Source organism: Paenibacillus agaridevorans (genome assembly GCF_003112455.1).
GTDB lineage: Bacteria > Bacillota > Bacilli > Paenibacillales > Paenibacillaceae > Pristimantibacillus > Pristimantibacillus agaridevorans.
The window spans coordinates 46,585-89,299 of record NZ_BDQX01000171.1 but is presented as its reverse complement, the minus strand read 5'-3'; the positions used below and the strand labels follow the sequence as shown (position 1 = coordinate 89,299).

Annotated in this window: 23 protein-coding genes; all 23 read left to right on the top strand. The window is 51.8% G+C overall.

Annotated elements, in window-relative coordinates:
* Window positions 1-672: M24 family metallopeptidase (locus PAT3040_RS37080; RefSeq protein ID WP_181376638.1), on the top strand; the 672-nt coding region annotated here is incomplete at its 5' end.
* Between the two features lies 1 nt (window position 673).
* Window positions 674-1,054, top strand: coding sequence for a sensory rhodopsin transducer (locus tag PAT3040_RS15490; protein ID WP_108993456.1), 381 nt, complete (start codon window positions 674-676; stop codon window positions 1,052-1,054).
* A complete protein-coding gene (locus PAT3040_RS15485) occupies window positions 1,051-1,950 on the top strand; it encodes an ABC transporter permease (protein WP_108993455.1) in 900 nt (299 codons plus the stop codon). Before PAT3040_RS15490 ends, PAT3040_RS15485 begins: the two co-directional genes overlap by 4 nt.
* A 17-nt stretch (window positions 1,951-1,967) precedes the next feature.
* Window positions 1,968-2,852 (top strand): carbohydrate ABC transporter permease, encoded by an 885-nt coding sequence (locus tag PAT3040_RS15480; RefSeq protein ID WP_108993454.1) that lies wholly within the window; start codon window positions 1,968-1,970, stop codon window positions 2,850-2,852.
* A 5-nt stretch (window positions 2,853-2,857) separates the two neighbouring features.
* A complete protein-coding gene (locus PAT3040_RS15475) occupies window positions 2,858-4,945 on the top strand; it encodes a hypothetical protein (protein ID WP_108993453.1) in 2,088 nt (695 codons plus the stop codon).
* 40 nt (window positions 4,946-4,985) lie between these two features.
* The gene (locus PAT3040_RS15470) at window positions 4,986-10,277 is read left to right on the top strand and encodes a DUF4838 domain-containing protein (protein ID WP_108993452.1); all 5,292 of its coding nucleotides are present in this window, start codon (window positions 4,986-4,988) and stop codon (window positions 10,275-10,277) included.
* Between the two features lie 237 nt (window positions 10,278-10,514).
* Window positions 10,515-11,396 (top strand): carbohydrate ABC transporter permease, encoded by an 882-nt coding sequence (locus tag PAT3040_RS15465; RefSeq protein WP_258235017.1) that lies wholly within the window; start codon window positions 10,515-10,517, stop codon window positions 11,394-11,396.
* 1 nt (window position 11,397) lies between these two features.
* A complete protein-coding gene (locus tag PAT3040_RS15460; protein ID WP_108993450.1) occupies window positions 11,398-12,228 on the top strand; it encodes a carbohydrate ABC transporter permease in 831 nt (276 codons plus the stop codon).
* A gap of 21 nt (window positions 12,229-12,249) precedes the next feature.
* Window positions 12,250-14,022, top strand: a complete 1,773-nt coding sequence (locus PAT3040_RS15455; protein WP_108993449.1) for a cache domain-containing sensor histidine kinase — start codon at window positions 12,250-12,252, stop codon at window positions 14,020-14,022.
* Between the two features lie 13 nt (window positions 14,023-14,035).
* On the top strand, window positions 14,036-15,562 hold the full coding sequence (locus tag PAT3040_RS15450; RefSeq protein WP_108993448.1) for a response regulator: 1,527 nt from the start codon (window positions 14,036-14,038) through the stop codon (window positions 15,560-15,562).
* A gap of 184 nt (window positions 15,563-15,746) precedes the next feature.
* Window positions 15,747-17,087 (top strand): ABC transporter substrate-binding protein, encoded by a 1,341-nt coding sequence (locus PAT3040_RS15445; protein WP_108993447.1) that lies wholly within the window; start codon window positions 15,747-15,749, stop codon window positions 17,085-17,087.
* Between the two features lie 44 nt (window positions 17,088-17,131).
* Window positions 17,132-25,963 (top strand): immunoglobulin-like domain-containing protein, encoded by an 8,832-nt coding sequence (locus PAT3040_RS15440; RefSeq protein WP_181376637.1) that lies wholly within the window; start codon window positions 17,132-17,134, stop codon window positions 25,961-25,963.
* 118 nt (window positions 25,964-26,081) lie between these two features.
* Entirely contained in the window at window positions 26,082-26,750 is a 669-nt protein-coding gene (locus PAT3040_RS15435) for a response regulator transcription factor (protein WP_108993445.1), read from the top strand.
* The gene (locus PAT3040_RS15430) at window positions 26,747-28,141 is read left to right on the top strand and encodes a sensor histidine kinase (protein WP_108993444.1); all 1,395 of its coding nucleotides are present in this window, start codon (window positions 26,747-26,749) and stop codon (window positions 28,139-28,141) included. Before PAT3040_RS15435 ends, PAT3040_RS15430 begins: the two co-directional genes overlap by 4 nt.
* 63 nt (window positions 28,142-28,204) lie before the next feature.
* Window positions 28,205-28,597: a hypothetical protein gene (locus PAT3040_RS15425; RefSeq protein WP_108993443.1), complete on the top strand. Its 393-nt coding sequence runs from the start codon at window positions 28,205-28,207 to the stop codon at window positions 28,595-28,597.
* A 3-nt stretch (window positions 28,598-28,600) separates the two neighbouring features.
* A complete protein-coding gene (locus tag PAT3040_RS15420; RefSeq protein WP_108993442.1) occupies window positions 28,601-30,691 on the top strand; it encodes an MMPL family transporter in 2,091 nt (696 codons plus the stop codon).
* A gap of 245 nt (window positions 30,692-30,936) precedes the next feature.
* The gene (locus tag PAT3040_RS15415; protein ID WP_108993441.1) at window positions 30,937-32,709 is read left to right on the top strand and encodes a sensor histidine kinase; all 1,773 of its coding nucleotides are present in this window, start codon (window positions 30,937-30,939) and stop codon (window positions 32,707-32,709) included.
* On the top strand, window positions 32,684-34,321 hold the full coding sequence (locus tag PAT3040_RS15410) for a response regulator transcription factor (RefSeq protein WP_108993440.1): 1,638 nt from the start codon (window positions 32,684-32,686) through the stop codon (window positions 34,319-34,321). The genes PAT3040_RS15415 and PAT3040_RS15410 overlap by 26 nt, the downstream gene beginning before the upstream one ends.
* Before the next feature lie 136 nt (window positions 34,322-34,457).
* Complete coding sequence (locus PAT3040_RS15405; RefSeq protein ID WP_181376636.1) at window positions 34,458-36,155, top strand: extracellular solute-binding protein; 1,698 nt, start codon at window positions 34,458-34,460, stop codon at window positions 36,153-36,155.
* A 76-nt stretch (window positions 36,156-36,231) separates the two neighbouring features.
* Window positions 36,232-37,128, top strand: a complete 897-nt coding sequence (locus PAT3040_RS15400; protein WP_108993438.1) for an ABC transporter permease — start codon at window positions 36,232-36,234, stop codon at window positions 37,126-37,128.
* Window positions 37,129-37,144: 16 nt separating this feature from the next.
* Window positions 37,145-38,032, top strand: a complete 888-nt coding sequence (locus PAT3040_RS15395) for a carbohydrate ABC transporter permease (protein WP_108993437.1) — start codon at window positions 37,145-37,147, stop codon at window positions 38,030-38,032.
* A gap of 29 nt (window positions 38,033-38,061) precedes the next feature.
* Complete coding sequence (locus PAT3040_RS15390) at window positions 38,062-41,637, top strand: DUF5722 domain-containing protein (protein ID WP_108993436.1); 3,576 nt, start codon at window positions 38,062-38,064, stop codon at window positions 41,635-41,637.
* A 28-nt stretch (window positions 41,638-41,665) separates the two neighbouring features.
* Window positions 41,666-42,661: a sugar phosphate isomerase/epimerase family protein gene (locus PAT3040_RS15385; RefSeq protein WP_108993435.1), complete on the top strand. Its 996-nt coding sequence runs from the start codon at window positions 41,666-41,668 to the stop codon at window positions 42,659-42,661.
* Window positions 42,662-42,715 lie beyond the last annotated feature (54 nt).

Here is a 42,715-nt window from a genome sequence, read left to right as displayed (position 1 = left end):
GCCGAGGCGGGCTATCGGCTGATGATCGAGCAGGTGCGGCCAGGCATGACCGAGCTGGAGCTTGCCGCACTCGCCTACGGAGAATGTACTCGCCAAGGGGCGGAGAGCATCCCGTTCTGCTTGCTGACGAGCGGCGAACGCGTCAACACGATTATCGGGCGTGCATCGCGCAAGGTGATTGAGGACGGGGATATGATTATGGCAGCCATCGCCGTTCAGGTCGAGGGTTATGTCGCGACGCTAAACTTCCCGTTTGTCGCAGGCACGATCAGCGAGGAACAGAAGGCCTTTATCGACATTCTTGTTGAAGCGGAGGATATAGCTCTGTCCAAAATCAAGGCCGGGGAAAAGCAAGGCGCTGTTGTCCGGGCTGTCAAAGACTACTTTCGGGAACAAGGGGTGACGCCATACGACCTGTACCCTCCGATGCATGGCTGCGGACTGGCGGAAGCGGAATCTCCGTATCCGGACGAACATGCCGAAGCGCTATTCGAAGCCGGGATGACAGTCAACACGGACGTCAGCCTATTCGGGCATCCGCATGGCTCCAACCGTATCGAGGAAAGTCTTTTGGTGACGGAGGATGGCTACGAATCCATGTCGCCGCTTGTCCGGCATTTGAGCAAAACGTGGAAAGAACAACGGATCATCTCTATCGCAATGGGAGGCTGACATGAGTAAACAGGGCGCGAAAAACTGGTTTATCGTAGACGGCTACTTGCCCTTTGCAGGCAAAGTAGAAGGCGAGCCCTTTGAGGGCCATGAAGCAGTCATGATTCTGAATTGTCAGGATGAAGCCGCCGAAGTGTTCATGGATATTTATTACGAAGACCGCGATCCGGATGAGGGGATTCCGATTATAGTGTCGGCGAAGCGGGTGAAATGCCTGCGCATGGACCGCCCGCAGGATATCGGCGGCATCCGTCTGGATCGGCAGCTCCAATATTCGCTGCGTTTCAGAAGCAATATAGAAGTTGTTATTCAATACGGCCGCATGGACATTGCGCAGCCGAACCTCGCCTATATCGGCATGATGGGATATGCGGAAGCATGAGCATGCAGAAGCTAAGGCAACAGGTTCCTCTCCATCTGATGCTGGTTCCCGGCATCCTTGTATTGCTTGTGTTCTGCTACTATCCCATGGCGGGGATCGTAATCGCCTTTCAAAAATTTATTCCGATTAAAGGGCTGTTCGGATCGGATTGGATCGGTTTCGGCAATTTTCGCTATGTTTTGAAGATGCCCGATATTTGGCAGGTCCTTTATAATACGGTTTTTATCGCATCGATGAAAATCGTGCTGGGCATGATCGTTCCGATTATCATCGCCATCTTGCTCAATGAATTGAAGGTCATGTTTATCAAACGCGGAGTGCAGACATTGATCTATTTGCCGCATTTTATGTCCTGGGTCATTCTTGGCGGGATTTTGGTTGATGTCCTATCTCCTTCGGAGGGGATCGTGAACCAACTAATGCAGGCATTTGGTTTGGACACCGTCTTTTTCCTGGGGAGCAACAATTGGTTTCCTTCCGTTCTGATTGTTTCGGATGTATGGAAGGAGTTCGGCTTCAGCACCATCGTCTTTCTCGCGGCGATAACCGGGATTAATCCCGCCTTGTACGAAGCGGCCATTGTCGACGGAGCGAACCATATGCGTCAGATGTGGCATGTCACGCTTCCCGGCATGGTCCCGATTATCGTCCTTATGGCAACTCTAAGTCTCGGCAACGTGCTAAACGCCGGATTCGATCAAGTGTTTAATCTGTATAGTCCGAGCGTCTATCAGAGCGGTGATATCCTCGACACGCTGATCTATCGGATCGGGCTGCTGGATGCCCAGTTCGGGGTTGCCACGGCAATCGGCCTGTTTAAATCGGTCGTATCGTTTGTTTTGATCGCGTTGTCTTATTTCCTGGCTTACCGACTGGTCAACTACAGAATTTTTTGATGAAGGGAAGAACCGCGATGCTGCACCAAGCTTCTTTCGCAAGAAAAGCGTTTATTGTGGGAAACTATCTCTTCCTCATCTCGCTTTCTCTGCTATGCCTGCTTCCTTTAGTGCAAGTGTTATCCATTTCGTTCAGCTCCAGTTCGGCGGCATCTGCCGGCTTAGTCCAATTGCTGCCGGTCGATTTCACGTTTTCCTCTTATGCATACATCATGCAAAAAAAGGAGTTTATCGCTTCTTTTCTGGTGACGCTGCAGCGATTCGGACTTGGCTTCCTGATCAGTATGAGCTTAGCCGTTTTGTCCGCCTATCCGTTGTCCAAGGAGCAAAAGGATTTAAAGGGACGCAGCGTGTATGCCTGGTTTTTCGTGTTTACGATTTTGTTTAGTGGCGGGCTGATTCCCACTTATATGGTAGTCAGTCAAACCGGGTTGGTAGATACGATCTGGGCGTTGGTCATTCCGGGCGCGGTTTCCGTATTTAATGTCATCTTGCTGCTGAATTTTTTTCGGGGATTGCCCAAGGAAGTGGAAGAATCGGCGTTTATGGACGGGGCCGGTCATTGGACGGTATTGTGCAGAATGATTCTGCCGATGTCCATGCCGGTTCTGGCAACCGTCGCCCTGTTTACGATGGTATTTCATTGGAATAGCTGGTTCGACGGACTGATCTATATGAACTTTCCCCAAAACTATCCTTTGTCTACCTATTTGCAGTTAATGGTTATTAACAGCAATCCAATGAAGACGGATCCCAATCATTTGAGCGGCATCTTGGAAATATCCGAGCGAACGACCCGTTCCGCCCAAATTTTTCTCGGCGCGTTGCCGATTTTGATCGTGTATCCGTTTCTTCAGCGATTTTTTGTCAAAGGCATTGTACTTGGCAGTGTGAAGGGATGAGCAGAATGAGCGGAGTGAGTGTAGTGAGCAAGACGCATGCAAGCAACGGGGAGACTGGCGTTGCCGATACAGTTTCTTATGAGCGCTGGGTTTGGATCGAACTCATCGGCTTCGACAACGGGCAGCCGGATTATGCCGTCCAGGCTTATCTGGACAAAACGGGATTTATACCGGATAGCGTCTCCCTGTTGTTCTATACGCCGGATTTTGTCCATGCGCATAAGGGGATGGAGACGGAGTGGCGGCTGCCGATGGAGATATGCTCCTATGGCGCGCGCCCTTACGGGAGGGACAGGGCCAGACAGACATGGACCAACTATGAACTGCGGAATCTCGTACAAGAGCTGCAGAAGCATGGGGTCGAGGTATACTGCGCGTTTTTTGATATTTTTCAGTTCGACGGCGAGGACGGCAGCGAGGAGCTGGCCAAAAGCGTTTGGTGCGCCGACCATCCCGAGCTGTACGAAATGCGCAAGACGGGCGAGCCTTTTCCGGGCATTAATCCGCTGAGGCGCATGAAGGACGGCAGCTATTACGAGGATCGGTTTGTTCCTGAATTAATGGAGGTGCTGGAAGACTACCGATTCGATGGCTATCATGGCGCAGACGGTTATACCAGCCCCAGGCTGACTCTCGCGGAAACCGACTATTCCGATGATATGGTCGAACAGTTTCTCCAATGGAGCGGCGCGGCGCTGCCCGGCGATTTGCCGGCCGTCTGCGATCGCGACCCCGGCGACATGGAACGGCGCGCGGACTGGATCTGGAACAACCAACGGTTGCAATGGATCGAATTCCATGGCAGCAGGTGGGCGCAGCTCTGGCGCAAAATTATGGCAGGGATACGTCAAGCCGGGAAAAAGGCGTTCGTGAATACGGCGTGGACGAGAGAACCGTTCGAAGCTCTGTATCGATATGGCGTCGATTACAAGATGCTGGCGGAAACGGGCATTGACGGCTTTATCGTCGAGACCGTTGGCGCATCGCTGTCTGCGGGGGCCGGCGAAACCGAATACGAACCAGGTACCGAGTTTATGTCCATGCTGCTGATGATCAAAGCGTATGTACCCCATACGAAGCTGATTTGCCTGAATGCGCTGGCGGATACCCACGAGCAATGGGATGCGATCAGCCATGCGCCAACCGTGCTGGAGCGGGATATCCATACGTTAACGAGCATGTATGTCATCGAGAGTGGGGAACCGACACGATGCGCGGCGGGCTTTATGGCTTGCCTCGGGGACGGCATCAGCCGGGAAGGCTGGAAGTGGATTACAGCCCGCTGGAATTTGGGGTTCGCAGCTCGGCCGCAGCGTATCGTGGGAGCCGCTTTGGTCTGGTCGGACGCCATGTTGCAAGCTTCCTTGCAGGAGTATGCGGAGCTGCGGACTTGGCCTGCGCATAAGTATGCAAATGAGCTCTTGTCTCGCGGCGCGCCGGTACATTCGGCCATCCGCATTCATAACGTCCCGGCCTTCGATGGTCCGATTCTCGTAACGAATTTGCATTTGCTGCCAGAAGGGGAACTGCAAACCGTACTTGCTTATCAAGGCGGGGCGGCCATTCTGATCGGTCGTCTGACGGAGCGTGTCGCTGCGGCGCTGAGACCATTCGATATTCATGAAGGGCATGATGCGGGCAAGCAGATTTGCGTCGTTCGTCCTGTTGGCATGGATACCGGCAGCATTTACTTTATGGAAGAACATCATCCGGAAGCGCAGGATTGGACACCGGGACCGGCGCCGGTTGTCGATGCGATCGCCTGGACCAAGAGCTTGGACTTCCGTCCGGTAGCCGAGTCGTTTCTTACCCGGGCAGCGCTTGAGATCATCGAGGTCGTCCAAGCGCCCAAAGTGTGCAAGAACGAAGCTTTTATTGGCGTTGCCGCTATTGAGGTAGCTGCTAACCGTCTACGGCTTCTGCTTACCAATACGCATATCAATTATAAATCCGCGCATGTAGATATGGGCAAGCCCATTCAGCGGATTGAAGTGTTGACGGAATTTCCCGGCGTTCCCGTCAAACCTCGCGGTTCTGCATTTAGTCTGTATGTGCCAGGGAGAGGGGCGGTTATTGTAGACGTTAGCCTGTAAAATAGCCGGTCAAATTAATGACAATAAAGGAGCGGGTACGATGAACGGGGACAAGCGCAATCGTTGGATATCAATAGTTATTATTGTCTGTATGATGCTTATAGGGTTGCCGCCGCAGCAGGCTGGAGCGGCAAGCGAAGCGACGAAAGCCGTGCAAGCTGTGCAAGCGGTGAAAACTGAGCAAGCCGCGCAAGCTGGGCAGCCAACCTCCGACCTCTCGCAACATTGGGCGAAGGAGGTTATGGAGTCATGGATTGAAAGCGCTTTATTAAATGGCTTTGGCGATCAAACGTATCGTCCGGACAGTCCCGTCACGCGAGCCGAATTTGCGGCGTTTATCAATCGGGTCTTTTATTTTCCCGATAGATCCGGCAAGGACCATTCCTATTCCGATGTAGCGGAAAATGCTTGGTATGCGCGGGACGTGGCCAAATTGGACGCGTTTGGAATTGTTCAAGGGACGGGTAACGGCAAATTTTCTCCCGGCAACGCGATATCCCGCCAGGACGCCGCGGTTATTATGGCCCGCGCTTTTCATGTAAGCGGGGATGGTAAAACCGTTCCAACCTTCGAGGATCGCGAGAGCATAGCGGATTATGCCGTGGCTGCAGTGTCTGCTTTGCAAGCGCAGCAATACGTGCGGGGGAACGGAGGAAATCTGTTTCAGCCGCGAAAATCCACGACTCGCGCCGAAGTCGTGCAAATGATTCAAAATGTGATGGGAACGTTAATCCAGCAGCCGGGGACTTATTCGTCCGACGTGGCCGGAAACCTGGTCATCAATCGCTCGGGGGTGAAATTAAGCCAGCTGACAATAGCAGGGGATTTGTATATTACGCAAGGGGTCAATGACGGCGAAGTCACGCTTGAAGGCGTCACTGTGCTGGGCTCGACGTTTATACTTGGCGGGGGAGACCCTGGCATCACGTTGTTGAATTCGACTTTGGCAGGACCGGTCAGAGCTGACAAATGGAATGGGCAAATCAACATTCAAGTCGGCGAAGGTTCCGAGATTCGAGAGCTGCAAATGAATGCGGGCGGGAATGTACAGCTGGCAGCATCGGCCAAGATAGGCAAGCTGATCATTCATGCTCCGGCGATTGTGACCGGAGAGGGAACCATCGCATCCGCTCTCTTCCTGGTTAGTGGCGCGAAATTGGAAAAATGGCCTGTCGAAGTTGAATTTGCCTCCGATAGCACGGCTACGATTGAAGACGAGCTGGTTGCCGGCGATACACGAAAAAAACCAACGGTTGTACCCAATTCCGGCGCGGGCTCCGGCAACGGAAACGGGGGAACGAATCCTCCGGATCCCGATACGCTCCCCGCCATCGTTAGCGCGGGGACAGCGAACGCGGATATTGCGATCGGTGCGGAAGCGGATGACATGATGCTTTACGCGGCGCAGGAATTGCAGGAGACGATTAAACGGGTCAGCGGAGCCGAGCTGCCGATCTTCAAACGGAATTTGTCGGCGACGGTAAGCGTCTTGTTTGCCAATCGCGAATTAACGTTGACCAAAAGCGGACACTACCCGCTGGAAGTGCACATCGTTAATAACCAGTCCAGCCCGGCAACAATAGCCTTGACGCCAATCGGCAGCAACGACATTCCCGTTAACTTGCCGACACAGGTAAGCGTAGGCGCAAATGAACGAAAGATAATTCGAGGTTCGTTCGAAATTACGGCCGCTTTGGCCGACGGCAGTTATGGCGTCGAAGTGCAAGCAAGCATGGGCGGCACGGCGCTCCATACAGCCGAGCTTGCCGTACAATATGCATCGAACCTGTTGATCAATCCGGGATTCGAGCAGTTAAGCGGCACGCTGCCGCAAGGCTGGCATTCGCCAGCCGGCGTCAGAGATGCCGCGGAAACGAAATCCGGCGAACATTCGATGCGGATCGATTTGGAAGGCAATCCCTACATGTTTGCCAGAAGCGAACAGGAGCTGCATTTGACGCCGGGCAAAACCTACAAGCTGACCGCTTGGGTAAAGGCGACTGGCCCCGGGACGATGAATATGGAAATCCACGAGCGGCAAGCCAGCGGCGGCAGCAATCCTGTAACTGCCCGGGCCGAAAGCGCTTTAACGACGGAATGGACATTGGTGGAGCTGGACTACGCTCCTGACGCGGCTGCCGTGTACAATTTCAATAATGTCTATTTCTTCATGTCCGGTACGGACTCGATGTGGGTGGATGAAGTCAGGTTGATCGAAGTGGATGCCGAGCAAGGACCGGCTCCGGAGATTACGACGATCTCCTCGGGCAATGCCGTGGGCAAAGCGGAGATTGTGCTTGCCACGCCGGAGACCGAACCGCAGCTTGCCAGCCAGTACGCGGATGATTACAGCTTTGTTGCCGGCTCCGACGGTTTTGCCGTTCGCGCCGCGGGCAATCGTATTTACATCCTTGGCGATGATTCGCGAGGCGTACTTAACGGCGTGTATGATTTTCTCGAAGAAAACGCGGATATTCTATGGACTCGCTCCGTTGATTCCGGCATGTTATATGAGCCTCAATCCACCATTTTGGCAAACAAAGTGAATTATGCCGAGAAATCGCCGTTCCTGCTGCGCGGTTGGCATACGACCGGTTCTGGCAAATACGGGGAGTTCCACTCGGATCTGGATACGGAGAAGATGCTCGCCCGCAACAAACTAAACGTCAAGTTGGCGGAAATGGGCAATGTGCAGTATTGGAACCGTCATAACAGCGTCGGCATTACGCCGCTCCTGCTTGGCCATAATCTGGATTCCTGGCTGCCGAATGACAAATATTTTGCCGCGCATCCCGAGTACTATAACGAGATTAACGGGCAATACGTCCCAGTGTCGAATGACTCCCAAATTAATTTCTATCACCCGGATGTTCCCGGCGTAGTCGCCAGCGAGATTCGAGCGCTGCTTGCCGTCCAGCCGCTGGAATACGTCGGCGTAGGCATTATGGATAATCAGGTATTCAGCCAAGGGGAGCTAAGCAATTTGCCGTTTACGACCCCCGACGGACTTGTTGTCCAGCCGGAAGACCCTGCCTATAAATCAACGGTCTTCTTCACGTTTCTCAATAAAGTAGCGGCCGACCTGAAACTGACGCATCCGGATGTGAAAGTAACGACCTTCGCGTATTTCTTTACGGATATCCCGCCCAAGGTGGAGCTGGAAGACAATATCGTTATCGTAATGGCACCGGCTGCGGAGGATGCGAGGGAGCCGTTTAACACAACGGATCAAAACAATGCCAACTACGGCTATAAGTTAAAGCTTGAAGCCTGGGCGGACGCGACGGATAATATTCTGATGTATAACTACTACGGCTGCTGCGCGACCCATGTGTACGAACGTCCGATTGCCGATAAGGTGCAGGCCGATATGCAATATTATCGCGATCTGGACATTCTCGGCGTGATGCCCGAGGGCCAAGTCGACAACGGGGATATATGGGGGATTAACGCCTTGCAATACTGGCTTATCCATCAACTGTATTGGAATCCCGATGCCGATCTTGAAGCATTGACCGACAAGTTTTTGACTAAAGCTTATGGTGCGGCTGCCGAAGCGATGGAAACTTATTATGATCTGATCAAACAAGGCTACAACTATGACCAACAATCCGTCAACGTCTATTCGCGCGAAAGCCAATACATCGGACGATACGTGATTCTGGCGGGTATAGCGGATGCCGCTCAAGCTGCTTTGGACGAGGCGTGGGATTTGGCGAATGCGGAAGAGAAGCTGCGGATTGCACCGATCAAATCGACGTTCGAGACGATGGTATTCACCGTTGGACAACTGCCGAATTTGTCGGCGAAAGCCATTAAAACATCCTCCAGCCAAGCCGAAATCATGAACGCAACCGATTTTCAATCCGGGCCTTGGGCGGACGCGGTGGCGATGAGCGACTTCAGGGAGATGGGCACGAAGCAGCAGGTGCCGGAAGAAACCAATGTCTACCTGTTATGGGATGATGAAAACCTGTACGTAGGCTATGAAAATATGGACGATGATCTGGCAAGCATGGTGGTCAGCGAAAGCGCGCCGGGCGAATGGTGGAAAAGCGGCGCGGACGACTCGGTAGAGACGTATGTAACCGGCAATCGGGATGGTACGTATTACGGCTTTTTCTCGAACCCGCTTGCAGTGAAATTCGAATACAAATCATTCCAGGACCCGACCTATAACGGCGAGTGGTACGCCGAGGCCCATGTGGGCACAGACCGCTGGAATGCGATTCAAGCCATTCCGTTCGCCAGCATTGGCGTTGATCCGGCGCAAACCAGCACGTTATACGGCTTCTTCTTCCGCAACTTCCATGGCAAGGAACGTTTTATCACCTGGGGCGGAGGCATGGTCTGGAATCCGGGGGATTTCTACCCGATCCATCTGGAGCAGTCTGGCAATCAGGCTAATTTGGTAGAAAATCCTGGTTTTGAGCGCGGCGAAGAAGGCAGCTTCGCGGATGGTTGGATATCAACCTCGGCAGCATGGGATCATGAGGAGTATTACAGCGGTAATTACTCGCTCAGGCTGGACCTTAACGGCGCTTCGTATGTGTTCGTCCGCGCTGATCAGAATATCGAGCTGGAAGCCGGCAATCGCTACAAGCTGAGCGCCCGGGTTAAAGGCGCGTCGACGGGCTCGATAAGCATGTCCCTCTATGGAGTCGCCGCGGACGGCGGAGTGACCATGGTGGCGAATGCGGATGCCGCCGCCAATCATCAGTGGCAGTCGATGGAATTGGAGTATGAGCCCGCCGCCAATGCGACATATGAACATTATTGGGTCTATATCTTTATGTCCGGAACCGATAAGCTGTGGATCGATGACGCGGCGCTTGTGGACCTGACGGCATCGCCAGGAACGCCTGAAGCCGGTAATTTGCTGGATAATCCCGGATTTGAAACGGCTACGCCGAACAGCTTCCCGGACCGATGGCATTCGCCGACGGGAGTATGGGACCACGAGGTCTCGCACGGCGGCGGGCGTTCTCTGCGGATAGAGCGGCAGGGAGGCGAATACGCTTTGGCGAGATCATTGCAGGATTTCCTGCTCGAACCCGGCAAACGCTACAAGCTGAGCGCCTGGGTCAAGGGGCTTACAGCCGGGACTGCCAGCGTCTCTGTCAACGAGATGCTGGCAGGCGGGGGCAGCAATCCGGTCACGGCTAACGCGGACATCACGCTGAACGGCGAATGGCAGCTGCTCGAGCTGGAATATTCGCCGGATATCAATGCCGTCTATGACCATAACTGGATCTACTTCTTTATGTCCGGAACGGATGCGATGTGGCTGGATGATGTGTCGTTGACGGAGCTTCCGGATGCAGAACGGTAAGTAGAGCGGTTGATCGTGCTTGAGCGAAACATAGTTGATTTTACAGCTCGCATAAAATTCCCGTAGCAAAAACAGCATTCGTCTCGCCATCGGCGAGCGGATGCTGTTTTTGGTTTGTTTGCACATGCCCAAACATCCGAAAAAAAGAGATTAAACATGAATTCTAGGCAATATAATCGTGGACCCATATTCGATAGGATTAAGGTATACGGAGGGGGATGAGAGAAGTTGCTGAAGATGACGATGAGTCGCAAGGAGCATTTTATATTGGCCGGTTTCCTTGCACCTGCCATTATCGTGTATACGACATTTTTATTGGGTCCCGTGTTGGGCAGTTTTTTCTACAGCTTAACGAATTGGAACGGCCTGTATCAAACGATGGATTTTGTAGGTTTGCGCAACTTTGTTAATTTGATGGAAGACGGCGTATTCGCCAAAGCGATTCGCAACACAATGATATTTACGGTGTTTGTCGTATTAATTCAAAATGCGATCGGAGTGCCGCTCGCACTGGCGATGGATTCCAGAATACGCAGCAAGCAAGTTTTGAAAACGCTGTTTTTTGTACCGGCTATTTTGAGCCCGCTTGTCGTTGGTTATACGTGGACGTACATCTATGAGCCGCAAAACGGCGTGTTAAATACGATCTTGCGCACTGTCGGATTAACCGGATGGGAGCAAAGTTGGCTCGGCGATCCGCAGTTCGCGTTATACAGCATCGTGGTTATGGCGGTATGGCAGTTTTCAGGATATTCGATGGTTATCTATTTGGCCAATCTGCAGACGATTCCGGGAGACTTGTATGAAGCCGCCGATATCGACGGCGCAGGGAAATGGCAGCAGTTCAAGTCGATTACCTTTCCGCTGCTTGCACCGTCCATCACTATTAATATTGTGCTTTCCAGCATCGGCACGCTTAAGGCGTTTGATATTATTTATGTCACGACCAAGGGTGGCCCCTACTACGCAACGGAAACGATGACAACGCTGCTGTTTTCCACCGCGTTTACAAAAAGCAGTTTTGGTTACGGCACGGCCATGGGCGTTGTCATGTTCTTTTTTGTATTTATCATCTCGTTAGCACAAATATTGCTGTTGCGTCGAAGAGAGGTGCATTAAAATGTTATCAACGAATAAAAAAATGATATGGATTTTAGAAATAAAGATGATTATACTTGCCTTAATTGCATTATATCCTCTGTTATTTATCGTATCCATGACATTTAAATCATCGCAAGAAATGGCTTTATCGCCGCTTTCGTTGCCAAGCTCCATAAATTTCTCTAACTATGCGGCTACTTGGCTGCAAATGAGATTTCCGCTTGTGCTCGGCAATACCGTGCTTATTACCGCGGGATCCGTGACGTTGCTCGTACTGCTGGGCTCCATGGCTGCATATCCGCTTGCCAGACGCGCCGAAAAGGCGTATTCCATCATCTATATGTACTTTTTGGCGGGTATTATGCTGCCGTTCCAACTCGCCATGGTTCCTTTGTATAAACTCATTAATTCGATGGGCATGGTGAACACCTACTACGGCGCGATGCTGATTTATACGGCGTTGAACCTGCCGCTTGCCATTTTTTTGTATGCAGGATTTCTGCGAACGTCGCCCAAGGAGCTGGAGGAAGCGGCCAAAATAGACGGCTGTTCCTTGTTCCGTGCCTTCTGGCTTGCCGTATTTCCGATTATTAAGCCGGTAACCGCGACTGTAGTTGTATTATGTTCGTTAAATACCTGGAACGACTTTATCGTTCCGTTGTTATTTTTGCAAGACCAAAGCTATCGTACCATTACGATTGAGCTGTATATGTTTGTCGGAGAGCATGTGACCAATTGGGCGTTGTTATTTCCCGGCATGGTGTTGTCCGTGCTTCCATTGCTGCTCGTTTATGTATTTTTGCAAAAATATATTATTAAAGGAATTGCAGCGGGATCATTAAAAGGATAACGGGATTCGGGGGCTGCGGACATGAGACACTGGAGGGACGTTATACAATTCAGAGATTGGAATCTGGACAAAAAATTGTTTTCTGTTTATGCATTGATGATTATCATTCCGGTCATTGTGGTTACTATTTTGGGATTCCAGCGTTATCATGAAAATTTGACGGAGCGGGTAGGCGAATACGGCCTGAACCTGACGGATCAGATTGGTCTCAATCTGGACAACTATATTCGCCAAATCGATCGGCTCTCCATGACCTTTTATTTGGACGGCATAGACGGATTGACGGAAAATAAAGATCCCATGCATGTTTATACAGAAAAAATAGCGGTCGACAAGGCGCTGCGAAATATGATGCTGATTATCCCGTTTCAGGATATCGAAGGCATTTATTGGATTCGGGACAAAGAGGTGCAGTATTCGCAATACGGCTCCGGCCAACAAGTCAATCATGATGATTTTGCGGCCGACGGCTGGTTCGATCGTGTCATTGCAGCGGATGGAGGCGGGGTTATTATCCCGCCTTATCGGCCGTTAACGGGGAAAAAAGAAAAAGGAGATTACATTTTTTCCTACGCGCGCAGTATCGTCAACGTATCGACTCGAAATCCGCATGGCATTTTGTTGATTGACGTGTCGATGGAATTTTTGCATGAGCTGCTGACGGAAACGCGAATGCCGTCCTCCCCGAATCTGTTTATCGTCGATCAGAACGGCGAAATTATTTATCATGAGGACGAGGAGCAAATGAATCAACCGTTCGAGCCGCAGCTCACAGGACCATACGGACGATTTGTCGACTATATACATGGGGAAGAAACGATGGTGCAGTTCGTGCGTTCGGACACGACGGGCTGGTCCGTCGTCAATACGGTTCCCGTCAAACAATTGTCGGATGAGCTGCGCTTGATGCGCAATCTGCTGTGGACGTTTACGGTGGTGGCGGTGTTGCTCGCGCTGTCGTTGTCATCCGTACTAACCCGCTGGATTATTGAGCCTTTGAAACGTATGAAACGTTCCATGCTGCGCGTGGAGCTTGGCGATTACGACGTGCGCGTGCAGGTCAAGGCGCAAGATGAGATCGGGCAACTGGGCAGAAGTTTTAACATGATGGTGGAGCAAATTCACTCCCTTGTAAACCGGGAGCTGGCTATGCGGATCTATAAGCAGCAGGCGGAATTTAAATTGCTGCGAAGCCAGGTCAACCCGCATTTTCTGTTCAATACGCTGGAGTCCATTAACATGAAGGCCGAGCTGAATGAGGATTATGAGGTGGCTGACATGGTTACTAAGCTGGGCAAACTGTTTCGTCTTTCTTTACAGCAAAATGAAGAATTAACATCGGTTTCCCGGGAGCTCGAATATACCCGCGTTTATATGCAGCTGCAGCAGATTCGTTTCCCGAAAATGGAGTTTGTAATCGATTTCCCTGAGGAATTATTGGATGCGTTTACATTGCCTTGGATGCTGCAGCCGTTGGTGGAGAATGCCATCATTCATGCCATTGCGCCGTTAGGCGGCGTTGGAAAGGTAACCGTGCAAGGAAGGCGAGAAGCTGGGCAGTTGGTCATTGAAGTTTTGGATACCGGGGAGGGGATCAGCGAGCGGCGTTTGGCGGAAATACGAGAATTGCTGTATGACAGCACGCAGGAAAACAGTCACGAAAGGGAGCAGCATATCGGTCTGCAAAATGTACATCGAAGAATCGAAGCGTATTGGGGCAAGGAGTATGGTCTCCATATTAAAAAGGGAGATTCCGGCGGGACGGTTGTAACTTTAAAAATGAAGTATTGGTAACGGGGGGATCAATATGTCAGAACTGCAAATGATCATAATCGATGACGAAGAGATGATCCGGAACGGGTTGTCCCAAATGATTCGTCGCTTGTTGCCGGAGTGGAAGGTGGTGGACACTTGCGAAGATGCGCAGGCCGCATTGTGCGCATCCAGACAGTATGCATTGGATTTGGCGATTATCGATATTCAAATGCCCGGGATGAATGGTCTGGAACTTGCCAAGGAGCTGGATGCCCGCTACCCGCAAATGCACAAAATTATTTTGACCGGCTACGAGAAGTTTCATATGATCCAGACCGCGATGCGATACGGGGTATCGGATTATTTGCTAAAGCCGGTGCAACGCGACGAGCTTGTACAGGCCGTGCGAAGAACGGAGCTCCGCATTAAGGAAAGAGACGTGCAGACGACGATGCAGCTCGAAAAGCTGCTGTTGGAATGGTTCGTTACGCAAAATACGGACCGTTTGAAAGAGCTGCAATTCGCCTTGGGCGAAGGGGATCGCGAAGTCGGCAAAGCGCGGCAATTTTCCGTTATTTTTCTGCTTTGGGAGGATGGTTATACGAATATCGACCGCCTGCACGTCGAACTGGTAGCCGGTCATTTGCGCACCATGGCTGACGGTATCGAGCAAGTAATCGGCATCGTGGCCGCGCAATCCTGTACGTTGTTTGTCATTGTGGGCAATGATATGCCCTCCCAGGGAGAATGGAAGAGTCGTTTGTCTAAACTGGGTTGGGATCGAAGAGGCAGTTACCAGCAGGGGGCAAGGCTGCAGGCGATCGGCTGCTCTGATTCCTTTGCCCATATAGAACAGCTGCAGGATGCGTATCAGCTTGCGCTGAACCATATGTTTGCCGATAGCGGCGGCGATTTTGCCCAGCAGGCGGAGGAAGACCGGCAGCGCATTGTCTCGTTGGCGCAGGCGCTGGAAACCAACGAAGGAGACAAAGCGTTGGCGCTCCTTAGGCAATGGAAGGAAGATATTGTTCGAATGAGCTTTACGCATCCGTCGCAAATTACCGCTCGTTGCTTCTTGTTTTTGTCCCATATGTCATCGCCGTTAATCAGTGCGATCCAGTCCCGGCTGGCCGGATCTTTGCGCACCTCCATCACGCAGCTTGTGCAGCGACTGCCTGTCGCGCTTACTCCATCCGTTGTTTTGCGAGCCATCTCGGAGTTTGTCGAAGGACTCAGCTTCGAGGAACATCAGGGGCAGCGGAAAATCATCGCGCGGGTGCAGGATATGATACGCGAGCAATATGCCAATGCGGACTTGAATCTGGAGCTGTTGGCCCAGCATGTCTATTTGCACCCTACCTATTTGAGCGAGCTGTTTAAGGAATCTACCGGCCAAAAGTTTATCGACTATTTGACGGAAGTCCGCATGAAAGAGGCCAAACGTATCCTGAGAGAAACCGATATGAAGGTGTATGAAGTATCGGAGGCGGTCGGCTACACCAGCCCCAAATATTTCAGCACGTTATTCCGCAAGCATTACAAGCTGACACCGATGAGCTACAGAGAGAAAGCTCAATAATGATCCGGGGGAGCGTTTGCCGCGCTTCTTCTTTTTTTTTCGTGCGAGACGGCCGATTCGCGAACCAACATCCGAATAAAACAGACTAAATAATGATTTTACGCAATGTTCATATTTGTGACGATCTTATACGCTTAATGTGTGATAAAACACAATATTCAAAACAAATAGGGAGGCTTCAACAATGAACAGAAAATCAAGAGGGTTGGCAGGGCTATTGGCCATGTTGGCTATGTTGCTCGTAATCGCGGCTTGTTCGGGCAATAACGGAAGCAACGGAAGCAACAACGGCGGCAATCAGCCGCAGACCGATGGAAACGATTCCAATAAGCCAACTCCTGCGGCATCGGTGGTCGAACTCAAAGTGACCGGATTCAAATCAGGCGCGGAGCTTGGCGCTCTTCCCGACCTGAACGAAAAATTTATGCAAGAAAACCAGGATATTAAAGTCGTTTACGAGGGCATGCCGGGTTCGCAATTCAAAGAGTTTTTGAAAGCGCGTTTCTCCGCCAACGACGCTTCCGACGTCATTATGATTCATCCGGGCTTGTCCGATGTTATCGCGTATGGCAAAGCGGGATATTTACTGGATCTGTCGGGCGAGTCGTGGATTAAGAACTTCACGGAAGCTTCGCTCAAAGCGACTTCCAATGATGGACAGATTTATGCGATTCCCAATGATATGAACGTGCTTGGCGTCTATTACAACAAACAAATTTTTACGGACTTGTCGATCGAGATCCCGACAAACTGGACTCAGTTCCTGGCGGCGGCCGAAAAAATCAAACAAGCCGGAATTCTGCCAATCTCCATCGGCAACAACGACGGCTGGATGACGCTTGCCGCGCTGTATACGATGGCTCCGGGTACGGTATATGCCCAAAATCCGGACTTCGACGCGCAGCTTAACGCCGGAGAAACCACTTTCCTGGAAGGCTGGAAGGATATGAACGCGCAATGGTACAGTCTCGACGAGAAGGGCTACTTGACCGAAAAAAGCACCGGCGTCAGTCTGGATCAAGCGCAGCAAGCCTTTGCTACCGGAAAAGCGGCGATGTACATTGACGGCAACTGGTCGTTGCCGGGCATTAAAGCGGCAAATCCGGAGCTGGAGGTGGGCATGATTCCAATGCCTTCCAATGCGGATGGGCAACCCGTAATCGCCTCTGCCGCAGTCGGAACCACCTTTGCCATCAACAAAAATTCCAAAGTCGTCGACGCTGCCAAACGTTATCTGGAGTTCTGGAGCAAAACGGAGACTCAAAAAGAGTGGGCGAAGAGCCAACAGGCGTTTATGACGATCAATGGCGAAACGGGAGACGTGGATCCTTCGCTGCAGCATATTGCGGAAGTGGTGGCAAGCGGCAACAGCTATCCGTTCCTGGATCAAGGCTGGGAGTTCGGCGGCGCCGGAACTGCGGAATTGATGACGTCCGCGCAAGGCGTGTACCTGAAAGCGATTAATTCCGACGAGATGCTTAAAAACATGGATAAAGCCTGGGATGCTGCAGTTAAAAATCGTTGATGTCGCCAGACCATCAAATCATGTCAAGAGGAGGCAGAATTGGCGTGGGAATTAAGTCTAGACGTATCTATATGGCGTATCTGCTCATTGCGAGTTTAATCGTAAGCCTGTTGCCGACAGCTCAGATTGCTCAAGCCGCGGAAGGCGAACGCGTAAATGTAGCATTAGGCAAATCGGTAACATCCTCCAGCAGCTACGAAAATTCGGGAGAAGGCTGGACAAGGAGTAATTTAGTAGACGGGGCCAAAAGCGGCCCCCGTCTTCCAGGCTCGATGGAAAACGGTTTCACGACATTGCCGACGCAAACCCAGGCTTCCGAAAGCAGTCCGGCATGGGTTCAGATCGACCTGGGTATGGCGTATCCGATCGGCGAGATTGCTTTGTGGCCGAGGAACGACAATGGCACGGGGAATATCGGGGCAGGTTTCCCGATCGATTTTAAGCTGAAAATATCCGCGGACAATGAGAGATGGACGACGGTTGCCGAGGAAACCGGATTTGTGCAGCCAACGACCGTAACGCCGCATACGGCAACGGTGCCGATGCTGGCGGGGCGTTACGTCCGACTGGAAGCTACCAAGCTGCGTCCGGACGATCGGGGAGCTTTAACGCTGCAGTTCCGGGAGATGGAAGTGTTCCGGGCTTCTCTCGACATTAGCGACGAGGAAGCGGTGGATAACGATTACGGCAGGCTGTTTCCGGAAGGCTTGAACAAGTTGTACGCCAGCTTGCCGCTGCCGGCAACGGGGCTGTATGAATCGAACATCACGTGGCAGAGCACCGAACCGTCCGTCATCTCGCCTGCCGGCAAAGTCCAGCGTCCGGCCGCGGGTTGGCCGGATGTGCCGGTGACGCTGACCGCGACGGTTCACAAGGGAAGCGTAGTGCGTGAAAAGGTGTTTGACGTTATCGTCAAAGCGCATAGGGAGCGTATAGAAAGCGGCGAGGATCAATTCCAGATCGGCATCTTTTGGCCGCCGACCTGGGAGCATACCAATCTGGAGCAATACCAGGCGATCAGCGACGCGCATGTCGACATCGTCCAGAACGTATTGGGCTCCGGTCTCGATTCCGAAGAAAAAAACATGAAAATTTTGGAGCTTGCCGAAAAAACGGATCTGAAGGTCAATGTAGCGGATCCCAGAATTCGGGGAACGGATGCGGATATCGCGCAGGTCGTAGCCACGTACAAAGATTATTGGGGCGCGGGCGGTTATTACATTCGGGATGAACCCGGCATGGGAGAGCTGGCTCGCGAAGCGCATATTTATCGGGAAGTGCTCAAGCATGACGATCAAAAAAATCCGTATGTAAATCTGCTGCCCAACATTTACGGCGGGACGTACGAAAAGGATTATGTACGCGCCTGGATGGAAGCCGTCGGTAAAGACGACGCGGGTCAATCGAATTTGCGTTATCTCATGTACGATCATTATCCGTTCCGTACCAATTCCTTCGACAACAGCTATTACGATACGATGAACCTCTATCGTCAGGTGGGACTGGATTATGGGGTCAAAACGGGAGCATACCTGCAGTCGATTGGATTCGGCAGCAGCGCGCAAAGCTTGAACAATCGCAGGCCAAATAGCCGCGAGCTGGCGTTTAGCGCCTATTCTTATCTGGCGTATGGCTTCAAATACGTCACATGGTTCACGTATTGGACGCCAAGCGAGCGATCCGAGTTTTTTACAAATGCCATTATCGATCCTGCAGGCAACAAAACGGATTTGTACGAACCCTTCCAACGCATCAATGGCCAAATGAGCCAACTGGGCAAAACGTTGATCAAGCTGGACGCCCATGAGGTGTATCATTCCGGCGCGACGATGCCTACGGGCAGCACGAAGTCCGTACCGTCCGATTTCCTGCTGCGTCCCGTACAATCGAACGACGAATTGATCGTTTCCTATATGAAGCACAAGGAAACGGGACAATCGTACGTGATGGTGGTCAACAAAGCGTTTGGAAGCACGCAAAGCCAGACGTTTAACCTGCAAGCGGATGATCGCGTGTTGTCCGTTCAGGAAATATCGAGAGAAACGGGCGCGTTGTCGGCGACCAATTTTGATGCAGCCACAGGGCGCATGACAACGACTCTGCCTCCGGGCGAAGGCAGACTATTCGCCCTGCAAGGTGATTTCCCGAGCTATACGGGACCGCAGACGCCAACCGTTTTACCGGCGCCCGCAGAGCCACAGCATCCCGATCTCAATTTGGCGCTTAATAAAAGCGTCGATGTTTCCAGCGATATCGGCAATTGGGGATGGGCCAAAAACTATGCAGTAGACGGCGTTCGCGGCGTCAGTGCAGCTAGCAACGGGTGGAGCAGCTATCCGTCCAAGACCGTCCCGACTTCGCCGGCTTGGTTCAAAGTGGATCTGGGAGCGGCTTATCCCGTTAAACGTATTATGCTCTGGCCAAGAAATGACGGAGCCTCCGCCGGCTTCGGCATTCCGGAGCAGATCGAAGTCAAAACGTCGATGGACGGCGTGGTCTGGAATAGCGTATTGATACGCAGCGAGATCGCTCGGCCTACAGCTGGCCAAACGGTGGAGCTGGTATTGCCTGCTGCCGAATTGGCGAAATACGTTCGGGTAGAGACAAGCTCGATGAGACCGGACAACAATGCAGAGTATGCATTCCAGTTTTCGGAGCTGGAGATTTACCAAGGGGAAGCGGCTTCGCTGCTGGAAGCCAGCGCCGATGCGACAAATTTGCTGGTCGGTCAGACGACGCAAATTCATGCAGGACTGTGGCAGGAAGATGGGTCCTTGCTGCCCGTGCCGCAGCCTGACTTAACGACTAGCGATGATCAAGTTATTGAAATCGAAGGCATGACCCTGAAAGCTCTGACACCGGGAACTGCTACGATCCATGTATCGTCAGGCGCCGAGTCCAAGGACCTTGATATTGAAGTACGCGCCTTGCCCGAACCTTGGGTATACGACCTTGCAGGGGCGGCGAGCGGAGAGATCATCCCTGATCAGCAAGGGCTGACGTTAGGCGTTGCCGCGAAAGGGATTGCTGCAGGAAGCAACGATTATGCTTTCGTGTATCAGCCAGTTAGCGGACATCAGCAGCAGTTGTCCGTTGATATAACCGAGCACGCGATTCCGGCAAACGGACAGAGCGGCCGGGCGGGCTTGCTGATTCGAGCGGCGGGAGACACAGATACGGCCGCCCATGTCTCGCTCGCGATATCGCCGGAGGGCAGAATGGAATTGCAAGCGCGCGATCTGAACGGCCAAATGCTCAGCGCGGTGCAGGGCAATTATGCGCCTTTGCCGGTCTCGCTGAAATTGGTGCAGAACGGAGAGACGTTTACCGGATTTTACGGCCATAACGGTCAGTGGTATCCGATCGCCGGCAAGGAGCAGCAATCCCGCATTGCTTTGTCGGGCGTCAGTCCGGCTGGCTGGGAAGCGGGTCTCGTCACTTATTCCGGCGTCGCGAACCGCCGCAATCATGTGGCGTTTGCCGACCTTGAGCTGGTTGCCAACAATCAGGCGCATGCGGCGGCGGCGGCTCTGGAGATCGACGGATTATCCGGCATTGTCGCCAATATTACGCTGCCTTCGGCAGGTCCAATGGGCAGTACGGTCACTTGGTCGAGCGGCAATGAGGAATATTTGCTGGGCAGCGGCGAGGTGTTGAAAAGGCCTTCCGCGGGAACCGGCAATGTCCTGATTCCGCTGACAGCGACCGTGAAAGTCGGCCAGGACGTCGCCGAGAGGACGTTTACGGCGGTATTGATGGCGGACCGGCCGGAATCGGCCGAAAGGAAAAACCTGGCGAGATCCAGGACGGTAACGGTATCTAGCGAATATGCGCAGGACGGCTGGGGCAAAGAAAAAGCCGTGGACGGGCTGACGGTTGGCCAAGCGGGCTCGTTGGGTTTTACAACGCTTCCAACCTCGAATGCTGCCGGAACGGGTTCCATTATGGTCGATCTGGGCTCGTTGTTTACCGTCGACCAAGTGGTATTGTGGCCGCGCAACGATTCGGGTCTGAACAAGGGAGTTGGTTTCCCGGTCGACTTTGCGATCAGCGTATCCACGGATAAAGTGAACTGGACAACGGTTCATGACAAACAGAGCTTTACGAACCCCGCCAGCGGATCGGCGCAAAAATTCGATGTAGGTCCGTTGCAGGATGTTCGTTATGTGAAGGTCGAAGGAAACAAGCTGCACCAGGACAATAACGGAAGCTATGCGATGCAGTTTGCCGAGATCGAAGTGTTCGGGCAAGCGCCGGCGAGTCAAGACGGCGATTACGATCCCGTATTCCGGTACCTGAATTATCGCGAGGACTTTGAAATGTCGGAGCTCGGAGATAAATGGGCTGTAGAAGAGTCTGCCGAAAGCTCGATCGTGAACGATGGTTATCGTTTGAAGAACGGAATGGCCTACTATTCGGGCCGTACGTTCGATGATTTTAAATATACGACCGAAGTGACGATCGATAGCGGAAGCGATACAAGCTTGATTTTCCGCGCGCAAGATGCCAACAACTTCTATCAGACGAATGTGAGCACGGACGGCTGGAACAATGGCCAGATCCGGTTATACAAAAACGTTAATGGCGACTACACTCCAATTGGCGAGCCAGTAGCCTTTACGGCGCAAGCCGGCGTCAAGATGAATATGACGCTGGTGGCGGATGGAGATCTGCTGCGGTTCTCGGTCGACGATGGCGATGGGCCATTAACGGTTACGGCTAAAGACGCGACGTTCTCCAGCGGCTATGTCGGCATCAAAGCCTTTAACTCCGTCATTATGGCGGAATACGTAAAGGTGTACGAGAAACAAGCCTTGCCGGATCGGGACAAAGAGAATATTCAAATCGGCGTGTTCTGGCCGCCAACCAAAGATTATGTCAATGAAGAGCAATACGATTACTTGCAGCAAGCTCATGTGGATTTGATCCTTAATGTCAATTCGGGCGACTTGCAGGAGATCGAAACGAACAAAAAAATGCTTCGTCTGGCTGCGGAAAGAGATATGAGGGTGCAGGTATCCGACTCTCGCTTCGTGCCATCGACTGCCGGATTTACGGATAAGCTCGTACAGGAAATTGTACGAGACTATGACGGCAGACCGGGCTTGTACGGCTATTATGTCAAAGATGAGCCAACGGATGCGGAAATGACGGATTTTGCGGCCGTCTATCAGAAATTCCTGAAATACGATCCCGATGCCGTACCTTATGTGAGCTTGGCCGGCGGGGCAAATGCAAACCTCTGGGTTAGCACGGTAGGCGCGGATCAACTTAAGTATTTAAATTATGCGGATTATCCTTTTTATGGACCTTCCGGCTACAGAGCGGTATATTTCCCTGTGCTGGACAATTTCCGCAAGGTAGGCGAGGCAAACGACGTGCCGGTATCCCGGTTCCTGCAATCGATCGGGTGGAACGTCGGGCAGCCGAACGAATATCGCAAGCCGACCGAAAACGACATGCGTCTGGATGCTTTCGCGACGCTTGCTTACGACTACAAGGCGATGCATTGGTTTACCTGGTGGACGCCTACGGGTCGCAGCGAAAGCTTTTTCGAAGCCATCATCGATGCAGAGGGCAAGAAAACGACGGCATATGAGTGGATCCAGAAGATCAATGCCGAAGTGAAGGCTATCGGCCGGACGCTGATCAATCTGAAGGCCAAAGAAATTTATCACAATGGCACCATTCCGGCGAATGCAAGCAAGATTCCGGCGGACTTTATCTGGAAGCCGACCAAGGCGACGGACGATGTGCTTCTCACGTTGTTCGCGGATGAGCGCAACGGCAGATCGTATATGATGGTCGTCAACAAGTCGCTAACGAATAGCGGCAGCTTTACCTTTGATATTCATGCGGATGTTTCGAACGTGCTGGAGGTATCCAAACAAAGCGGTCTGGAGGTAGCTGCCAATTATGATGCCGCAGCCGGACAATTGACGACTGAGCTGCTGCCGGGCGAAGGAAGGTTATTCGCTTTCCCGGCCGATTACAAGATGTACACGCCGTTTTTCGTCGAGCTGGAGGAAGCGGGAGCGAACGGTGAGCTTATCCGGGCAAACTGGAAATCACCGGAAGACCCTGCCGGCAACGGCGTGGATTCTTACCGCGTCGTCATCGCGCAGGACAAGGAGCTTAAGCATGTCGTGCACGAAGAAGTAATTACGGGCATGGATTATGTTTTACCAAAAGAGACATTTAAACATTACCACTTGCAAGTGCTGGCGAAATTGCCGAACGGACGAGAACTGGCCAGCCAGAGCGGCATTTTGCCTGTTGTGGCGCGCGAGTCCAAAAACCGCGTCTATACGGAGGATTTTGCGGACGGCACGACAACAGGCTGGAACAATCCCGAAGGCGCGATGAGCTTGGAAAATGGCGAGCTTAAGCTGGCTGCTCCATCCGGCAACGGCATTGCGTATTACAACGAAACGCTGACGGATTTTATCTATGAAGGTACCGCAACGATCAAAAGCGGTTCGGACACCAGCATGCTGTTCCGAATGCAAGATGCGAACAATTTCTATCAAACGAATATTAGTACGCACCATACGGCGGCCATGATCAGCCTGTACAAAAATGTAAACGGAAATTTCGTGAAGATCGGTACGGAGCTGCCCTATCAGGTGACGATGAATCAGGCCGTCAAACAAACCTTGATCGTGAAGGGTAATCAAATTTCGTTTTCCCTTGATGACGGCAAACAAGTACGTACGGTTACGGCTACGGACAATACGTTCAGCCAAGGCCGCGTCGGCGTAAGGGTATTCCACTCAACCGCCACATTCGATAACATTACGATCGATGTCATGCCGAAGGGCGAAGCGGAAGCGCAATTGGCCGCCAATGCCTTGGTACTCACGGCGATTGATGCTGTGAAGGGTGATCTGATTTTGCCGACAACGGGATTGCATGATTCCGGGATCGGTTGGGCGAGCTCTAACCCGGCTATTGTCGGACATGACGGTAAGCTGATCAGCAGACCAAGCAGCGAAGAAGGCGATGCAACGATCGTATTGACCGCGACGGTGACCAAGGAAGAGGGCAGCACGAGCAAGTCCTTTGCCGTGACTGTCAAGGCGGAAGAGGACGTGCCGACGAATCCGGATGAGCAGGCGGTTGCCGAAGCTCTGGCGGCGTTGACGCTGGGAGACACAAGTGCGGTGAGGGCGAGTCTGAGTCTGCCGACAAGCGGTCTGCATGATACGCAAATCACATGGGAAAGCTCGAATCCGGCGGTGCTGTCCGGTGACGGAAGCTTGCTGCAGCGTCCGGCCGTCGGAGAAGACGACATTACGCTGACGCTGACCGCAACGGTCGCCAAAGGAACGGAAAGCGGAACGAAGACGTTCCAGGTGACGGTCAAAGCGGAAGAAGCTGTACCGGTAGATCCCGACGAGCAGGCAGTAGTCGAAGCTCTGGCGGCGTTGACGCTGGGAGACACAAGTGCGGTTACATCCAGCTTGAGCTTGCCAACAAGCGGTCTGCAAGACACGCAAATTACATGGGAAAGCTCGAATCCGGCGTATATGACGGCTAACGGAAGCTTGCTGCAACGTCCTGTCGTCGGCGCAGCGGATCTCACGTTAACGTTGACCGCGACGGTCACTAAAGGAACGGAAAGCGGAACGAAGACGTTCCAGGTGACGGTCAAAGCGGAAGAAGCTGTACCGGTAGATCCCGACGAGCAGGCAGTAGTCGAAGCTCTGGCGGCGTTGACGCTGGGAGACACAAGTGCGGTTACATCCAGCTTGAGCTTGCCAACAAGCGGTCTGCAAGACACGCAAATTACATGGGAAAGCTCGAATCCGGCGTATATGACGGCTAACGGAAGCTTGCTGCAACGTCCTGTCGTCGGCACAGTGGATCTCACGTTAACGTTGACCGCGACGGTCACCAAAGGAACGGAAAGCGGAACGAAGACGTTCCAGGTGACGATTAAAGCGCAAACGTCAAGCGGAGGTCCAGGCGACGGTTCGGGCAATGTATGGATTAATCCCGATATCGCGTTTGTAAAACAAGCCAAAGATGCATTGGACCTGGGTAGTACTTCTTCCGTTATATCGGATCTGAATTTGCCGACAGCCGGTCTCAACGGAACGACAATTGCCTGGAAGAGCTCCAATACCGACTATATTGGAGATAACGGACGGTTGGTTGCGAGGCCTGCAGCCGGCGAGGCAGACGTGACGGTCAGTATGACCGCAACGATCAGCATAGGCATCGTCAAGGAGACCAAAACGTTTACCATCATCGTCAAAGCGGAAGAGCCATTGCCGGACGATGATGGGGAAGAGGAGCAGCCGCCACTCCCGTCCAACTTGTCGGATATTGCGGGACACTGGGCAGAGGATTTGGTAAAGAAAGCTGTCGCGAAAGGAATCGTGTTGGGCTTCGAGGATGACACGTTCAGACCCAATGCCATTGTCACGCGCGCAGAATTGGCGGTTATGTTTAGCAGAGCGTTGAATTTGAACGTAACAGAGTCAGGCGAAGGAACCATATTCGCAGACGACGCGAAAATTCCTCAATGGGCTCGCGGATCTATTCGGGCATTAGTGAAGTTGGGATTGCTTCAAGGTTATTCCGATGGACGATTCGGGGCCGAGGACGGAGCCAGTCGCGTTCAGGTCGCGAACTTGATTGTTCGTGCTTTGCAGCTCAAAGTTGATCCGAATGCACAACCGAAATTCGCGGACGCCGATCAGATTCCGGAATGGGGCAGAGCGCATGTCGCTGTCGGCGTCCAGGCAGGATTGTTCCAGGGCAAAGGGAACAACACATTCGATCCTTTGGCGCAAACCACAAGAGCGGAAGCCGTCAAATTCATAATGACGATGCTTGAGCATTCCGGAAAGGACACAGAGGTTGAATAAGTAGGAACTAAGGGATACCATCTGTTCACGAGTTCGTGGCAGGGGGTATCCCTTTTTCACATGCCCATCGGCTATAATGAACAAGAAGTAGATGTTTCTTTTTGGAATGAGGGAGATCATGAGAACGATATTGGTGGCAGATGATGACCTGCACATACTAGAGCTTGTGCGGCTGCATTTAGTCTCGTGGCGCTATCAGGTTCGGACTGCGATTTCGGGAGATGCGGCTTTGGCACTGATGGATGATAAAGTGGATTTGGCTATCGTAGATGTGATGATGCCGGGGCTGGACGGACTGGCTCTAACCGACAAGCTGAAAAAAGAGTGGGACTTGCCGGTGCTCATGTTGACGGCCAGGGGCGAGCTGGAGGATAAACGCGAAGGGTACATGGCTGGGGTCGACGATTATTTGGTCAAACCCTTTGAGCCCGAAGAACTTCTCTTTCGCATACAGGCTATTTTAAGGAGATACGACAAGCCGACGGATCCGACGATTGCATTAGGGGATTTGGAGATACGCCGGCAGACGCTCCAGGTGGTTCAAGGACAAAAGAAGCTGCTGCTTCCTCTCAAGGAGTTCGAGCTGCTGGCTATTCTCGCATCGAGGCCTGGACAAGTGTTCGAACGGGAATATTTGATGGAGCAGGTGTGGGGCCTGGAATACGAAAGCGATCATACGCTCAATACCCATATGAACCGGGTTCGGGAGCGGCTCGCTTCGCTGGGCTCATGCGTACGCATCCATACGGTTCGCGGCGTTGGATATCGAATAGAGGTATCGCCATGAAAGTGCAGTCGTCTCTGTATGTCAAATATCTCATTGTTGCGCTATGTATCATGCTCCTCAGCGCTGTGCTCGCTTTTCTAGCAACGAATATGTATTATCATCAAGTGCTTAAGGAGCAGAACGACGCCAAAAATACGGTGATCGCGAGCCGTTTGGCAGCTTACATTTCCGAGCATGCGGAGCTTGATTTGCAGGAACACTTCGCGATGCTTGGCGAAATCGGGTACCAGTTTTATGTGGTGAACGAAAATGGAACTTCCGGTTACTATGGCGGAGAATACCGGCTAAAGGAGCTTGACAACTCGATTATTGAAGATGTCATTGCCGGGGACATCTACCATGGTATGCGCGACTTTCCGAAACAGCTGTTTGTGACCGGTTTTTTTGCCAATGACATTCGGAATTCGATCGGCGTTCCATTCGTGCACGAAGGGCAGCGTTATGCGATGTTCGTTCGTCCGGATATTCGGCTGCTGTTCAGCGAGGTTCATACCATCATGGGCGGGATGGCGCTTCTGATGCTTGTGATTAGCTTGCTGGCCATCATCGTCTCGGCTTGGTACCTGGTTCATCCGATCAAAGCGCTGACGGCGGCCACGAAACAAATAGCCGCGGAAAATTTCGAGATCAGCTTGCAGGCAAGCCGTTCGGACGAGCTTGGCACGCTGGCAGCCAGCTTTAACCGGATGGCCAAGCAGCTCCTTGCCAACGAAGAGGAGCGGAAAAGCTTTATTCGCAATGTGTCGCATGATTTCCAGTCCCCGCTGCTCAATATTGGCGGATATGCCGCCCTCTTAAAGCAAGCGGAGCTTGACGTAGAGCCCCGTCTGCAATATGCGTCGGTGATCGAAAGCGAGGCCATGCGGCTATCGAATTTAACGAAGCAGCTATTAGTGTTGACCTCTCTGGATCAGCGAAACAAGGCCATTGCCATGCAAACCTATCCCTTGCATGAACAAATCGAACGAACCGTTATGAAATACCGCTGGCTTCTCGAGAAAGAAGGAATCTCGATCAGCCTGGACGCAGGTCCTCTTTTGCTGACAGGCAATGAGGCTTTATTGGACAATGTATGGGAAAACCTGCTGACGAATGCGATCAAATACAATAAACCCGGGGGAGAGATTCGAATCCGGACAGAATCGGGGGAGGATCATGTGAACGTGATCTTCGAGGATACCGGCATAGGAATAGCCGAAAATGATTTGCCGCACGTATTTGAGCGGTTTTACCGCGCGGATGCCTCTCGGTCGACGAAGGGGACGGGTCTCGGTCTGGCCATCGTCAAGGAAACGATCACCCTGCATCAAGGCGACATCCGAATCTCGAGTGAAACGGGCGAAGGCACATGCATCACGGTAACGTTGCCTCTTAGGCCAACAGCAGTTTAGATACAGTTTAGAATCGGCTTTTATACTACCTCTATACAAATAAAAAGTATGGAGGTTTTTTTTATGGAGAAAATATGGAGCTTGCGTCTTATACGGCTGGCAGCAGTCTTTGGTCTGATCGGCGCGATTCTTGGGGCCGATATGGCGGGGAGCGGAAATTATCAGCTGCGCGCCGTTCATGCGCACATTCTTGTAGTAGGCTGGCTGTCGGTGTTCGTCTGGGGGTTGTTTTATCAAGTTTTTAAGGTGAAGGCGAAGAAGCTGGTATCCTTGCATGGGTGGCTGTCCGTCATCGGATCGATCGGCTTGTCGGTCGGCATGCTGTTCTACAACGTCAATCCTTTTAATATGAACGAAACGATCACGCTTATTACGTTTATTGTCGGCGGTACGGTGTTATTGTTTAGTTTTATTCTGTTCATAGCGGTCACCTTCTCGATACAGAAGGAGGACTAAAACATGCGTTGGTGGAGTACGAACCGGGTATGGCTGTTGATCGTGATGGCTTGGCTGCTGCTAGCCGGTCTATTGTCTGTCGTGGCGGATTCCTCCAAGGAGCAAACCTCTCCGGTTACGAACCATGGATTGCCGGAGCATAGCCAATCCGCTCAGGCCCAGAAGCTGGTCGATCGGTATTTTCCGTCGGATGAGGGAATCCCATTGTTTGTTGTATTGTCCAGGGACACAGCATTTACGGAACAAGAGATTATGGATTATTCGGTCTTCTTAGAAAAAGTTCTGGAGTCGCGGGAATTGAAGGCCATACATGTTGCCGAGTTGCCCTCAAGCGCGCGTCAATCGTTCGTAGCGGAGGACGCCAAAACGTTTTTTGTGCCCGGCTTTTTGACAGCCGATCTGGAAAACGACGCCGTGATGGAGCTTCTTGATGTCATGAAAGAGGAGACGTTGGCGGGGCTTCCCTCCGACGTGCAGCTCGATTACACGGGTCCGGCCGGAATCATGGCGGATACCACCAGGGTTTTCTCAAGCGCGGATGTAGTATTGATCTTATCTACCGTTGCGATTATTTTTTTGATCCTCATCGTTATCTATCGTTCCTTATTGCTCGCTATTCTTCCGCTAATCGGAGCAGGCATCGCGTATGCAGTCGTAGATCGTCTGCTCGGCTTGATGGGACAGTTAGACATATTTGTAATCGAGAAACAAGCCTTGTCCATTATGATGGTTCTGCTGTTCGCGGTTATTACGGATTATTCGTTGTTATTATTCTCGCGGTTCAAAGAAAATCTGCTGGAAGGTTTTTCTGTCCAGGATGCGATGAAGCTGGCTGTCAGAAACGTGACGGAGCCGATTTTGTTCAGCGGCGGCACCGTGCTTATGAGCATGTTGACGTTATTTTTTGCGAGCTTCGAATCGTATCGTAATTTCGCTCCCGTCTTTGCCGTGGCGGTTGCGGTGATGATTGCTGCGGGGCTGACCTTAATGCCGGCTTTGTTTGCGCTGGCAGGCACCAAGGCCTTCTGGCCTTTCCGAATCGACAAACATCGTGTGAAACCAGTTGAGCAGACCTATTGGGGCCGATTCAGCCTCTTCGTAACAACAAATCCGAAGAAATCGCTCGCGGCGGTTATGCTCGTGCTCGCGATCGGCATTGCTATGATATCGCCCATAAAATATACGTTTAATCTGTTGGACTCATTCCCGCAAGAGATGTCTTCCGTCAAAGGATATCAAAAATTGAGCGATGCGTTTTCGTCTGGCGATGTGTCGCCCAGCACGATCATCGTGGAGAGCTCCGAGAACCTTTCGGCAGAGCAGATTCGCCGGCTGGCGGAAGTCTTGAAAGAAAGGGAAGGCGTTGCTTCCGTTCATACCACGCAGCTATCGGATCAATCGGAAAAGGTGGCCAAGCTTACCCTTGTGCCTGTTCATAATCCATTTACCGACAAAGCGTTTTTGACGACCGATACCATTCTGGCCGATCAAAGGTCGCTGCTTCAGGATAGCGGCATCGAGGACGCGAAGTTATGGATTGCAGGAGACACGGCTGTCAACTCGGATATAAAAGCGGTTAACGCATTCGACGAACAAATCGTTATGATCATAGTCGCTTTGCTTATTCTGTTTATGCTGCTGCTGCAAACACGATCCTGGATCATGCCGATCTATATGTTGGTTACCATTCTTTTATCCTATAGCGCCGCGCTGGGAATAACCGTTTTCGTATTCCAGAATATGCTCGGATATGAGGGGCTAAGCTACCGCATTCCATTATATACGTTTTTATTTATCGTGGCGCTCGGCGTCGATTATTCGATCATGCTGGTCGCACGGATCCGCGAGGAGCAAAAGACGCGTTCCTATACAGAGGCGGTAAGAATGGGACTCGCGAAAACCGGCGGCGTTATTTCCTCCGCTGGATTTATTTTGGCGGCAACGTTTACCGTATTAATGACGCAGCCGGTCGTGGAATTGCGGGCCTTCGGATTTGCGGTAGCGGTAGGCGTATTGCTTGATACCTTTCTTGTTCGGCCAATCGCCTTACCGGCGTTGATGATGTTAATACGTCGACGAGAAAAACGCCTTTAGATAAATAGGGTTTGCTACACTCAAGAGATGATTCCTGGTACGAAACAGGGGTCATCTTTTTTTAGTCTCCCGAAGATTACGTCAGCGCAGATCAAAAAAGTATAATAAAAAGTAAAATGATTACAACATTTAAAGGGGAAGCGGACTTGTTACAATGAGATCAGGGGCCGATATGCCCATTCGTCGCGGAACTGCTTCATTAATCGCCCGAAGGAAGCTATTTTACAATAAGGGAAGTGAATATTATGAGCATTCGGCGCAATCTGCTCTCGATCGGTTTGTACCCAAAGATCGTCTTGATTTTTATGGCGGCCATCATCCCGATTCTGTTTATCGGCTCACTCATTGTCATCAAAGGGGAAGCGGCGATCCGGCGGGAAATAACCAATTCGTTGTCATCCAGAGTCCACTTTTATGTGAATGAGCTGAATTCGGCGTTGGAGCATATCATCAGCCTGAAGCGGGAATATGTGTTTGATCCGGATATTCAGAGGTTCAGCACCATGTCGCCGATCATGACCGATTACGAACGGCGGTTGGAAGTGCTCTTGATGCAAAAAAAGATGAAGACGCTGAAGTCGTCCAGTCCCTACATTCACGATGTGGGATTATTTATGGTTTCCGAGCACAAAATTATTTATCCAAATCGAATAACGTATAGCATCGATGAAGAAAAGGCTTCCGTCCATCGGCTTCTGAACCGCAGCTCGTTGCCGATTTTCGTTTGGCAAAACCAATTGATGTTGGCGGAACGTTTCCCTACCGGGACTTACGAAAATAGTTTGCCTGCTTATTGGATCGAGATTTCGCTGAATCGGGGAAAGATTCAGTCCATACTTTCGCAAATGCTGACGGAAAGCGGCGGAAACGCCATATTATCCGATTTGGAAGGAAGTTGGCTTATTTCCGGGGATGACAGCAATGATCCGCTGCAACGTCAGATGGCCCAGCTTAATCAATCGTATGCCGAGGTATCCGGACAGCAGGTAATGACTGCTGCTGACAATCGCCAATATATGGCGGCATTTGAACGATTGCCGGAGCTTGGTATCGCATTGACGCTTTATATGCCCGAGGAAGTGGTTCTGAAACCGTTGGCGGGTTACCAAATGTGGTTTCGCATTCTCATTGCGACGGCCATCGTCATTATTCTGCTTTATGCCTATTGGATCTATCTATTTTTGCAACGGCCGCTGCAAAGACTTGTCAGGGCATTTCGCAAAGTGAGCGAAGGATCGTTTGATGTGCAGCTGCAATCAAAAAGCCGGGATGAGATCGATTATTTCTACGAGCAGTTCAATCAAATGGTGGGTACGATTCAATCGCTCATCCATGATGTATACGAGCAAGATATCCGTTCGCAGAGAGCCGAGCTAAAACATCTTCAGGCTCAAATCAATCCCCACTTTTTATATAACGCTTATTACCGGCTGCACCGGATGGCTCAAGACGAGGATACGGTTAATATCAAGCCGTATACTCGACTGCTCGGCGATTATTTGAAGTACATTACTCGCAATGCCCAAGAGGAGGCGATTCTCCGGATGGAAGTCGACCATGCCAGAACATACGCCGATATTTTAAAGATGAGGTTTGGCAACAAGCTTACGATCCACTGGGAGGAGCTGCCTGCCGAATGGGAGAACCGTCTCGTTCCAAGACTCATTGTGCAACCCATTGTCGAGAACGCGTTTATTCATGGAGTGGAAGAATTGGATGAGGGTGGAGTACTGAAGTTTTCCGTAGTTGCGTCCCCGCACATGATTTCGCTTATCATCGAGGATAACGGCGATCGGTTGACCGATGAACGGCTGGATGAGCTAAATCGGCCAGAGAATTCGTTGTCGGACGATATCGAGACGACCGGTATGCTCAACGTGCACAGACGCCTTATCCTGAAATTCGGACCGTCATACGGTTTGCGCATTTCCCGCAGCGAGCTTGGGGGTATGCGCGTAGAAATCAATCTGCCTGCCGCGGAGGAGGAAGAACATGAATCGATTGCTGATCGTCGATAATGAGGATTATGTGGTAAATGGTTTAATCGAGGTGATCTCTCAGCTGTCCCATCTCGAATTGGAGGTCATTGGCGCCTATTCGGCGAGAGAAGCGCTGGATTGGCTTAAGAGGACCAAAATCGATATCGTCGTATCCGACATTCGAATGCCCGGCATGGACGGGATTACGCTTCAACAGGAAATCATGAGGTACTGGCCGAAATGCAAAGTGATTTTTTTATCCGGCTTCAACGACTTCGATTACGTGCAGAACGCGATTAGAGGAGGGGCGCTGGATTACGTACTAAAGACGGACGGCGACGAACGTCTGATCGAAGCGGTTGAAAAGGCTGTCGCCAAGCTTCGGGACGAAATCGAAATCGAATCCTTGATCGTCAAATCGAAAAATCAAATGAGAATGGCGTTTGAAACGCTGCAGCAGGACTTTATTCGCCAGCTTCTTCAGGGGGAGCGCCTGGAGGAGCGGGAGCTCTCCAAACAGTTCGCCGACTTGCACATTCCGCTGCAACCTTCGATGCCCGTGCTTGCGATAATCGGACGCGTGGACGAATGGATGGAAAATGTGTCCCATTATGACCGTTATCTGCTCCTGTATTCCATTCGAAACATTGCAGGAGAATATCTGGACACTATGGTCACGCAAATATCGCTCCCGGTGGACAGGTTCAATATCGTATGGATGATTCAGCCCAAAAGTCTTCAACCCAGCAGCTCGCTCCGGGTGCAGGAAGATACGTGGAGCATGATCATCCGGTTCGTGCAAGGAACGTTCGAAATGATTCAGGCGGCATGCAAGGATCTGATCAAGCTCGACCTGTCGGTATTGATTGCCGATACGCCTGTGGGCTGGGCCGAGGTCGGCAGCAAATTCGCTTTGCTCCGAAGCAACCTGGCGCGGGGGCTCGGTTCGGGAAGAAAAGTGCTGATGATCGATCAACAGTTTGCTGGCAACGGCACATCAGAGAGTCCCTTGCCCATGGATGCGGCTTCTTTAATCGGCAATCTCGCCTCGATGCTCGAAAACAATCGTCGGGAGTTGTTTTTCGATCTGTTGGACGAGCTGCTGTTGCAACGGGATTCGGAAAGTCAGGAGAAACATTATTTTATGGCCGTTTCGGTTATTTTGTCTTTTCATACGAAGGAATTGAAGCTTTGCGGCTCTGATGAGCGATGGGACATCGGCCGTCTTATTTTTCCCGACTTGATGACGGCGCCTCATGACGCCGCCGATTATTTGCGCAAATGCGCGGAATCGATATTCGACTTCAGGGAGCGTTCCCGCGGCGAAAGCGAAAACGAACTGATGATGAAAGTGAAAACGTATATTGCCGATCATCTGACGAATGACCTGTCCCTGACGATTATAGCGGAGACTGTCAGCCACAATTCGTCTTATTTGTCCCGTCTGTTCAAACAGAACAACGGTGTGGGCATTGCCGAATATATTACGGATTGCCGGATTCGGCTAGCCAAGGAATTGTTGGAGGACCCCGGCAACCGCATCCAGGATATCCCCGCGGCGATAGGCTTTACTTCCGTCCAATACTTCTACCGCGTGTTTAAGAAAGTAACGGGGAAGACGCCGCAGGAGTGGAGAGAAGCGAGCGTTTAGCCGGATCTCGAAAAAGTGCAAACAAAAAGATGCAACGGAAAGTAAAATCATTGGAATAGAGCTGCACTCGCGGGCGTTGTTATAATCGGTTTGCGCAATGAAATCGTTTGTCAAATCCAATCGAGGGGGTAAACAAATGTTCGGTAAAAAAGGATGGATGCCATTGCTGGCCGTAGTGCTCGCGTCGAGCTTGTTAAGCGCTTGCAGCGACAACAATGGCGGCAATGAAGGCAAGAAGCCGGTTGTGACAGGCGGTAATGAAAGTCCGACCGGGGAGCAGGGAGACGGCAATCCGTTCGGCAAGTTCGATCCGCCGCTTACGGTAAAGTCCGTGCTTAGCACGGAAGGATGGGCGACATTCCCGGAAGGGGAAACGTGGGACAACGATAATCGCTGGACGAAGCTGTACCGGGAAGCGCTAGGGATCAATCTGAAGTGGGATTGGATGGTGGATTCCACGCAATACGAGAACAAGATGAATGTATCGATCGCCTCGGGCGACATTCCGGATATTATGCGCGTGACCAAGAAACAGCTGACTCAGCTCGTGGAAGCGGATATGGTGGAAGATTTGACGGGAGTGTTCGATCAATATGCCATGCCTTATCTAAAGGAGCAAGTTCAGGATGCGCTGGCGTCCGCGCAGAAGATGGCGACCTATGACGGCAAGCTGATGGCGATTCCGCATTACGGCGGCGATCCGCGCGATTCGCTGGTCACTTTGTACATCCGCGCCGATTGGCTCAAGAAGCTGAACTTGAAGGAGCCAACAACGATCGACGAGTTGGTTCAGGTAGCGGAAGCTTTCGTAAAGCAGGATCCCGACGAGAACGGAAAGGCGGATACGCTTGGTCTCGGCATTTTGAGCGCTACGATGGGCGGAGGTGCGATGGGCGGTTTTCTGAACGGCTATCATGCGTATCCCGACATTTGGATCGAGAACGGAAATGAAGGTTTGATTTACGGCAGTACGACGCCGGAGATGAAGTCGGCGCTCGGCAAACTGCAGCAAATGTACAAGGACGGGTTGATCGATCGGGAATTCGGTACAAAAGATTACAATCGGTTAAAAGAGGATGTCGTATCCGGCAAGCTCGGCATGTTCTACGGCACGATATCGGAATCGGCGCTGATTGCAGCCGACTTGATCAAAAACGATCCCGACGCGTCATGGAAGGCGCTTCCACTCCCTTCCGTTGACGGCAATCCGGCCAAACCAAACGTAGGCGTAACCGTAGGCGGCTTCTATGTCGTAAAAAAAGGTTTCTCTAATCCGGAAGCGGCAGTAAAGATGATGAATCTGTTCCTTCAAAAGGTGTATGGCGAAGACAAGGAAGGAACCAACAACGACTTGCAAGTATATGCCTGGGCGGAAAACGCCAAATACGCGATGCATGTGCTGTCGCCTGTTCAAGGCTACATCAAGGACTACAACTATAATTTGGTGCGCGACGCTTTGGCGGCGGGAGATCCTTCCGGACTAAACGAGGCGCTTAAGAAAACGTATGATGTGGTCTCGGGAACCGATGGAAGCGATCCTGATACATGGCAGCAATGGTGGATCCATCAACCGGAAGTGAGCCCGTTCGAGATTCGCGTCAAGTACCAGGAGCAGCCGGACGGAGTCGTCATTGACAAATATTTTGGCGGCGCGACCAAAACGATGGAAGAGAAGATGTCGACACTGCTCACGATGCAGAATGAAACATTCGTCAAAATCATAATGGGCGCGGCTCCGATCGACGAGTTCGACAACTATGTGTCCAATTGGAAAAAGCTTGGCGGGGATCAAATTACGCAAGAAGTCAATGAATGGTACGAGGCGAATCGCTAAGGAAGGCTGATGCCGGAAGCGGGGAACGGACGTATACGCGTTCGATCCCTTGCGGCGGCGGGAGGTGAAGGCAACCATGTTCAAACAAAAATGGAGACAGGAACGCTCCAACCATATCATGCTGCTTCCGGGAGTGGTGTTTCTCTTCTTGTTCAGCTATGTTCCAATGTTTGGCATTATCATATCCTTCCAGAAGTATTATCCGACAAAAGGGTTCCTCGACTCCGAATGGGTCGGATTGGAAAACTTTCAGTACATCTTCGACTTGCCCGATTTTAGCCGGGTGCTGTGGAATACCGTTTTTATAGCGACGATGAAAATCATTTTGCATCTAATTGTTCCGATTGTAACGGCTCTGCTGTTAAACGAAATTCGCAGCGCTTTGTTTAAACGTTCGGTGCAGACGCTCATTTATTTGCCCTATTTTCTGTCGTGGGTCATTCTTGCTGGCATTTTAATGGATATTTTATCCTTAAAAGGGATTGTTAATCAAATGATTGAGGCGCTCGGCATGCAGTCCGTCTTTTTCCTCGGCGACAATAACTGGTTCCCGTGGACGCTGATTATATCCGATACGTGGAAGCAGTTCGGGTTCGATACGATCATTTATTTAGCCGCTCTCACGGGCATCAATCCGACGCTGTATGAGGCAGCAGTCATCGACGGGGCGAACCGATGGAAGCAGACGCTTCATATTACGCTTCCCGGCATGGCTCCAATCATCGTGCTGATGATGACGTTAAGTCTCGGCAACGTGCTGAACGCCGGCTTCGATCAAGTGTTTAATCTGTACAGCGCTCCGGTGCTTGAGAGCGGGGATATTCTCGATACGATGATCTATCGGATCGGGCTTCAAGACTATCAATTCAGCGTGTCCGCCGCGCTGGGATTATTTAAATCACTCGTTTCCTTTGTTCTTGTGTCCGTATCGTACGGACTGGCGTATCGATTCGCCAACTACAGAATTTTCTGATTGGGGTTGCTGTCGGATGATAACGAGAACGTCCTGGAGCAGAAGAAGCTTCAATCTGGTCAATTACGCTATTTTGATCTTGTTGTCTGCGCTTTGTTTTCTGCCTATCGTGCATGTGTTGGCGCTGTCTCTTAGTTCCAAAATCCAGGTGACGGCAGGCAATGTATTATTCTGGCCGCGCGAGTTTACTTGGGCTTCTTACGAATATGTCGCCTCTCAAGGGCAATTTTTTCGGTCAATGGGCATTACGCTGCAGCGGGTCGTGCTGGGCACCGTTATTAATCTCGCCTTGACGCTGCTGTGCGCGTACCCTCTATCGAAGGAACGCGGGGATTTCCGATTGCGATCGGTATACGTCTGGTATTTCGTGATCACGATCCTGTTCGGAGGAGGGCTGATTCCCTGGTATTTAACGATCAAAAATCTTGATTTGCTTAATTCGATCTGGGCGCTCGTGCTTCCTGGCGCTGTGCCGGTGTTCAATATCATTCTGCTGCTTAATTTCTTTCGCCGCCTGCCGAAGGAGATGAACGAGTCGGCGCGAATCGACGGCGCGGGCGACTGGCGGATTCTGCTTAGCATTTACATCCCCTTGTCAACGCCTGCGCTAGCGACGATTACGCTGTTTACGGTCGTTGGACATTGGAACTCGTGGTTTGACGGCCTGCTGCTGATGAATAGTCCGGACCGTTATCCGTTGTCCAGCTACTTGCAGACGGTCATTACGATGCCGGACCTGTCCAAGTTCACCGATCCGGAGATGGCGCGGGTATACAATCTAATATCCGATCGAACGACACGTGCCGCGCAGGTATTCGTCGGCATGCTGCCGATTTTGCTCGTGTACCCGTTTTTGCAGCGTTACTTTATCCATGGCATTGTACTTGGCAGCGTTAAGGAATAATCCTTTACTTCTACTGGAGGTTAGATTGGATGAGAACTTGGAAGAAGCTATTGGCCTTCTGCTTGGCTCTGATTCTGCTCCTGTCGGTCAACGCGGGAACCCGTACGACTGCGGTACATGCATTGGACGCGTCTGTGTCTCCTACTTCGAATATGAGAACGGTCGGACAGTTTGCTCCATATACGGTCATTGACGATTTCGAGTCGGACGAATCGCTGGCGAACTGGCAAGCGGGGGACAACGTGTCCGAAGCCAGCCTGGCCGCTCAAGCGTGGAATGTGTTTTTTCCTTACGAGGGCAGCCGATTTCTGGCATTGAAAAGCGAACCGAACTTGCAGAACAATGTTTGGAGAACGGCTAGCCGAACGTTCGACCAACCGCTTGATCTTTCGAATTCACGCTACCTGATGATGGCTTACAATCATTTTGGCTATTTGCCGAATGATGAACCTTATTACGCTCGCCTTGTCGCATACAGCGGCGACACTTCGGTAGAGGGCATCGTAAGGGTCTACAACAACAATTGGAACAAGATCGGCATCGATCTTAGCGGATGGGCCGGACGAAGTGCGATCGATAAGCTGGAGGTCAGCTTTCAGCATGACTTCGATCGCGCCGAACATCCTGATGACCCTTTGCCCTATTGGCCGAATACGGAGTTTTATATCGATTACGTACATGCGGCGAACATGCTCGACTGGCAATTTTCGTATGAAGGGGACACCGAAGGATGGTCGTTTAATGATTCGATTGAGTCTCCATCGGTGTCGGACGGCAGGCTGTCGCTGGGCTTGGCGGGAGGGAATTCCGCGATGACGTCGGCTCCGCTCAAGCTGGACCCGGCCGTTTACAACTTAGTGCGGCTCAAGCTCGGCAACGGCGCCGAAATTGCTTCCGGCCGATTGTATTGGACGACGGAGACAGACCCTGAATTTGACGAAGCCAAGTCGCAGGCGCTGGAGTCCGCGGAAGAGATTGACGGAGAGAACGTCTACTCGGCCAGGCTTATCGGGCATCCGAGGTGGACGGGGCAAGTGACCGGCCTGCGGCTTCAATTGGCGGGAGTCGGATCAGGGACGAATACGATTGCAATAGACGGCATTGACTTCGCCAAGCAGGATCGCCCGATCTACGATTATATCGGGGAGGTATCGGAGATTCGCGTCGATGCAAACGCCGTGACGGTAACCGGAAGGATCGGTGACGATGCGAATATCGGTAATGGCGTTGGCGTTGGCGTTGGCAATACGTCGACAGCCCAATTGCAGCTTTACGAGCTGGCTCCTTACCAGTACGAGCCGGATATTGATGCTCTGACTCCGATATCGACGAGCGCGGTTCCAGGCGGCAACGATACGTTTTCGCTTCATCTGGATCGGTTCGACGGGGACAGGGATCGCTATTACTCCAAATTTCTGGTCGTTGTTCGAGAGGCGGGAGAAGACGGCCCTGTACGCTACGTCGACGCTCCGAAGTCCGTGACCGATATTGCGTTTCCGGCGAAACATTCCTTTGCGTACCCGGACGCGCTATCCAAGAAAGGCCTGAATGTGCAGATGACGGACGATGCCGAGGAGCTCGGCGTCAGCTACGCAACGTTGACCGTCGTCGTAAACGGCCTTATGTATAAGGACGATACGGATCCGAACAATGCGATCGCGTTCGATTCGGAAGGCACGGCCTACCACTTTCATAAGGACGCCGTCGAAGAGCTGGATCGCGAGATAAAGGCGATGTCCGACAACGGCACAATCGTGAACCTGGTTCTTATCCTGTATGACGCGGACGACCCGGACGGATCGACGAATGTGCTGATTCACCCAGATGCCGCACGCGGCCAGGGGACCGTCTATGCATTCAACACTACGAACGCCGAAGGCGTCCGCTACTACAAGGCCGCCATGGAGTTTCTTGCCGATCGATATACGAGAGAGGATCAGCGATATGGTAGAGCGATGGGCTACATCGTGGGCAACGAGGTCGATTCCGCCTGGATCTGGCAGAACATGGGCGACAAGTCCGTCGATCAATTCATGGAGCATTACGAAAGATCCGTTCGGCTCGCCTATCAGGCCGTCCGCAAACATTCCGACAGCGCAAGGGTCTATATCTCGGTCGATAATGCTTGGAACGAACCCTACATGCCCAATCAGCCGACCCGTTTCTACGGGAGCAAAGATGTCGTCGACAAGATGAACGTTCTATCCAAGTTGGGCGGCGATTACCCTTGGCATCTCGCGCATCATCCGTATCCGGAGAACATGCTGGATCCGCGAACGTGGGAAGATCAGGAATATGTGAGCGACAGCTTCGATTCTCCCAAAATTACGTTCAAAAACCTCCAGGTTATCGACCGATACATGGGGCAGGAAACGCTGAAATATGGAAATGAGCGCAGACGGATTATTTTATCCGAACAGGGCTTCCACACGGAAAACGATACGCCGGAAGCACAGCGGCTCCAAGCCGCGGCTTACGTTTATGCTTATTACAAGTCGCGATTCCTGGACGGCATCGACGCTTTCATTATGTTTAATCAGCTCGATATTCCGGCAGCGGGTCTCAATATGGGGTTATGGACAGCGAACACGGAGCTGCCGGGTTTCGTGGCGAAGGACCGCAAATTTATTTACGACGTGTTCAAATATATCGATACGGATCGTTCGCTTGAAGTCGCCGAATTCGCCAAGCCGATCATCGGTATCGAGAACTGGAGCGAGGTTGTTCCAAACTTCGACGCAACCAAGCTTGCCCAGCGCATGCCGCCGCAGCTTGTTCCCGTAGCGATTAACAAGCAAGCGCCGCATATCGTCGGCGGCGATAAGTTCGAAACGGGCATAGACGGATGGGAGTTTGCGGATCATTCTTACGGGGTCAGCAGAACGACCGCAGATGCTTATGGAGGCTCCGGTTCGTTGAAAGTCGACTTCGTGGACCTGGTAAGAATGACCTTTGTAGGACTCGAACGGCTGTGGAAAGGCGCGGAGAAAAAATTTGCCGAACCGATCGACGCAACCGACAAGCCTCACCTCAATCTGGCCGTCAAGCTGACCGAACCTGAGGAGTCTCATACCTATTACGCGAAAGTGAAAGTGTACAGTGGGGATCTTGCGGCAGAAGGTTTAGCAAGAATCGACGCTAGCAAAGGCTGGCATGCATTGTCTCTAGATCTTAAAGGCTGGGAAGGTCTTGATGCGATCGATAGAATCAAGGTTTGGACGCGCAAGACGACCAACGAAAGCTGGAGCGGGTCGCTGTTGATCGACGAGGTTGGCTTTTCGAGCAAAAACACTGCGATCGGCGGGTTGCCCAATATCGATATGGTCGCGACGACTGATCTTGACGAGCTGGCCCCGGGCTCAACCATTACGGTAAAAGTGACTAATTACGATGACAAAAAAATGTCAGGTCAGATTCGAATCGAACCGATCGGCAATCTGTCGTTCCATCCCAAGATACTGAAACTGAACGGATTGAAAACCGGGGAAACCCAGTCGATGACGCTTCAGGTATCCGATTATGATCCGAGCGCGGGCGGCGATGTCGGCATTCGATTCAAATATAGGAGCATAGCGCAGGAAACGATTCTCGTCAGCAACGAATGACATTACAACATTATTGGAGGTATCCGCAATGAGTCATCGCTATTCCGTTATATTATCGAATGTAGGGAGCTGCTCGGACCGATATGTGACCGGGGGATACGCGGAGCCGTTCTCCATCGCCGAGCTGTTCGGGCGCGTCGCCCAGATTCCTCAAGTTACCGGCGTGGAGCTGGTCGGCACATGGCATGTCACGGATAAAAACGTTAAAGAACTGAAAGGGCATCTGGAGGAGCACGGACTTAAGCTAGTATCCATTATTCCCGATCACTTTGGACAGATGAAATGGAAGTACGGCAGCTTCGCGGCCAAAGATCCGGCCATTCGCAACGAAGCGGTCGCCCATACAAAAGAAATGATCGACGCGGCTATCGAGCTGGGAGGCGATCTCATCTCGTTGTGGCCAGGTCAGGACGGCTACGATTATTTGTTTCAGGCGGATTATATGCAAGAGCGCGACTGGTTCGCCGAAGGATTGCGGGAAGTGTGCCGCTATCGACCGGATGTAAGGATAAGTCTGGAATACAAGCCGAAGGAGCCACGAACGCACAGCTACCTGAGCACGGCGGCCATGTCCGTCTTAATGGCCCAGGAGACCGGCACGGACAATATCGGAGTGACGATCGACTTCGGACACGCGCTTAACGCTTACGAGACGCCGGCCGAATCGGTCGCTTTGCTCAAGAGATACGGCAATCGGTTGTTTCATGTGCATATGAACGATAATTTCCGCCACTGGGACGACGATATGATCGTTGGCAGCGTGCATACGATCGAGACGCTGGAATTTTTCTACTGGCTTAAGCGGACGGGATATAACGGCTGGTTGTCCATCGATCAATACCCTTACCGGGAGGATGGGCTTGCGGCGGTGCGGGAAGGGGTTAACGCGATGGAGACTTTCGCCGCCCTTGTCGATTCCATGGACCAAGCCGAAGTCGAAGCGTTGATCAGGAACGGCCGTTCGCCGGAAATTACGGCTTATCTTCGCCGAATGCTGTTATCCGTTCCGAATGCGGCTCGATAAGGAGGATTAACGGCGCATGATTACAATTGATGGATTAACAGTTGATTACGCCGA

Excerpts from the sequence above, each read along its gene's own strand:
- PAT3040_RS15435 (WP_108993445.1), top strand. The coding sequence starts at position 26,082 with ATGAGAACGATATTGGTGGCAGATGATGACCTGCACATACTAGAGCTT.
- PAT3040_RS15395 (WP_108993437.1), top strand. The coding sequence starts at position 37,145 with ATGATAACGAGAACGTCCTGGAGCAGAAGAAGCTTCAATCTGGTCAAT.
- PAT3040_RS15455 (WP_108993449.1), top strand. The coding sequence starts at position 12,250 with ATGAGACACTGGAGGGACGTTATACAATTCAGAGATTGGAATCTGGAC.
- PAT3040_RS15470 (WP_108993452.1), top strand. The coding sequence starts at position 4,986 with ATGAACGGGGACAAGCGCAATCGTTGGATATCAATAGTTATTATTGTC.
- PAT3040_RS15445 (WP_108993447.1), top strand. The coding sequence starts at position 15,747 with ATGAACAGAAAATCAAGAGGGTTGGCAGGGCTATTGGCCATGTTGGCT.
- PAT3040_RS15420 (WP_108993442.1), top strand. The coding sequence starts at position 28,601 with ATGCGTTGGTGGAGTACGAACCGGGTATGGCTGTTGATCGTGATGGCT.
- PAT3040_RS15390 (WP_108993436.1), top strand. The coding sequence starts at position 38,062 with ATGAGAACTTGGAAGAAGCTATTGGCCTTCTGCTTGGCTCTGATTCTG.
- PAT3040_RS15415 (WP_108993441.1), top strand. The coding sequence starts at position 30,937 with ATGAGCATTCGGCGCAATCTGCTCTCGATCGGTTTGTACCCAAAGATC.
- PAT3040_RS15460 (WP_108993450.1), top strand. The coding sequence starts at position 11,398 with ATGTTATCAACGAATAAAAAAATGATATGGATTTTAGAAATAAAGATG.
- PAT3040_RS15430 (WP_108993444.1), top strand. The coding sequence starts at position 26,747 with ATGAAAGTGCAGTCGTCTCTGTATGTCAAATATCTCATTGTTGCGCTA.
- PAT3040_RS15475 (WP_108993453.1), top strand. The coding sequence starts at position 2,858 with ATGAGCGGAGTGAGTGTAGTGAGCAAGACGCATGCAAGCAACGGGGAG.
- PAT3040_RS15450 (WP_108993448.1), top strand. The coding sequence starts at position 14,036 with ATGTCAGAACTGCAAATGATCATAATCGATGACGAAGAGATGATCCGG.
- PAT3040_RS15425 (WP_108993443.1), top strand. The coding sequence starts at position 28,205 with ATGGAGAAAATATGGAGCTTGCGTCTTATACGGCTGGCAGCAGTCTTT.
- PAT3040_RS15490 (WP_108993456.1), top strand. The coding sequence starts at position 674 with ATGAGTAAACAGGGCGCGAAAAACTGGTTTATCGTAGACGGCTACTTG.
- PAT3040_RS15480 (WP_108993454.1), top strand. The coding sequence starts at position 1,968 with ATGCTGCACCAAGCTTCTTTCGCAAGAAAAGCGTTTATTGTGGGAAAC.
- PAT3040_RS15385 (WP_108993435.1), top strand. The coding sequence starts at position 41,666 with ATGAGTCATCGCTATTCCGTTATATTATCGAATGTAGGGAGCTGCTCG.
- PAT3040_RS15485 (WP_108993455.1), top strand. The coding sequence starts at position 1,051 with ATGAGCATGCAGAAGCTAAGGCAACAGGTTCCTCTCCATCTGATGCTG.
- PAT3040_RS15405 (WP_181376636.1), top strand. The coding sequence starts at position 34,458 with ATGTTCGGTAAAAAAGGATGGATGCCATTGCTGGCCGTAGTGCTCGCG.
- PAT3040_RS15400 (WP_108993438.1), top strand. The coding sequence starts at position 36,232 with ATGTTCAAACAAAAATGGAGACAGGAACGCTCCAACCATATCATGCTG.
- PAT3040_RS15410 (WP_108993440.1), top strand. The coding sequence starts at position 32,684 with ATGAATCGATTGCTGATCGTCGATAATGAGGATTATGTGGTAAATGGT.
- PAT3040_RS15465 (WP_258235017.1), top strand. The coding sequence starts at position 10,515 with ATGACGATGAGTCGCAAGGAGCATTTTATATTGGCCGGTTTCCTTGCA.